Raw genomic sequence first — 57,671 nt, 5'->3', positions numbered from 1 at the left:
GAAAGCCCCGGGACCGCGGTATCGTGCCTCTCACCCTTTTCGGTCCATCGGGCAATACTTCGGGTCAGTTCCGACAAGGCAGCAGCGAGCCTTTGTTCCTCAGCAGACGGTGTCAGTGTCACCTCATCCATAGGTCACCTCCAGGCTCGCATAGTACCTGAAGCCGACACCAGGTGACAACCGCAATTGGCGGCATTTGTACGGTCAGGCAAGAAACCCGCAGGATCGTTCTATCCCCGCCGCTACAACCAAGCGCCCCCAGACCCACCCTTCCGCTGCCACAGTAGGCCATCGCAACCAGCTCCCACAAACGACCGTCAGCCGTCGCAGTCCTTCATTGAGTCCGACGCCCCGTCCGCCGGAGCCTTGGCGAAAGCGGCAGCCTTGGCGAAGGGCACCGCGCCGCGAAACATGACCGTTGCCGCAACGTCCCTCCTCGGCGCAATCCAGCTGTCGTATCCAAGCCGCCCCTCCTTGCTAATCCCCAGGCGCACCGCCGGCACCTCTTCCGCAGCCAACAGCAGCTGCAGATCCCACAGAAGGGGCGCTCGCAGGAAACTCCCCACCAGGTCATCGAGGCGGCGCCGGCCGCTCCCTTCCGGGAGAAATTCCGCAAACGTCTCACCATCGAGAGGCCCCAGCTGGATCAGGAACGTGCCGTTGCGGTCCGCCATGCTGCTGCCGGCGAAGACGGTCCCCAGCGTCCCCTTGCCGAGTACGGCCTGCTGCTCTTCCGGAACCACCATCTGGCGCTCCACGCACTGCAGGATACTCACCGGCACCCCCAGCACACCCTTGAGAAGGGCTGCCAACCCCTCAGCGCCGTGGCTGCGCATCGCCATGATGCCCGCGAAGGGAAGGAGCAGCACTGGCTCCCCCAGGTTGCGGCGTTGCGCCTTGCCGCCATACCCCATCAGGCAGAAGAGCCTTTCCCGGAAGGCGTCACACCCCTCCGGCGAGGCCAGGCGGTACTTGACAAGGCACTGGTAACAAAGCTCAGCGATCCGCTGATTGAAGATGTCGAGAAAATCGCGCCCGACCGAGAGCTCCGCGAGCCGCTCGTCGATGAGTTCTTCGGTGTAGAAGGTGGGAAGCGGCGCCCCCGGGCCATAAAGCCCCAGGAAGCTGATCGATACCAGAAAACCGTCCGGCTCTTGGTCGATCCGGATCACATCACTCCCCGCAAAGGCGAGGCTCAGTACCGGCCGGATCCGCACCCTCCCCGGCAGCCTCCCCTGGATGAGCCGCAGTGCCTGCAGGAAGCTGAACTCGTGCCCCTTGCCGATCAACTCATCCGCTAAAGAAGCGCCTGATCTCCGAGCCGCGGTTTCCATGCCAGGGCCTCCCCGGTAGTCGTGTCGTGGATGGTGAGACGGGTGTAGCTGTTCAGGGCAGCCAGTCCGGCCAGCAAACTATCCAGGACCGCTCCGAACACGAAGAGATCGCCCACACCTGCGAAGTGGCTCCCGTTAATCCGGATGTCGATCTCGGTGCCCCGTATCGGCGCCCCCCGCAGCACCAGGTCTCGGGCCGAAGCAGTGACCTCCTCGATACCGGCGATCCGCTTCCGGTGCGCCGCCCGGAGCGAACGTCCTCCACCTGGTTCCTCGAACAGGTAGATGCCCAGCAACTCACGTAACGCCTCGGCCTCGAGCAGGGAGCCGAGGTTCAGGCTCTGATGCGCGACCAGGCGCCACAACAGGTTCTTGCCGAGGCAGGGGAGTGCTCCGGGGCGTACCGGGATGATGTTGCGAAAGCTCGCCCACTCGGGGGAGGTAGAGGTGGCCCGGCAGACGTCACCCAGGCTCAAGAGCTCGGGCAGTCTTCCGTTGGTGCAGGCGAGGGCCACCGAGATGGTCTCCCCTTCCAGCCAGAGACCGTCCGGTGCATGGTTGAACGAGAGCGAGACCTGCAGCTCCCCTCCCAGCGGTGCCAGGGCCGCAGTAGTGCCGAAGCTCGGCTCAGCATCGCTGTCCACCGCAAGCTCTTCCACCGGGCGATAGTTTCTCCGGCGCCCGGTTCCGTGCCCGAACCCTTTCACCCGCTCCACCGCGAAGATCTGGGCGTGCCCGCGCGCCACTCCGTCCGGACGCACCGGGTAGCACTCCCTGCGGTGGTCGAGGACAAAAGGCGCGGCGTCGCAGGCGAAAAGGTTCACGGCGGGAGTGGCGAAGAGGGCAAAGCTCTCGGTGCGAACACGCAGCGACGCGGGGAACGAGAGAAGCTCGAAGCTGATCGTGAACCGCGAGCCTGAGCCCCGGTTCCTCCAGGATTCCCACCCGGTGATGTCGAGGAACAGGAACCGGTTGGGGAGTGCGAAAAACTCCTGCAGCAGCCGGTAACCGGGAAAGGCGCCGGCAGGGTACGGCAGCATGCCCTCCGATTCGTTCAGGCAGGCCGGCACCAAGGAGTCGGGACGGAGCTCCAGCGCTGCGCCGCCCCCCTCCGGAGCGATCAGTACCCTGCGCACCCGGCGGCTCAGCACGAAGAAGAGATCCGCAGCCAGAGGATAATCCTCCGCCAGAAACAGTCGTACCGCATGAGGCTTCCAGCTATCGAGGGAAATCCCTGCCAGTGCAAAGGAAAGGGAAATTGCAGGTGCGGCGCCGGGCAGTTGCGTCAAGGAGGCATCCAGCAGTTCCAGGGGATGCAGCTCCACGTCGGCGCAGATGCGGAACCGGCAGGAGGTTCCTTCAACCGGCACCGAATCGAGCTCCGTACCCGCCTCGATGATCCGGCTACCGGCAAGCGAGGCCTTGGGAGCGAACGCGACGATCGTAGTCGCGGGGACCGGCCTGAGGAGCTGGGGACAGAGCTGGCGCGCCAACGCATGCGTGAACTCGGGAACGTCGTCCTCCAGCTTTTGCCGCAGCTGCGCGAACTGGAGCGCCACCCCCTGGAAAAGCCGCTCCACGTCCGGATCGGCCGCCGCGCCGCCGAGCATGGGCGCCAGTGCCGGATGCGCCTCGGCGAACTCCGCAGCGAGGTCCTTCTGGCGGGCCAGTTCCTCCTGGTACAAGATCTCCAGCATGATCCCTCCTTCCCCGGCGCCTCACGTCGAGGAGAATTGCGCTACCTTTTGACCGAGAACCTCCCGCCCGACCCCACCACCGTCTCCACGCGCACCCGTGCCGGCTCGCGTCCCTCCGCTCCTTTGAGGCAAGCGCTGACCTGGAAGTGCAGCTTCAAGGCATCCTCAGCCTGGGGCAGGAACACCACCTGGATGGCCTGCAAACGAGGCTCGTACAGCTCGATGGTGCGGCGAATTCCCGCCTCAAGTTCCCGAACCGATTGCGGATAGCTCTGCAGAAACTCCTGAAAGTCCGGCATCCCGAATCCCGATGCCGCCGGGACACTCCCCTGCCGGGTGTTGAGGATGAGGGCAAGGTGGCGGACGATAGAGTCGATGAGGCGGGCCCGGTCGAGACCTTCCCGGCGCAGCGGTTCCCGCTCCAGCGAGCTCAGGCGTTCCAGGAGTCGTTCCTCGCGCATGGCAGGCTCCGTGGTTGGCATGTGGAAATGGTGACTAGGTCATCGGATCAATCATCAGCGGCAGATTTTTGCCACGGAGGCACTGAGAACACGGAGGAGGCACGTGGCACGTCCCATCCCGTCGTAGTGCCGGCGGTCTGCGGATCCGTGCGTTACACGAGAGGTTGAACAGCGGGTAACCGCTGCGGCACCTGCGCCCAGAGTCACCGGAAAATTGTGAGAGGTTTGGGCAATCAGTTGACGTCGATCTTCATGCTGGATAGTTGGAGGTGTTGAGAGCCTGCGACTTCGACAGTCGTGCCTTTGAGCGTTATGGTGCCGAGGCTGTCCAGGGTGATCGAGGCGGCGCCGCAGACCAGTTCGATGCTCTCCCCGGCCTCGATCCGGAGCCGTCTGCCGGCGCGCAGCGTCTTGTCCGCGCCGACCTCCTCTTTCGAGTCATTCCCCACCGCTTCGGACTTGTCGTTTTTGACGAGGACGTTCCAATCCCGCTCGCTTTTGAGGAAGATTTCTTCCTGTCCCTTGCGGTCGTCAAAGCGCAGCTCGTGAAAGTTGTCCCGGTCACCCTCCGGATAGCTCCGCGTGCGGATACCGCTGCGGAAGCGTTCTTCCGGCAGGGGGTAGAGCGCGGGAGAGGCCGCGTTGTTCACGCTGCCGACGATGATCGGCCAATCCGGGTCGCCGTTTATGAAGTCAACCAGCACCTCGTCGCCGACCCTCGGGAGTGCGGCGAAGCCCCAGCCCGCTCCGCTCCAGGGCTGGCTCACCCGAAGCCAGCACGAGCTGTTCTCGTTCTTCTTCCCTGCGCGGTCCCAGTGAAACTGCACCTTGACCCGCCCGTACTCGTCCGCATAGATCTCCTCCCCCTGCGGCCCGACCACGATTGCCGTCTGCAACCTGCCGCGGGGGCATTCCAATAGTCGTTCCGGCCGAGGCGTGACATCTGCAGGAATCGCAACGAATTCATTGGAGTAGGAGCAGTCACCGCCGATCCCAGACTGTTCACCAAGCACATGCCCCTGCCACCCCGTATGCACAACGCGAAGTAAAAGGTAACCGTTGTCAAGTTCAGCAAAGTCATGATCCTGCAGTTCAAAAGTGAAGCCTGCAGTGAACCGATGGCAGTTACTGGTACCGGTGGCGGATTCCCGCATGGTCAACTTTTCTTCCAGTCGGATCCGCGCTAGATGCTTCCCCCTCTCTGGGTAACCAAAAGGCGAGGGGTATTCATAGACTTCGAATTGGGGATCTTCCGCGTTTGCCTGTTGCAGCAGGTCCAGCGAGGGCCTTTTGAAGTTGTGACTACTAACAGAGACGCTGTCAGAGCTTACGGCTCGGGAAAAGGTGAACAAGGAAATCGTTTCCTCGTCTGGAGCCATTCCTTCGTCCCCGAGGTAACTCACGGTAGGGGAGCCCACGATTGGAGCGAAAGCTACACGGTCATCGACAAGTGTGAGGATATGTTTGTCTGGAAAGTGTTGAAAGAAGTAGCAGATTCCCTCTTCCTCGAAGAGCCGGGAAAGAAAGTGCCAATCGCTTTCGCCGTACTGAGTGCAGTACCTTCGTTTCTCGTAACTGCGATTCAACCTGAACTCACATTGTTGCTGGGGAAGCATCTCCTTGAGCAACTGCTGCGCGATCTCCACTACGTTCTCATTCTGAAATACCCTATAATTCACGTTAAGTGAAAGGTACCAGACATGAGGGACTAGGTTGGCTTCGTATTGATAAAATCTGCCTGTTTGAGCAGCAAGAACAAGCTTGTTAACGACCCCATGAAAAAATCGGTCCTCATCGTGACCTGTAATTATTATGGTCCCTTCTTTGCCGACCACGTCTTTGGCACCGATAGGGGTTTCACTCACCATGTTGACCTGCAAGTTGAAACATTCTGACAGTGACTCTTCAACGCTAAAGCGGCTAACAGCCACCCCATACACGGCTGCGGCCAAATTCAGAAGTAACTTCCGCTGGTCGCTTTCATCTGAAAATTTCACAATCGCCTCTGTTATCGCAGCCACCTGACAACTCGATTTTCTGTTGAGGCTATCGTCCAACGACCTCTTGCAGTGTGTACCACGTTGTTTTTTCGCTTTTTCTTTACAACTGCCTCACCATTCCACCTTACTGTTCTTGAACGAGGTAACTCTTTTGCCACCCCCTTGTATTCCAAAAACGTACCTGCTCGAAACTTACATCACTTCCCCACGCGTCCCATACCGTTTTGTCACCATTGCTTTTGGAACCTGGGAAAGTCCCCATAGAAGTGGACATTGACAGAGGATACATCCCCTTGGAAGCAAGTTTTGTCGGTTTACCAGTTCTTTTGGGAGTGTATATGTAACCACCACGTGGCCTTTCTTGTCCGGGGTAAACCACAACTACATGTCCATGCTCTTTTCCTTTAAGACCTCCGACTACTAGTCTCCCCATCCTTGCAGCCTCAGTTACTTCAGAGAGCGGCACTTCATGCCATTCTGGACTGCTGGAAAGATAGTCAATAAGCTGATTGGCCATCATATAAGGCTGCGAGGGTTTATACTTAGATATGACGTACCAAACTGAATGGCTGCAACTATTTAGGTAAGCTGCGTACGCTTCTTGGCAAGCTATTGCGAGGTTTCTGCTCATGTCCTTAGTCACAACAAACTACCTCAATTGCCGTAACTTTTATTTTTAACGTTCCACATCATAGGTGGATAAGAATAATCTCCTCCAGCTCCAGGACTGTGAACCCTGACGAATAGATCTGGTGGCGTAGTTTGTTTGGAAGAATAGTATATCTCCAGCTCTCTTGGAGGATCATCTGGATAATACTCCGGCAAACTTCCAAGCACGTTAAATCCCTGGTCGACAAGGACCGGCCTTGGAAAATCTTCCATTACGGGTGTCATGTCCTTCGGGTACTTAAAGTCGAAATAGTCTTGAATCCATATTGAAATTAGATTGATCTCCTGTGCGCCTGATTTAAATATGCTGCAGGCTTTTATGAAGCCATTATATTTTTTCCAAGCGGCCGGCAATTTTTCGGTCTGGCTTTGAATAATTGCTCTACACTTTTCCGGTTTCAGCAAAACCTTTTTGTCGTCTTTTCCAACCGCCCGATTAGCAGGTAGAGATGCTGCAATGGAAATCAGGAGTATAACTAGGCAACGGTGCATCGAAATCTCCCTAATAGCCACCATTTAGACCTCTAGTCAAAAAGATAATTCGGATCACTCCGCTCCCTCCCCCAGCCTTGCAAAACCACGCGCAAGAGATTAGCACGAGCTAACCGATATGCAACCGGCAGCGACATCGTCACATGCCCTCGCTGCACGAGCTGAAAGCAGATGGACATGCTAAGGTGCCGCTCGACGCTCCAGCACCGAAAGGGGGGATACTCAGCTCCTTCTTTATGCGAGCAAAGGATGGCTATGGCCTCGTGGTTCGCTCGCATCCGCAGTTTCTCTCCGTGCCCTTGGTGGCTCCGTGGCTAAAGTCAGCCTCGTTATTTGTCTTCCCCGGTGTTCCTCAGTTTTCCCCACTATGTACCTCTGTGGTCAAACGCCTTTTTTTGACATTCGTCAAAGTCTTCCGGAAACAATTGTCACATGGTGTCGGGTGGTCCTCTCTGTGCCGGCCCATCCTGCCAGTTCCGTACTGTGTAAGAAGCATCCGGCACACTTTCAGGACCTATAGTATTGCCATATGCAGCATCTGCTGTAATCTCGTACGGATCATAACAGTGTAAGAGGAGCAGCTATGCCAATTTCGGGTGTCGTTCTCACATGTGCTCCGGGCCTCAGTGACTCAGTCGTCGGTGAACTCGCCTCGTTCGACGGCGTCGAGGTGCACGGCGTACTTCCCGACGGCCAGATCGTCGCCGTCGTCGAAGCGGACAGCGTCGACGCCGAGGTGAGCCTCGTCACCCGCATGCACGAGATCGCCGGCGTCGCCACGGTGCGCCTGGCCTACCACAATTTCGAAGACCTGGAGCAGTAAGCAGGTAATGTAAAGGACCGGCCCCCGACACGCCGGTCCTTTTTTAGTGTCGCCACTTACGAGGAGGGTGCGGTATGGATGTAAGCAGACGAGATTTTATCAAGGCAAGTGCCGCGGCAGCCGCCTTTGCCGCAGTGGGAGGAAAGAGCCTCAACCCGCTGAAACCAGGCGCGGCCGAGGCGGCCGAAGGGGGCGTCACCTGGGGCAAGGCACCCTGCCGCTTCTGCGGCACCGGATGCGGCGTCCTCGTGGGTGTGCGCGACGGCAAGGTGGTCGCCATCAAGGGTGACCCGCAGGCTCCGGTCAACAAGGGGCTCAACTGCGTCAAGGGGTACTTCCTCTCCAAGGTGTTAAACGGCAAGGACCGCCTCACCACCCCGCTCATCCGCAAGGACGGCAAGCTCACCCCGGCCTCCTGGGACGAAGCCATGACCCTCATCGCCTCCAAGTTCAAGGAGTCGATCGCCAAGTATGGCCCGGATTCGGTCGCCATCTACGGCTCCGGCCAGTGGACCATCTTCGAGGGGTACGCCGCCAGCAAGCTCTTCAAGGGGGGGATCGGCACCAACAACATCGAGGTGAACGCCCGCCTCTGCATGGCCTCCGCGGTCACCGGCTTCATGACCACCTTCGCCAGCGACGAGCCGATGGGGTGCTACGACGACCTCGACCTGGGGGACACCTACTTCCTGTGGGGCGCCAACATGGCCGAGTGCCACCCCATCCTCTTCTCGCGCCTGCTCACCAACCGTCTCAACAACCCGGAGGTGAAGATCATCGACTTCGCCACCCGCCGCACCCGCACCTCCCTCATGGCGGACCGCTATATCAAATTCAAGCCGCAGACCGACCTGGCGCTCTTAAACGCCATAGCCTACGTCATCATCCGCGACGGGCTGCACGACGAGGCGTTCATCAAGGAGCACGTGGTCTTCAAGAAGGGGAAGGAGAACATCGGCTACGGCCTCGAGGACAAGTTCAAGTTCGCCGACGAACCCAAGGGGATCACATTCGAGGAGTACCGCGATTCGCTCAAGGCCTACACCCCGGAGAAGGTGGCAGCACTCTCCGGCGTCCCCGCCGAGACCATCGTCGAGATGGCGCACCTCTACGCCGACAAGAAGCGCAAGGTGACCACCCTTTGGACCATGGGCTTCAACCAGCACACCCGCGGCACCTGGGTGAACAACCTGGCCTACAACGTCCACCTCTTGACCGGCAAGATCTGCCGCCCCGGCGAGAACCCCATGTCGCTCACCGGCCAGCCCTCCGCCTGCGGCACCACCCGCGAGGTCGGGACCTTCACGCACCGGCTCCCCGCCGACATGGTGGTGGCGAACCCCGAGCACCGCGAGAAGACCGCCAAGATCTGGGGGATCGATCCCAAGAAGATCCCTGCCAAGCCGACCTACAACGCCACCGAGATGTTCCGGGCGCTCGACCGCGGCGACATCAAGGTGATCTGGAGCCAGGTAACGAACCCCTTCCAGTCGCTCCCCAACCTGAACCGCTACCGCAAGGGGGCGCGCAAGGGTGAGGGGCGCTTCGTCATCGTCTCCGACATGTACCCGACCCGCTCCACCGAGCAGGCCGACGTGGTGCTCCCCTCGGCGAGCTGGGTCGAAAAGGAAGGGATGTTCGGCAACGCCGAGCGCCGCACCCACCAGTGGTTCAAAATGGTGGACGCCCCCGGCGAGGCGAAGGACGACCTGTGGCAGACCATGGAGCTCGCCCGGCGCCTGGGCCACGGCTCGCTCTTCCCCTACCAGCACCCGCAACGGGAGATCTGGGAGGAGTACCGCAAGTTCGGCGAGGGGCAGGGAAAGGATCTCGCCCCCTACGACGCCTACGTCGAGTCGCGCGGCCTGCGCTGGCCGGTCGTGAACGGGCAGGAGACCCGCTACCGCTACGTCGAGGGGTACGACCCCTACGTGAAGGCGGGCGAGGGGGTCAAGTTCTACAAGAACAAGCCCGACCACTACCGGGCGGTGATCTGGGCGCGCCCCTACGAGCCCGCCCCGGAGCAGCCGGACCAGCACTACCCGTTCTGGCTCTGCACCGGCCGCGTCCTCGAGCACTGGCACACCGGCACCATGACCGGCCGGGTTCCCGAACTGAAGCGCGCCTACCCGGAAGCCGTCTGCGAGATGCACCCGGACGACGCCAAGAAGCTGGGGATCAAGCAGGGAGACCAGGTGCGGGTCAGCTCGCGCCGCGGCAGCATCCAGCTCGCGGCCGACCTGAACGGACGCGGCAAGGCCGAGCACGGCAACGTCTTCGTCGCCTTCTTCGACGAGAACAAGCTCATCAACGAACTCTGCCTGGACGCCTACTGCCCCATCTCCGGCGAGCCGGACTACAAGAAGTGCGCGGTGAAGGTCGAAAAGGCCCGCTAGCCCAGCTCGTGCAACCTTAAGGAGGTAACTAGATGAAGAACCTGCTCGTCGCCCTGGCGGCGCTCATCCTTATCACCGCGGGTGCCCCGGCCGCGCCGGCCGCCCAGCCCGCCGACTTCGAGGCCCAGGCCCAATTCGCCGAAGGTAACCCGCCGGTCATCCCCCACAAGATAGTGGACAACGCAAACGGAGAGAGCTGCCTTGCCTGCCACCTCGACCTTAGCGGCGCCTCCAAGGCGCCCCTCTGTCCGCACCCGGTGCGCATCTACTGCACCTCGTGCCACGTGCGCAGCGACCTGGGCACCCCGGCCGCCGCGAAAAAAGCCAAGAAGAAGTGACCCAGAACCATGAGCATCACCCGTAAAGATTTCCTGCGTCAGGGGGCGGCCTCGCTCGGTCGGGCCGCCCTCGACCTCGCCGGTGTGCTGCAGGCAACCGCCGGGGAGGCACCTCCCGCGGAGCCCGAGGAGCCGGCCCTGGAGCGCGGTGCGCACCTGGTGGCGCAACCGCAGGGGACCGAGTGCTTTGCGGCAAGCTGCGGCTGCCTAAGCTGCCTCGAGCGCTGCGAGCCGCAGGCGATCTCGCTCGTCATCGGCCAGGGGGTCAAGGTCGACGCCGCGCTCTGCAACGGCTGCGCGGTCTGCGTCGAGATCTGCCCCACCACCCCCCGCTCCCTCGTCATGGTCCCCCGCCCGTCCGACCAGGGCGAGGACGCCGCCCCAGGGAAACGTTAAGAATCCTCCTGTTGCCCCGCTCCTCGCGGAAAACCACGCGGCATTCCTCGGGTATTCCCCTCTTGCAAAGCCCCACCCCGGGGAGTATCTTTTCTTGCCCGACACGCTCAAAGGAGAGCTCGCAATGGTCAGCATCGAAGAGGCGCAGCGCGCCATACTCAAAGAGATATCCCAGCTGCAGACCGAAAAGGTCTCGGTGTTCCAGGGGCTCAACCGGGTGACCCCCGAAGACCACATCGCCCCGTGGGACATCCCTCCCGCCGACAACTCGGCGATGGACGGCTTCACCTTCGGCTACGCAGGTCTCACCGACAGCCGGCTGAACGTGGTCGGCTTCCTGCCGGCCGGCGAGGTGCGCACCGCGCCGCTCATGCCGGGCGAGGCGGTGAAGATCATGACCGGCGCGCCGCTTCCTCCCTGCTGCGACACCGTGGTCCCCATCGAGGACGTCGAGGACCACCAGGACTGGATCCGCCTGAAAGCGGTCAAGGCGGGAAACCACGTGAGGCTGCGCGGCGAGGACATCCGCGAGGGCGAGGTGGTCATCCCGGCCGGTGCGCTGTTGCGCCCCCAGGAGATCGGGATGCTCTCCGCCATGGGGTGCACCTCGCTCGCCGTGTACCGGCGGGCCCGGGTCGCCATCCTCTCCACGGGCGACGAGCTCCTGGAGCCCGGCTCCACCCCGACTCCCGGGAAGCTCGTCAACTCGAACAGCTACAGCCTGGCGGCCCAGGTCATCGACGCGGGGGGCGAGCCGGTCCTTCTGGGGATAGCCGCGGACACCCTGGAATCCACCAAGGAGAAGATCCTGGCGGGACTCAACGCAGACTTCGTCGTAATAACGGGCGGGGTGTCGGTGGGCGATCGGGACTTCGTGAAGGCGGCCATCGAGAGCCTGGGGGGGGAGATCACCTTCTGGAAGGTGAACATGAAGCCGGGCAAGCCGCTCGCCTTTGCGCTTTTGGATGGCAAACCCGTTTTTGCGCTGCCGGGGAATCCGGTGGCGGCGATGGTATCCTTCGAGCTCTTCGTGCGCCCTTCCCTCTTGCAGGCGATGGGGCACAAAAACATCCTGCGTCCGGTGGTCAAGGCCGAGCTCAGGGAGGCGGCGGTCAACAAGGGGGGGCGTCCGCACCTGGTGCGCGGCCTGGTTTCCCGGGAGGGGGACCGCTACCTGGTCTCCAGCACCGGCGACCAGAGTTCCGGTCGCCTCTCCTCCCTCATCCTCGGAAACGGGCTCATCAAGCTGCCGCCCGAGTCGAGGTTCGCGGCAGGCGAGACCGTCGAGGTGCTCCTCTTGGACCGGGGCTTCGAGATGGGCCAACTGGAAGCGACCGAAACCTAGAGAGGCACCCGAAAACCGTAATCAGCCACGAAAGCCACCAAGGGCACGGAGAAAACCCCACGTGCCGCGCTGGGACAGGCTCACTCCCCAGCGGCGGCCTCCGAAAACACCCGACACCCTTTTTACTTGGTTCGGCCTGCCGCGTTAACGACAGAGGCCGAACCGGTTGACCGGGCTCTCTTTTCGAGGGCGCTGGTGCTCGCGCCGCCCCCTAGGTCTTCCTCCGTGTGCCTGGTGGCTCCGTGGTCAACGCCACAGTCCCTCGCCCTGACGGTCCCTCCGTTTAATCCTAAGGGAATCGCACCCGCCGTCCGATACGTCACCTGGGCACGCGCACCTTTTGTGATCGAGTGCGGCACTGCCGGCGATACGCGAATCGCATAACCTTGTGGTGAAATGTCTCTGCCGACTGGAGAGAGCATGCCTTGGATCATCATTGCTGGTGCGGCGACAGCCAGTTCCGTCTTCGTTCTGACCATGGTCAACACCTACCTCCACTACACCTACCGCGAAAGGTTCATGAAGATCTGGGCCTATGCCTGGGGGGTGCACACCTGCAGGTACCTCTTCCTCATCGCCTCGGTGTTCTGGCCCGGCAACCTCCTCCTCAAGGAGATCAACTACCTCTGCATCATCGCCAGCGCGGTGCTGCTTTTGACCGGCACCCGGCTCTTCATCGGCAAGCCCGTCGGCCGGATCGAGTTCCTCATCGGGTTCCTCATCGGGAGCTGGACGGTGCTCGCCCTCTCGCTGCACCTGCCGCCCCTCTTAGTCGTCGTCCCCATCTTCGCCTTTCTCTCCTACACCTACATCCACATCGGGATCCAGTTCCTTAAGGGGGCCCGCGAAGAGCTGGCCAGCCGGATCACCGGGTGGTCCTTCATCGTCTGGGGGATCCACCAGGCCGACTACCCGATCCTGCGCCCCATCGAATGGTTCGCCCCCTGGGGCTTCATCATCGGCAGCGTCCTGGCCACCAGCATCGCCATGGGGCTGGTGCTCGTCTACTTCGAGCGGACCCACCAGGCCCTCAAGGAGAAGGAAGAGCGGCACGAACAGCTGATCGCCTCCTCCCACAACTGGATCTGGGAGGTCGACGCCAACGCCGTCTACACCCACGCGAGCCCCCAGGTCGAAGAGCTTTTGGGCTACCGCTCCGACGAGGTGCTGGGGAAGACCCCGTTCGACCTGATGCCCGAAGCCGAGGCGGAGCGTATCAGGGAGATCTTCGGCGGGATCGCGGCCCGGCAGGAACCGTTTTTCCGCCTGGAGAACACCAACCGGCACAAGGATGGCCGTCTGGTGGTGCTGGAGACCAGCGGCGTCCCCTTCTACGACAGCCGGGGCACCTTCTGCGGCTACCGCGGCATGGACCACAACATCACCGAGCGCAAGCAGGCAGAAATACAGCGCGAGTTGGGCAAGCAGGTCCTGCAGGTGCTCAACGAATCCCGGGAGTTCAAGGGGGCCGTCGAGGAGGTCGCGGCCCTGGTGCGGGAGCGGCTCGACCTGGACGCCGTGGGGATACGGCTGCAGGAGGGGGACGATTTCCCCTACCTGGTCCAGGCGGGATTCCCCCCCGACTTCCTGATGGCCGAGAACACCCTGATCGAGCGCCTCCCCGACGGGACCAGCTGCCGCGACGAGCACGGCAAGGTGCGTCTCGAGTGCACCTGCGGCATGGTCCTTTCCGGCGCCATCCCCGAGGGGCATCCCCTTGCCACCCCCGCCGGCAGCCTCTGGACCAACGACACCTTTAAGCTCTTGCCGCTGCACGACGTCCGGGCGTCCCGCACCCGGTCCCGCAGCGAGTGCATCCGCCTGGGATACGCCTCTTTGGCCCTGGTTCCCATCCGCTACAAGGACCGGATCGTCGGGTTGATCCAGTGCAACGATCGCCGCAAGGACCGCTTCAGCGAGGAGCTGATCCAGCACCTGGAGGGGATCGCCGCCTATCTCGGGAGCGCCTTGATCCGCAGGTGGTCCGAGGTGGAGCGCCTCGACCTCGAGAAACAGCTGCAGCAGGCCCAGCGCATGGAATCCGTGGGGCGCCTGGCGGGGGGCGTCGCCCACGACTTCAACAACATGCTCGGGGTCATCATCGGGCACGCCGCCCTGGGGCTCATGGATACCCCTCCCGAGCACCCGAGCCACGATCACCTGCAGGCGATCAACGCGGCCGCCGAGCGTTCCTCCGCCCTCACCCGGCAGCTGCTGGCCTTTGCCCGCAAGCAGGCCATCGAGCCGAAGCTCATCGACATCAACGACGCCATCTCGCAGATGCTCAAGATGCTGCAGCGGCTCATCGGGGAGGACATCGAGCTCGTCTTCGAGCCGGGGAGCGGGATCTGGCCGGTCCTCATGGACCCCTCGCAGGTGGACCAGATCATGGCGAACCTCTGCGTCAACGCCCGGGATGCCATCACCGCTAGCGGGCGCATCGTCATCCGGACCGGCACCGCCCTGGCGGACGCGACCTACCGGGCGAACCATCCCGAGGCAGGCTCGGGGGAGTACGTCTGGGTCTCGGTGAGCGACAACGGCTGCGGCATGGACCGGGAGACCCTCCCCCACATCTTCGACCCCTTCTACACCACGAAAGGGGTCGGGGAAGGGACCGGCCTGGGGCTTGCCACCATCTACGGGATCGTCAAGCAGAACCACGGGTTCGTCAGCGTCCGCAGCGAGGCCGGGGAGGGATCCACCTTCACCATAGGGGTCCCCCGGCACAGCGGGGCCGCGGCCCCCCCCCCAGGCAGGTGGTGAGCGGTGCCTTGCCCAGAGGGAGCGAGACGGTCTTATTGGTGGAGGACGAGCCCGGCATGCTCGGGATGACCTGCGCGCTCCTGCAGAGCCAGGGGTACCGGGTCCTGGCGTCCGGCGGGCCGGAAGAGGCGATCCGGATGGCGGGGAGCTATAAGAAGCAGATCGACCTCTTGCTGACCGACGTCATCATGCCCGGGATGAACGGCAAGGAACTCGCCGGGCGGCTTCGGGGTGAGCGCCCCGGCCTCAAGTGCCTCTTCATGTCCGGCTACACCGCCGACGTCATCGCCCACCACGGCGTCCTCGAGGAAGGGATCCATTTCCTGCAGAAGCCCTTCCTCCTCCCGGCCCTGGCCGGCAAGGTGCGCGAAGTGCTGGACCAGCCCTCCTGAGACGGAAGAGACCTTTTGGGGAGGCGGGCAGGAAGCCCGGGGAAAAGCGGCGGGGAGCACGGAGAAACGACGTTGGCAAGCGGTTCGGCGGCGGCCTGCCCCTCCCCTTCAGAGCCCGGGATCTATTTCCTCATGACAGAAGGAGAAACTCCGATAAGAGCGTAGGAGCGGCAGGTTGGGGCAGCGGCGCGGAGAGAGACCGCGACGCGCGGCTTTGACGCCGAGGGGAAACCGATGCAGAGATCCGGGACAAAAGAAGGGGACGGTGGCAAGGTTCTCGTGGTGGACGACGAGCCGCTGACGGCGTCCATGCTGCAGTTCATCCTCGAGTCCCAGGGCTACCAGACGAAGCTATTGCACGACGGTTCCGCGGTATTGAGCACGGCCTGCGACTGGTCGCCCGACCTCATCCTCCTCGATGTCGTCCTCCCCGGAGAGAACGGTTTCGACCTCTGCAGGAGACTGAAGGCACGCGACGACCTGAGGGAGATCCCGGTCCTCTTCATCAGCGGGCTGGACGGCACCTCAGCCGTGGTCCAGGGGTTCGATGCAGGGGGTGTGGACTACATCGCCAAGCCGTTTTGCAACGAGGAGGTACTGGCCCGCGTCGGGACCCACCTGAAGATGAGCGCGCTGCACGAACGGTTGGAGAACCAGAAAAACGCGGAACGGGTGGTGAGGAAGCTGTTCGAGGCGCAGGCGGCGACCATCTTTGCCATGGCCAAACTGGCCGAGTACCGCGACGAATCGACCGGACAGCACCTCGAGCGGGTGCGCGAGCTCTGCCGGCTGTTGGCGTTCGAGCTCGGCAGGGATTCCCTCTACCAAAACCAGATCACCGACGACTTCGTCACCTGCATCCAGCATGCGGCGCCGCTGCACGACATCGGCAAGATCGCCATTCCCGATGCCGTGCTTCTCAAGCGTGGCGGTTTGAGCGCGGAAGAGTACGAGACCATTCAGACCCATACCACCATAGGTGCCGAGACCCTGCAGTCCGTATTCAACGAGTACCCGGGGAACCTCTTCATCGGGATGGGGATAGAGATAGCCCTGTACCACCACGAGCGCTGGGACGGCAACGGCTATCCGGATGGGCTGGTGGGAAGGAACATTCCGCTCTCTGCCAGGATCATGGCGGTAGCGGACGTCTACGATGCGCTGCGCTCCGATCGCTGCTACCGGAACGGGCTGAGCCACGAGCGGACCATGGCGATGCTCGTCGAGAGCGCCGGAGCCCACTTCGACCCCGAGATCGTCAAGGTAGCCTTGCGGGTGCAGTCCCGATTCGAAGCCTCGTTCCCGGTGAGCCCCAGGTCGTAGGCCGCAGGATCAGGGTCGCTCCCCTTTGTGCAGCCGCGTTATCAGGCGGTCGAACGAAGAGGCGAAGCGTTGCCGGTCGGTCAGGCTGAACTGAGCGGGGCCGCCCAGGGGCATTCCCCCCGAGCGGAGTTCCGTCATCAGGTCGCGCATGGCGAGCCGTTCGCCGATGTTCTCCTCCGAGTAGAGTTCGCCGCGCGGGTCGAGCGCGAGGCCCCCCTTGGCGACGACCCTCGCGGCCAGCGGGATGTCGGCCGTAATCACCAGGTCTTCAGGTGCCGCGTGTTCGGCGATGTAGTCGTCGGCGACGTCGAAGCCGTCCGCGACCACGATCGAGCGGATCAGCTTGGTCTCGTGTTTGGCGAGCCCCTTGTTGGCGACCAGGTCGACCGGGATCTGGAGGCGTTCCGAAGCACGGAAGACGATCTCCTTGATGACCCGCGGGCAGGCATCGGCATCGATCCAAATTTTCATCTCGTAGGTATCCTTCCCCATTGCCACGGAGACACGGAGGTCACGGAGAGAGGCTTCAGGATTTTCATCCTGGTCTTTGCCGTTCTCAAATTCCCCTCGGATCTTCTCTGTGGCTCATTTTGTATTGCCGTGTTGTTCTCCGTGTACTCCGTGCCTCCGTGGCTATCCGGTTTTCGTCCCTGTTCGCTCCGTCACGAAGAACGACAGCACGAACCCGACGCCGAGCAGCCCGATGGCGGCGGCGAAGCTGTACCCCGAAGCCACCCCGGGGCTCCCCGCGTAGCGGTCCTTAAGCAGCGCCACGAGCTGCGGCCCCGCGATCCCGGCGGCCGACCAGGCGGTGAGGGTCGCCCCGTACACCGCCGGCATGACCCGCGCCCCGAAACGGTCCAGCACGAAGGAAGGCATGGTCCCGAACCCGCCGCCGTAGCAGAGCAGGATGTAGCAGACCAGGACCGCAAACAGCCAGGGCTGCGAGGTCTGCATCAAGAGGGCGAACGCCGCGACCTGCGAACCGAGGATCACGCTGAAGGTCCGGCTGCGCCCCAGGCGGTCCGAGAGCGCGCCCCAGAAAAAGCGCCCGATGCCGTTGAAGACCGAGCTCGCCGCGATCATGGTCCCGCCGTAGGCCGCCAGCAGTTCCTTGCCGAGCGCGGGGTCGTTTTTCGCGCAGACCTCCTGGAACAGCGGCGACTGGAACCCTATCAGGGCGATCCCCGCGGTTATGTTGCAAAAGAAGATGAGCCACATGAGGAGGAACGCCCCGGAGGCGATGCAGCTTCCGGCCCCCAGCTGCGCCCCCTCACCGTCCGAAGCACCCTTGGCCAAAGCCACAGGAGGCACCCAGGAAGCCGGCGGATTGCGCACGAAGGCCGCCGCCGCGAGCGACAGGACCAGGAACAGCACCCCCATCGCCGTGAAGGCCGACACCAGGTCCCCCCCCGTCCTCGCCAGGAGAAACGGGGCGACCAGCTTCGACATGAGCAGCGCGCCGAAGCCGAACCCCATCACGACCGTCCCGGTCGCCACCCCCTTGTGGTCCGGAAACCACTTCGATACCGTGGCGACGGGGGTCACGTAGCCAAGCCCCAGCCCGATCCCCCCGATCACCCCGTAGCCGAGCCAAAGAAGCGGCAGCGAGTGCAGGCGCAGGGCGAGAGCGGCCAGGAAGTACCCCGAGCCGAAGAGGACGGCACCCGCAAGCGCCAGCGGTCGCGGCCCGGTCTTGGGGATTAGGAGGCCGCCGGCCGCAGCCGATAGCCCCAAAAAGCTGATGGCGAGGCTGAAGGTCCAGACCACCTGGCTGTTGGACCAGCCGTACGTCTCGCAGAGCGGTTTCTGGAAGAAGCTCCAGGCGTACACCGTCCCCAGGTTCAGCATAAGAAGCGTGCAGGCGGCGGCGATGATGCCTCTGCTTATTCCGTTATGAGATGGCAAAGTGGCTCCTCGGTTGCGTGTTCGCCCGCGCAGGGCAGCGTATCTGGATACACCGACTGAAGAGGCATGTCAACAGCGGCGAGACCGTGCGGGCCTTTCACCCTGGCAAGGTGTCGTTAGCGCCTGAGCCTCGCCCTCTCCGCACCTCTTGGCAAAAATGCCACGGCGAGCGATTATATACTTGCCGATATCCTCCCCTTTCTGCTAAACATACCGGTCCCTCGCCCGACATGCCTCCTGAGCCTCCCGGCTCGAGGGCCGCGCCTGGGTGGATGCAGCACAGGGAACCATAATCCGGTACTAGTCGCGAGGGCGGGCCTTGGCACCCGCCCTCGCTGTTTTTTTCAGGAGTTGTCTACATGAGCATCGTTTTCGGCATCGACTTCGGCACCACCAATTCCGCGCTTTCCATCTACCGCGACAACCGGGTCGAAGTCATCCCCATCGACGAGCTGAACCCGGGGAGTTCCCTCATGCGTTCGGTCCTCTACTTCACCGAAGACCACGAGGTGTTCGCGGGGCAGGAGGCGATCGCCCAGTACGTGAGCGAAGGGGCCGCCGGCCGCTTCATGCAGTCGATCAAGACCTTCCTCCCCAACCGCAGCTTCGAGGGGACCGAGGTGTTCGGCAAGAAGTACGGCATCGAGGACCTGGTCGCCGTCATCCTCAGAAAGATCAAGGCGAAGGGGGAGGCCTACCTCGGCTGCACGGTAGACAGCGTCGTCCTCGGGCGGCCGGTCGTCTTCTCCGAGGATCCCGAGAAGGATGCCCTGGCCCAGGCGAGGCTTGAGAAGGCGGCCCGCGCGGCGGGGTTCCGCCGGATCTTCTTCCAGCTCGAGCCCGTGGCGGCCGCGCTCTCCTTCGAGCAGTCGCTTGCGGCAGGGACCGAACGGGTGGTCTTCATCGGCGACTTCGGAGGCGGGACCTCGGACTTCAGCGTGATCCGGGTACGCGGCGGCGCCTTCGAGCGCTCGGACCGGCACAGCGACGTCCTCGCGGTGGGTGGTGTCTACACGGCGGGAGACAAGTTCGACTCGCAGATCATGTGGGAGAAGATCGCCAGGCACTTCGGCCGGGGGGTCCGGTACCGCGGGATGGGGAAAGAGGAGTATTTCGACATACCGCTCAGCATCATCTCCACCCTGTGCCAGTGGCACCGGATCCCGCTGCTGCGCACCCGCAAGATCCGGGAGCAGATCAGGCTCATCAAGAACGCGGCGACCGACCGGCAGGCCATCGAGAACCTGGAGCACCTGATCGGCGACAACTACGGTTTCTTCCTCTTCCAGTCCATCGAGAAGGCGAAGTGCGAGCTGTCCGAGCGCGACGAGGCCCGGGTCTGCTTTAAGGAGCGCGATCTCGTGCTGAACGAGGAGATAACCAAAAAGGAGTTCGAGGAGATGAACGGCGGGAACCTCTCCCAGATAGCCCACTGCATCGACGAGGTGGTGCGGAAGTCGGGGCTGACGCACCGGGATATCGACACCGTCTTTTTGACCGGCGGCACCTCGAAGATCCCGGTGATCCGCCGTCTGTTCGAGGAGCGCTTCGGAGCCGGAAAGCTGGAGCAAAAAGACGCCTTCACCAGCGTGGTGCACGGCCTGGGCGCGAGCGTCCCGCTCTTTGCCTGACGGGTTAGCCGCCCCCAGAAGTGAAGGGTTCCTCCTGGAATTCCGGGAATGCCGTCCAGCCAGGTCCCCTCTCCCCTTTCGGAACAGGGTGAGGGGGAAGGCGCCACCTCAGCGCAGATGGCAGCTTCGCCCACCCCCCCGGCCCCCTCCCGTCGAGGGAGGGGGGATGCTGCTCTCGGGAAATCCTCCGACAGGCCAAAAGCAAAAGCCCCCACCGGTCCAATGAACCGTGGGGGCTTTCTTCTGCTGATCTCTATTCTCTTTTCTTCCGGCGGACTCTACCCGGACGCCACTCCCCTCTCGGTTCGTTCACGCCCCTTCTCCCGCCAGCTATCTTAACTACTGCACCGTAAAAGCTCCCGATTGCGCCGGCGGCTGAGCTTCAGCCGCCGGCTTGATCGGCGTTCCCCTGCTAGCGCTCGATAGACCAGCGCGGGGTCTTGGTCATGTGGCAGCTTACGTTGAAACAGCTGCCGGTTACGTTGCGCGCCGGCGGATTGACCAGCTTCGCACCGGTGTAGGTCGCAAACCCGTCCCCGAAGCGGAACTTCGGATCTATCTCCACGTGCACGTTGGAGATGTGGGTGGAGACCGGGGTGACCATCTGGTGGTACGTCGTGGAGCCGGTCCTGCCGCCGTTGTGGCACATGTTGCAGTTCGCGAAGCCCTCGGACGGCTTGGCGTTGGGCGCGATGTGCGCCGCCACGAGGTGCGCGCCGCCGCCGCCGGAGTAGTCCTCGAAGCGCGCGCTGGACCAGACGCCCTGCACCCCGAAGGCGAGCTTCGGCATCTTCGGTGCGGGAGGATACCCGTGGCAGGAGTCGCAGGAACCGCCGACCGGCTTGAAGGCCCCCGCGCTGGCGTTGTGGCTGTGGCAGTTGAGACAGTTGCTGGTGTAGTGCCCGGTCTCGGGGACGCCGGCGCGGTAGTGGCTGGTCAGGGTGTGGCAGACCTGGCACAGGCCGCGGTTGGTGACGTTGTCCACCAGCCCGTTGATCGGATCGCTAACGGTGATGGTGCTCCCGTTGATGCTCGAGCGCAGCATCGAGATGTTGCTGCTGCCGTGCGGCTCGTGGCACGAGGCGCAGGCCATGTTCGCGCTCCCGCCTTTCACGGTGACGTGGGTGCTCATGTTCAGGGACGCGGCAGTTACCTTGGTGGAATCCTGGTGGCAGGCGTTGCACTCCACGTTGAGCGCGCCGACGTAGGCGCTCAGCAGGCGGTTCGTGGTCCCCAGGGCAGAGGAGATGTGGTTGCTCGTCGAGTCGTGGCAGCCGGTGCAGGCCTGCCCGATCCCCGGACGGCCATGCCCCTGGCTCGCCGCCAGCGTCTTGTCCGGAGCGGTGATCCCGTTGATGACGGAGAGCGCGCCGCCGGTGGTAGCGTGGCAGCTCTCGCAGGTAACCCTGCCGCCGGCCCAGTTGGTGGTCTGGTTGTGGCAGCCCAGGCAGGCGCCGTTGGTCGAGAAGCCCGCGTTCAGGTTGAGTACGCCGTTTGCGTGGTTCGCGCCGAGCTCGCCGGTATAGACGTGGCAGGCGGAGCAGGAGTTCCCCGAGGTCGGGTCGAGCTTCGGACCGTAGGCCGCGCTGTAGTGGGCGCCGTGCCCGTTACTGGCGACCAGGCCGCCGGTGGTGGTGGAGAGCGCCTTGTGGCAGGTGCCGCACGCCCCGGTCGACGGGGTCTTCCAGTTGGGGGTCACGCTGCCGTGGCAGGCGGTGGTGCAGGTGGCGGCCGCCGCGTTGTAGAAGGCGGCGACGTCGCGCACGCCGTTGCCGTGCAGGCTCGCGTTGACGATGTTCGTGGAACCGGAGACGGTGGCGCCGTGGCAGGTATCGCAGGTGTACCCCCTGCCGGTCGCCGGGTTCACGTGTTTGGCGTGGGCGTAGGTCGCGAGGCTCGAGGCGTCGCCGTGGCAGCCGTTGCAGCCAAGCGAGGTCCCCCACTTGGCGGCGGCCACGTTCGCGATGATGCCGTTACCCGAGTGGCAGCTCACGTTGGAGCAGGTCCCCCCCGTGGAGGAGTACTGATAGGTGAAGGTTGCGCCGGTGCCCGCCTGCAGGTCGTAGGTGCCGTTCATGTGGTTCGCGGGGGTGGTGATGGTGGTCCCGTTCGAGGTCGTACTGGCGTGGCACTTGTCGCAGGTGTAGCTGTGGGTGCCGTGGCTGTTCACCTTGGGGTTACCGTTCGCATAGGCCGGCGGGAAACCGTGGCAGCCGTTGCAGGTCTTGTACACGTCGAGCACGCCGTTTTGGTGCGCCGAAGGATCGGTGTTGTGGCACATGCTGCAGTTGGTGTAGGCGGTCGGGTGCGCCGTACCCGGGTCGAACCACTTGGTGACCGTCGGCGGATTGCCGTGGCAGGTATCGCACGACGCGGTAAAGGACCCCGCGGTGCTGTTGTGGCTGTGGCACTTGCTGCAGACCCTGGGGTCGGTGCTCGCGTGCTCCGCAATGGAGGCGGGCGGGGTGTGGCACCCTTCGCAGACACCGGTTCCGGCTACGTTTTTGTACTCCATGCGGCTGCCGGTATAGCGGAAGAACACCTGCTTGCTTTTCCCCGGCAGGTTTCTCCGGATCAGCTTGATGTTCGGCCCCAGCGCACCGGTCGGGTCGTTGGGATCGTAGTCCACGTGGGCGCCGTGGCAGTCGAGGCACTGGATGTCCTGCCCCCTGGCGTTGTGGTTCGTCTTGCCGGCGTGGCAGTTGGTGCAGAGGTTCATCTTGTCCGGGGTTCCCAAGGCAACGGCCGCCCCGCGCGGGTTGGTGCGCAGCAGGTTGCCGTCCCCGGTACTGAGGTTCTTGAAGCCGTTCACGTAGTTCGAGCTGCGGGAATCCGCGCCATGCACTCCGTGACAGGTCGAGCAGATCACCTTGCCGTCAGCGCTCAGCTTGCTGCCGAGATCCGAGGTCGGGTTGCTGGGATTGGCGTTGACCGGGGTGGTGCCGACGAATTTCGCGGGCGCTGCCTTGGCTGCCGCACTGTAACCGACGAGCACCGGGTGGCTCCCGGTTGCCGCGGTGGGCGCGACGCGCGACCGGTGGCAGTCGAAGCACATCTGGTCGGTGTCGTTGGCCTCCCGCAGGTACCTGGTGTTCTTGTTCACATGGGGGTTGTGACAGTTGGTACAGGCAAGCTGGGACCCGGTATAGTCCTGCCCCTGGACCAGCACCCCGTCGGCCGGCGCCTGGGCACCCGCAGCGGGGTTGGTGACGCTCCCCCCCCAGCGATGCGAGGTGTTGCCCTGGTCGGCATTCGAGAACTTGTACGCAGAGGAGCCAGTTGTGCTGTGACAGGTCAGGCAGTTACCGTTTATGACGTTACTGTCCGTCGGTGCCGTCGAGTTATGACACGTTATGCAGGAACTGACGTGAGGAGCGTCCACTGCGCCGGCATTGATACTTGTCACCATGCCAAGCACACCAATGCAGAGTGTTATAAACAACTGTTTTTTCATTATCTGGCTCCCAAACCGCTTATGCGTATAGTGGTGCAAAGACACCTATCAATGGCATCCGAAACATTTCGACGTGAACTTGGCCGCTACGTCGACAGTACCGTTTTGGTGCTGGCTCGGCGCTGTGATGTAATTCGAGATGATGGTCGTTCCGTCCGGTGACATGTTCGACTTGGCGTCGGGGTGGCACAGGTCGCAGTTGTCGCCGCCGCCGTGAGAACCGCTGTGCCAGTTGTTCCCGTTCTGGGGGGGGTTGCCGTGGCAGCTGTTGCAGTTGGTGGTGGCATTGTCCTGCCAGAGGGCGGTCGCGTTGCTCATCCCGCCGTAGTTGACGGTGACGGGCACCGAGGTGTTTGCGCCGTAGTCCCAGATGTAGTAGGTGTAGGTGCCGGCGGGGACACCGTGACAGGCTATGTTCGTGCAACTGGCCGGGGTGTTGGCCTGCGGCGTGCTCCAGTTGCCGGAGGGGACGTACACCGGAGTCGGACCGCCGGGCCAGAAAGCCCCCTTCGAGCTGTCTTTGAAGAAGGTGCCAGCCGCCATGAACGACCCGGTCATGTTGTGGCACGCCTTGCAGTCGTTCATGAAGGACTGATGCTTGGTGTGCATCACGTCGGGGCAGAGGTCGTTGTTCTTCGCGTCAAGGCAGTAGTTGGTGGCATTCCCCACCGAACTCAGCACCGCCACGATGAGCGCCGCAGAACAAAGCGATATGGCAAGTATTTTTTTCATGTATCGACCCCTTACGGATATCCAACCGTCGAGCTGCCTGCAGCCATGCCGTTTCCGCTGGTTTGTTTCGGCTTTTTGTATTTCTTCAGGACGTAGCTGTTGATGGACGCGTCGTGCGGCACCCATTCCTGCCCGTTGTAGATGTATTCGCGCTTGTCCTTGGTGTTGTAGTAGAGCTGGAGGACCTTCGCGTTGGCGGGCTCGCGCTCCAGGCGCGGTACCTCTTTGGCGAAACTAGGCGCAGGCGCAACGAGGATCGCAGAACAGAGGAACAAGAGTGTTGCCGCAGTAGTCAGCGCAGCAGCTGCCACCTTTTTGCAAAAGAAACGGCCTCGCGCATCCAGCTGGTTAGATAAATTCATGCCGTGGAATCCTCCCTCAATTACGGTGTTGATGGTGCAACAAGAAGGTCCGCCCGCAGCTCCCCGGAGAGAGGGCTTCAGCTTTGGACTGGAGACTCATGCTGCCCGTTGACGCGTCGTTCGCCAGCGACAACCGTCGTGGGGAACCGGTGGGTTGCTCTGGCGTTAAGCTTATATCCTGGCCCTGTCCTCGCGGGGTGCGCTTCGGATCGGGTAAGGCTCATGCTGAGTACTTATTCGGGGAGGTGGCAGGTACCGGACCGTTGTTGCCGGTCGGTGATCGGAAGGAACCTCTCCGTGGGGTGCGGTCCCGGGTTTTTCGCCCCTTGCGGGCACAAAAAAAGCCGGTGCTTTATATCAGTGATGATATTCGGCATCCCGGCTGTCTTGACTTGAAGACCCTAGGCTTTCCGCCCCACCCTCACGGATGGTTTAGTCTTATCGTTATCGGCGTATCGAATTACTGCGCGACATAGAAAAAATACACAAAAACGTTTTACGGCTGCAACGATTTTAAAATTATAATTTTTTAATCAAACTCCGTCTCTCACCTGGTCCCCGCTCTGGAGAAGCTCCCTCCTTGGAACCGTCGGACGAGGCAGGCTTTTGCCGTACACCCCGCATCGGAATTCTTCGCGCCTTGTGATGTATACCACACGCAAAAAGATATAACAACCGAATTTATAACAAATCACCCTCGGCGGGTCAGGCGGTCCGCGCCGGGGATGAGCCTCGAATGAGGCAGCCTCTTCCGGAAGCGACCACACGCTCCCCGTACCCCCCCTCGCCGGCTCCGGCCCTGGACTCCTCCCCTCCCCTCTTACCTGAAATACTCGGCGTGGATCGAGGTGTTCATGTGGGAGGTCACGAACAGCGACACGAGCGACACCACGAAACAGAGGATGAAAAACCCAGCTGCGGCCTTTCCCGAGATGCGGAAGAAGCGGCGGCAATGGAGGTAGATCCCAAAGAGCATCCAGGTCACCAGCGACCAGGTTTCCACGGGATCCCACCCCCAAAAACGCCCCCAGGACTGGTACGCCCAGATGGAGCCGGCCAGCATCCCGATGGTCCAGAAGACGAAGCCGAAACCGGCGAAGCGGTAGGCGTAGACGTCGAGCTGGCCGATCTCGGGGAGCCGCATGAGCCAGGGAGCGGGGCTCGGTCGCTGCCTCAACAGGTAGAACAGCGAGAAGGCCAAGGCGATCAGGAGCGTGGCCAGGGCGATCTTGTAGAGGCCGATGTGGATGATGAGCCAGATGCTGCTGAAGGTAGCCGGCAGGGTGCGGATCCCGGGGTTGTAGAACATGGCGAGCGCCAGCAGCAGGAAGGTCATCGGGAACACCACGACGCTTGCCGGCCTCACCTTGGGATACGGCTTCAGGCAGACCAGGTAGAGGCAGACCGCCATCCAGGCGTCGGAGGTCAGTACCTCGCTCGGCGCCATGTAGGGGCCGTGTCCGACCACGCTCCACCAGTAGGCCATGACGGAGCTGTGGACCAGGAGCCCGATCCAAAGCGGGATGAAGCTGCGCCGCTCGACCGTACCGTTTCTGAAGAGCACGCCGTAGACGTTGCAGAGTGTGGCGACGATGTAGAACAAAACGGCGCACCAGGTGCCGCCGGTGTAGAGAGCTATCGGGTTGATTATCACTGCTGCCTCACTTCTTCGATGATGTCTCGGTACTCGTCTGCATAAAACTCCGGGAACCTGGCCGCCCGCCAACCGATACGGTACCCCCCGGGGCTCTTCTCTGCGGTGATTTCCCGGGGAACGACGAAGTAGTTCAGCGCGGCGCCGAGGCAGATGACGAAGAAACCGAGGAAGATGACCTCGATCCCCGCGATACGCACCATGATGAGCTTGGTCCATTTCACGGACTGGACCAGCCGGACCCGGACCTCCCCCAGGGTGCCGCTCTCGCCGGTCTTCAGCGAAACCCGCGCGAGTTCCCGCTTCCCCTCCATAAGCCGCAGAAAGAGCAGCGGATTGCTGCTGGTCAGGGTCCGGTAGCCGGCATCCGCGTAGTACTTGGCCGACAGCTCTGCTGCGAGCCAGGGGAGCCTGAAGTTGGCGTACCCCGCCTGGTCGGCGGCGCTGGGGAAGGGAAGCTGCAACTCTTCCCGGTGCACGCTGCCGTCCGGTGCCGTGAACTCGACCCGAAAGGCATCGCCGTAGCTGGTGGTCTGATAGATCGTGACCCCGCGGTGCTTCAACAGGGCGTTTATCGAGACCGCGCGCCTCCCCCCTCCCTCCGAGGCGTCCGCAAAGCGCAGCTCCGCGGTCGGCTGCTGGGTGCCGCGCCCCGCGCCGAGATCGATGCGCAAGCGCTCCAATCCCACCGAGAAGTCCCTTCTAAAGGGCGGCGCCAGCACCCCCCTTTCCTCTGAACTCCACAGGGCCTGCGGCGGGACCTCCGTCCCCTCGGCCAGGGTCAAGGCACCGCGCTGCTGCGTCACCGCGATGTACAGCGAGGCGGCAGTCGCCAGCACGATGCCGCCGTGCAGCAGGAAATTACCCCAGTACCCCCAGGGATGCCTCACGAAGCGCGCAAGCTCCCCCGACGACATGAGGACGTAGCCCCTCTTGCGCAGCGCAGCTGCAAGGGCCTCGGCAGGGAGCTCGAGAACCTCGCCCCCTCCGGCGCCAGGGCCGGTAAAGGTTCTACGCCAGGCGGACCGGCATTGCTCGGCCGTGGAAAGCGCAAGCGACAGGGAGGCGACCAGCAGTAGGGCGGCGAACCAGGGGGTGGAGAACAGCTGAAACAGTCCCAGCCGCTCCGCCCACGGCAAGAGGCGCGGATGGGAGGCGCGCCAGACAGCGAGTTCCGCGGCGGATGTCGCCACCCGCTGCGGCACGATGCCGCCGACGAGCACCGAGGCGAAGATCAGAATGAGGAGCGCGATGACCGTCTTTCGCGAGGTAAGCGTCGCTCGAAGTCTCTGCAGCATGCGCTGAACCTATCTCCCGTTCGTTTTCTGTTGCGCCAGGGCAGTGGAGACGCTGGTAGCGGCGACCAGCCAGCGGTCGCCCTCTTTTTTCAGCTCGTAGCTCACCTGGTAGGGGAAGTCCTTCTTCTCAAGCGATCTCTGGCCGTGGTCGATGTTGACGTGGACGAAGTCCCAGGTCTCGGTGGTCCTGACGGCAGCGCTCTCCGGTTTCGGGAAGCTTATGGAGTCGAAGGCGACCGTCTTAAGCTTCGACTCCAGCCGGACGCGCCCCTCGCCCAGGGCCGCCATGTGCGAGTAGAGCTTGGCGGCGTGGTCGGCGGTTGCGACCAGCTGCATGGGGTTCATGTCCATGTTTTTGTAGCAGCTCGCCAACTGGTCGGTGTAGCGCATGACGGCGGCCTTCACCTGGCGCTGCTCGCCGGTTTCCGAATTGCAGGCGACGCACGATAATAGCAGCACGATAACGAACAGTCGAAGGAATAAGATTGCGGGTTTGCTGCAAGTTGCCATGGTTCTCCTGGTGTGTCCGTTTTATAAGTAGAAAAGGCCGAGGGATTCCCTGGGCCTTTTCCTCTTCAAGCTACTGCGACCTGGCAGGAAAGGAGCCTACCAGGTTTCGCTCCCCGTGGAGCCCGAGTGGTGGCCGCAGTCGGTTTTGCAGCTGCCGTTTTCGCTGTAGCTGCTGACGCCGTTTGCCTTGGTGAACCCGGTGATACCGGTGAAGCTGCCTCCGTTGCCGTCCGGGGCAAACCGTGCGGGGAGGCCTGCCGTATGGGTGGTCATCAGACGGGAGACCTTGCCGCCGTGGGGCACCCTGATGTGGCAGTTGACGCACGCCGCACCGGTGTGGTCGGACCGGCCGATGACATTGCCGTGGCCGGTGCTGCTGCAGTCGTGGCAGTTCTTGCAGAAAAGACCCTTGCTGCCGCTGCCGGTCCCCTGGTTGGAGATGGTGAAGAAGGAACCGGACGAGGTGCCGTTGTTGGCGGCATCGGTATAGGGCCAGGCCTTGTTGGTGCCCGAAAGCATCCACTTGACGCCGGAGCCGTGGGGCCCGAGCGAGCCGCCGGTAGAGTCGGTGGCGTGGCAGTCGGAGCAGGTCATGGTCTGGGTCCCCACGTTCTTCCAGGGCGCCACCATCTGGCTTGCCGCGAGAGCTTTGGTGCCGGTGGAGCCGACCTGGTTGTTCAGGCTTACCACGACCGGGTGCGCCGACTTGTTGTTCGGGTTGAAGGCGAGCCCGAGGTCGGTCCACGCCGCGGCGCCGGTGCCTCCCCACGCCGTCACGTTGGCGTTGGCGCCCGAGTGGCACTTGAAGCAGACCTGCCATTCGAAGCCGGCTGCGCTCTTTTGCGTCAGGGCGCCGTAGGCGCTCTGGGCGGGAGCGGTCCAGTTGGCCGGCCAGGACGCCGGGACCTGTACCCCCATGGCGCCGATCAGGGCCGGGGAGCCCAGGTTGCCGTTCGCGACCCCTTGACCGTTGCTGCCGGGCCGGGCCTGGTGCGCATTGTGGCAGTCGGCACATTCGACATGCTTTGCCGCAGAGACGTCTGCGAGCGTCTCGGTTGCCGTGTGCAGACCGTTCGCGTAGGCGCCGGGGATGTGCCCGTAGGCTTTCTGTACCGGTACCGTCGTGGTGGCGGTGTAGAAGGAGGCGAAGGTGTCTACGGCGTTGGCTGCCATCGAAGCCGCACCGTACCAGTCCTGGGTGTCCTGCGACTTGTAGGTGCCGCCGTTGATGACCTGGTCCGCGGCCCGGCTGTGGCAGCGCATGCAGAAGGCGGAAGCATCCGGAGTTGCGCCGCCCAAGGGGGAGAGGATGTCGGCCACATCGGAGCCGTGGGTGCCGAACTGGTTCCCCGCAGCCTGGTACTTCTTCGCAGTCGTGTCGTTGTGGCACTTGGAGCAGTTGGACTGGAAGCTGGAGTTGTCCTTCTTGTAGGCCGAAGCCACCGCGTAGTTGTGTGCCGAGGCGGCGAAGCTATCTTTGCCGATCGGCAGCGTGTTCGGAGTGCTGGTATCGATGGACTTGGTCTGCGCGCTCTGGTGGCAGCTTACGCAGATGCCGCCGCCGGTCGCGCCGGAGACGAAGTCGGTATTGCTGTAGGTGGTTCCCGGAGCGCCGGCTGCCGGAGCGATCGTGGTGTCGAGTTTCAGGTTGGCGGCGCGGCCGATGCTGTTGGCGCTGTTCAGGTCGGCGCGGAAGATGTTGTGGTCGGCATGGCAGTTGAGGCATCCCGACGCGCTATCGAGGGCGTGGTGGTACGCCCCCTGGCTCAGGGTGTCATGACAGAGCAGGCAGTCCTTGCCGCCGACGGAGTCGGGCGCGAACCCCAGGTTGTGTTCGTGGCAGCCGGTGCAGTCCACGCTCCCCTTGTGGGGGGTGTAGTTGACCGAGTTGTCTTTACGGTGGTAGGCGGTCTGGCTGTGGCAGACCTCGCAGACGTTAGTGGAGGAGGTGTGGGCGCTGTCGTCGCCCAACGCCTGCTGGTAGACCACCTGGTTGCCGAGGATACTGCCGCTCACCAGGCCCGCGTTCCCGGTTCCCTTGGCGTGGCAGGTGGAGCAGGTGTAGGCGCCGTCCTTGCCGTCGGCTATCCCCCACCCCCCCTGGGCGGCCCACTTGTCAGAGCCGAGGTTCTGGCTGTTGTGCATGAGCTGGCTCGCCTTGCTGGACTGCGAGCCGGTGGCCACGTTGGTACCGATGAACCCGTCCGGGGAGCCGAAGGTGGCTTTGAAGTAGTAGGTGACGCCTGCGCCGTCCACCCCCCTGGGCAGGTTGGTGAGGGTGGCGCTCCAGACGCCGTCCCCCTTGGTGGCGGCCACGCTGTTCGGGTAGCTGCCGTTCACGGTGCCGTAGCTGATGGTGCAGGTGTTGCTGTTGTTGGCATCGCCGCTGAAGTTCTGGTTCACGGTCATCCCGGACTGGGTGACGTTGCTGAACGTCATGGGGCCCACGATGGTCTCGGGGTGCTTGAGAACGGTAAAGACGCCGGGGGTACCGGTATCGCCGTTGGGGTTCTTGACGGTGACGCTGCCGGCCCCCAGGGGGGCGTTGTCGGCGACGGAGACGGTCGCCGTGAGAGACGAAGAGCTGTTGTAGACCAGGTTCTTCACGGTGATGCCGCTGCCGCCGAAGGCTACCGTGGCGCCGTTCACGAAGAAGCTGCCGTTGATGGCCACATCCTGGCTGGCGGTGCCGACGTAGGCGCCGGCGGGCGAGAGGGAGGAAATCGCCGGGAGCCCCGCGGTGAGGGTCAGGAGCCCGGTGGTGGTCCGGGTGCCGAAGTCCGGGTTCACGATGGTGATGTCCCGGGTGCCGGTGCTGGCAACCGGGCTCACGGTGACGTTGACGGTGAGGGAGGTGGCGCTGTTGTAGGTCACGCTGTTAACCGTGACGCCGCTGCCGCTGAAGGAGACGCCCGGTTTGTTGGTAAGGCCGGAACTGGTCACGGCGATGTCCCCGGTGTACCCCTGCGGGACGCTGGTCGGGGCGATGCTGGTGGTCCCCGGGGAGGCGCTCAGGGTAAGTGTGCTGGTCGCGCTCTGGCCGTCCCCTTTGTTGGTTACCGTGATGGTGGAGCTGGAGGCGCTGGTGCTGGCCGAGCCGGTCGAGACGTACCCGCTGATGGTGGTCGCGTTGACCACGCTGTAGCTCCCCATGGTGGCGTTGCCGCTGGAGGTGACGGTCACCCCGTTGTTGGTGTCGAAGTTCGTGCCGGTAATGGTGAACGGTACGTTGCTGGCGCCGCGGCCGATGGTGGACGGCGTCAGTGCGCTGATGGTCGGCGCGGGCCCCGGAGGGTTCGGCGACTCGTTCACCGAGAAGTAGGAGTAGACCGAGCTGCTGTAGCGGGCCCACAGGGAGGCGGTGGCCGTGCCGGAACCGGTGTACGCCTTCACCACGATCTTCACGCGGTGGCCGGCCGGGATCTGGTAGGCGGCCGGGGCGGTGAAGGTCAGGGCGTTGCTCACCGGGGTGGAGGAGCCGCTGGTCTGGGCCGTGGCGTTGCTGGTCCAGATCGGGGTGTCGACGCCCCCTGCGGCAGGGTCGTAGTCGTAGACATAGGCCTTCCAGTTCACGTTGGCGGAGCGGGTCCCCGCGATGACCAGGGTCGGGGTGTAGAGGTACTGCGCCGCGGCGTACTGCGGGCCGTACACCGTGCCGATGACGGTTTCGGCGGTGGTGGCGGTATTGGTGCCGAGGGCTGCGCTGCTGCGGGTCGCAGGGGTCGTGGTTATCATGGAGAACTTGCCGGCGCCGCTCGCTATCGCGCTGGCGCCGGTACTGGTGCTGCCGTCCCGGCCGACGTTCACCGCCGTGGAATCCATGGTGAAGTTGTAGATGGTCGCCGCGGCCTGTACGAAGGCCGGCTTGTACCACCCCTCGTACATGAATATGCTGGATAAGGCGGTAACCAGGAACACCAGGGCGACCCTGGTCTTAAAACTCAACCCCCTGATCTGTCTCGAGAGCATCTTTCCCATTTCGTGTAACCTCGCTTTATAGACTGGTAAGTAAGTATCGTCAGTTAGGAGCAGCGGCCGACCGGCCCGACCCGACCGTTACAGCTTCGAGTGGCAGTCGACGCAGGAGATCTTGACCGCGCTGTTCCAGGCCGGGGTCACCAGGTTGTTATGGCATGCGATGTTGGAGCAGGTGGCATTGGCATAACTTCCGGCGCTCAAGGGCTGTACCGAGGTGTCGATCGAGCCGTTTCTGGTCCAGATGGCGGGGTCGACGCTCGTGAGCTGCGCCTTGGAGACCTCGCTCGCGGCGATGAAGCTCACCTTGACCGTCCCATTCACGTGGTTCGGGTAGTAGATGTTCCGGTTGGCGTCGACCGTCGCGCTGTGGCACTTCACGCAGCTGTAAGTGGCGGGGTAGCTGATCCCGCTGCTGCCGTCGTGGATGCCGTTGATCGAGGTGTGGGCGAAATGGGCGCCGCTGGTCGGGGCAGCCGCGTGGCACATCGAGCAGCGGTCCTGGCCGACAAAACCGGTGTACCAGTTGGGACTCGCGACAAAGCCCCCTTTGCCGTCGCTGTGGCAGACGCTGGCGCTGCAGGTGACGTTGGTCTTGCTGGTGCCGGCAAAGCCGTTCCCCGCTAAGACGATGGTCCCGTTCCAGTGGTTCGCGTTGCTGGTCGGGTGGCAGTAGGCGCAGCCGAACCGGTACCCCGTGGCGTCGGTGTTGTTGTTGAGGAAATACGGGTCGCTGCCGCCGTACGCGGTCACCAAGGTCGGCAGGTTCCCGACGTGGGCCGCGTGCGAGCTGCTCAGGGTGGGGTGGCAGGTGGTGCAGGTAAGGTTCGCGACGTTCAGGTCGAGGCTCCCGTTGTTGTGCAGCGAGCCGTTGAAGTCGGTGTACAGGTGACAGAAGGTGCAGTTGAACGGCGCGGTGGTCGCCGTTGTGTGCGCCGGGCTCGCGGGGGGGTACGCGTGGCAGGCGCTGCAGGAGTTGGCGCCCGTGACGAGGTTCACCGTGCCGTCGTTGTGGCTGGGCGCCGTGGCCGAGGTGTGGCAGCTGTCGCAGGCGGTATCCCCCGCCTTGTGGGAGTACTTCTGGACGCCGCTGTAGAAGACGGAGTCGGTCGGGGGGAGCGCGTGGCAGCCGCCGCAGGCGACGTTCGCGCTGAAGGACCCTTTAGCGTTGGCGTGGCTGTGGCAGGCCGTGCAGTCGGAAGGTCCCTTGCTGTCGTGCAGCGCCCCGTACGGTTTGGCGCCGGTCGGAACCGCGTGGCAGGATTGGCAGACGCCGGAGCCGTCGCCGTTTTTGTAGTAGTCGCCGGCGCGGAAGAAGGTCTGGGCGTTTTTCCCCGGCAGGTACCTGCGCACCAGGCTCACGTTGGTCCCCTGGGCCCCGGCGGGGTCTGCGGGGTCGTAGTCGACGTGGGCGGCATGGCAGTCGAGGCACTGGATGTCCTGCCCCTTGGCGTTGTGGTTGTACTTCCCGGTATGGCAGCTGGTGCAGAAGTTGGCGTTGTCGGGGTTGCCGGCAGTGACTGCGGCCCCGCGGGCCTCGGCGCGCAAGAGCGAGCCGTCCTGCGTCACGCTGTCGTGCACGTCGTGGCAGGTGCTGCACAGAAGCGTGCCGCCGGTCGCGGCGAGCCCGGCGCTCAGCGCCGCATTCCCGGGGGTGCTGCTGAAACCGCCGGCGGCCACGGCATCCTGGTACTTGACGTTGACCGGGTGGCTGGCCGGGGACCTGGTCGGGTCGACCCGGTGGCTTGTGACGTTGCGGGAGCGGTGGCAGTCGAGGCAGAGCTGGTCCGCGCTGCCGGTCCTCAGGAAGCCTGCGGCAGTATTGTTGGTGGCATGCGGGTTATGGCAGTTCACGCAGGCAAGGGTGCTCCCGGTGACGCGGGATACCTCTGCCAGCGCGCCGCTGGTCGGTTTCTGGGCGCCGGCCGCAGGGTTCACCGCGTTGCCGCTCCAGCTGTGGGAGGTACCACCCTGCCGGCTGGGGTCGAGCTTGTGGGTGACCGCAGCGTTATTGGCTGCCACGTCGTGACACTGGAGGCAGGAGTTATTGAAGGTCGGGCCGTCGGGAATCGGGGTGTTGTGGCAACTGATACATGAGGGCACGTTGGCCAGGTTGTGGCTAACAGCTCCGGCACCGCGAGGTTGGACCAAAGCAAAGGCAGCGAGGCCAATGGCAACCAGCAACATCTTTTTCATTCTTCGGCTCCTTGTTGGGAAATTCCACATTATATAAAGCATAAAAGCGGTTTTTAGCGTGCAAAAACTCACAGAAGAGCTGGAGCGAATCTCAAAGACTAATTAATATATTCTTAATTTATCCAAGATATTTCATCGCATACTGCAAATATCGCACCTTTGGTAGTTTCCTTTGTTTTGATGGAGTTAGTTCGTTGTAGGCAACTGAATTCGTGCCATATAGCGTAAACAAACATCGTCAAATCGCTTACAGGTAGATTACGCTTTTTTCCTAAGACGCCAGGCTTTATACCCTAAAGTTAAAACAACAATATCATTGCCGTTTTTTATTGAAGCGGGATTACTCCGGCCTTTTAAAGATGTGAAAACACACATGCCCCCGCCTCCCCCCCCCGGCAGGTCCCCCTTTCTGGCCTGTCGTCGCCTATAATAATTCTCCAAGAGTATCCACTGCTTACACAATGCCGGCCGGGATTCCGCCATATGGCGTAGCTGTCGGTACGACAATACCGGCCAGCGGGGACGAAGGCGCCGTTATTGCGCAAGGTGCGGCATTGGCAGGAATTTTGCTGTAAAAGCGCCGTCGAGCGTCGGCTTTCGTCCTCTTGGTAACTCTATGCCGAGGCCTTTTTTCCCGGTGCGGACCTGAGCCCTACCCTTCTCAAGCGACGAAGCGCCATCGGCTGGCGCCGTGACGAACCTTCTGGAACCTTACAGATAACCATAAGAGGAGCTCATCAGCATGAAAAGAACCGACTCATCTCTCAAGCCGACCCGTGTGCCCTGCCGTTTGGTCAGACAGGCAACTCTCCCCGCCACGATGCTCTGCGCGCTGCTGCTGGCTGTGTCTCCGGCCTCCGCCAAAGAGGTCCAGCGCCTGCCTCACGAACCGAGCAACCCGAAAATCCACACGGTGTACTTCAACACCACCGACAACAAGGAATACATCTACAACGGGCAGGAATGGGTTCCCCACGACGCCTCGATCGACAGCTACGTCCTGAAGAAGTACAAGAAGCCGAACCCGAAGCCCTCGAAGCTGAAAGCTGACACCGACAAGAAATAGCCGGCAACCAACTACATTTCCCGGGGTACCTACATGAAAAGAAGACGTGTGTCAGCCGCAGCACTCGGATTGGCCCTCCTGCTCCAGGCGGCCACCGGCTCGGTTGCCGACAGTGCCAACTACTGCATCGATGCCACGAGCAACGACCTTTGTCCCGACATCATGCACACCATCCATCAGAACTACATGAACGACTGCGATGCCTGCCACAAGGTGACGAGCAGCTTCATCGTGTCGGGGACCTTCTTCAAGGACAGCGCGAAACCCGCCTTCCAGCCCGGCGGTCCGGCCCCGCTCTTCACCAAGTCGGGGGCCTGGAACAACCCGAAAACCGCCGAGCCCGCCACCTGCTCGAACATCGCCTGCCACAACGTGCCGGCCGGGAATTTCACCTACTACATCTGGGACTGGGGTCTCGACGAGGCGGTACCGGTCACCATCCAGTACGGGGGGATGAGCAGCGCCACGGCCAAGTGGCTCTACGACAACGCGAGTAACTGCGACAGCTGCCACGGCAGCCCGCCGAAAAACTACTCGTACGTCTGGCACAGCGGGCAGCACGGCAACAGCATGATCGGCGCCAACAACTGTGAAACCTGCCATCCGGACGCCAAATCCAGCACGACCGTCGACGGCAAGACCATCCTCTCCAACTACGTGACCGCCCCGAGCCAGCATGCCAACGGCACCGTGGATGTCGTCGCCAAGTACACCTCCAAATGCTTCGGCTGCCATTGATGCGGGCAGTTCCGCCGGCCGGCAGCTCGTTCGCGAGCCGGCTGGCGGCACCCTCCCCGGGCCCGCGCAGGTTAAACCTTGCGCGGGTTTTTTTGCGTCCGGGGGAGGGGCTCCCGCTTCGGCGAGAAATTTGGCGTGCGTTACCCGGTAGAGCTCTGTTATTATCAGGCGTTGCGCCTTTGCGGCTGCCTGGCGGAAGGTAGCGCACTGTTTTGAGGCGGTGCGGGGCCGTTGTCGGAACCCGGCCGGCTGCTGTTTTTATTCAACGATTCCGTGCGAAAACCGATTACCTGCCATACGGGGAGAGACGGCCCGATCTCCCTTTCGAACCTCACGAGAACCACAGAGGATTCCCAATGAACCTGCAGAATAGGGGTAGTAACAGGCTGTGGTACAGCCCGGTCATCATGCTCGCCACCTTCCTGGTGTTTTTTGCGGCCATCATGTGGCTGGTGAACCAGAACTCCTACAACTCCAGGCGCGCCGAGCTTAGGAGCGGCGCCGAGTCTCTCGCACGAAGCATGCAGCTGCGCTTCAAGGGGAACGAGGACTACCTGCAGATGCTGGCAAAGGACCGCGCCTCCGGCGCCCTCGATGCCAGGCGGTTCCAGGAGCGCGCCCAGCGCTACGTCCTGGGGCATCCGGAAATCTTCAACGTAACCTGGGTCGACGCGGATCTTTTCATCCGCGATGTCTCCCCCCTTGAGGGTAACGAGCAGATACTCGGGCTCCACCTGGACCTACCGGAGCCCAAACGGGCGGCCCAACTGGCCCGGGAGACCCGCCAGCCGGCCTACACCCTCCCCTTCGAGGCGATCCAGGGCAATCCCTCCATCGAGGTCTGGGTTCCGGTGTTCCGCGGGGACCGCTTCCTCGGCCTGTTCGCCGGCGTGTACTCCTGCCAGAGGTTGCTGCAGGCCCTGGCTGCCCCCCAGGTCGGCGCCACCCACCCGGTAAGCCTCAGGGACGCCTCGGGCGGGCTCCTGGCCGAACTGAGCGGGGCCGGCCACCCAGACCCCGACCCCGACCTCGTCTACCGGACCGCGCTGCTCCCCGTGGGGGGCGGAGTGCAGCTGCAGCTGGGGTCCTACGGGCGGGGGCTCGACTGGGTGCTCTTGACGCTGGAATTCTTCTGCCTGTCGCTGGTCCTCGGCATGTGTTACGCGATGTGGGGGGTAAAGCGCGAGATCGGCGCGCGCAGCGAGGTCGAGGCAGAGCTGCGCGCCCAAACGGCCAGGCTGCAAAAGAGCGAAACCTACTTCCGGATCATGAACGAGCAGGCCACCGAAGCCCTCCTGGTGTACGACGTCGACCTGGACCGCTTCGTCGATGCCAACAGGATGGCCGAAGTCATGTTCGGCTGCAGCCGGGACGAGCTCCTGAAAAGCGGCCCCTTGAGGTTCTTCGCCCCCGAGCAGCCCGACCAGCGGCAGGCAACCGAAACCATGGCCGAGCACAACGCCGCCGCGCTCGCCGGAGAAACCCCGTGCTTCGAGCGGGCGGTCCGCAGCCTCGACGGCCGGGAGCTATTGTGCGAGGTACGGCTGACCCGGCTCCCCGACGACGAGCGCCGGCTGATCCGCTCGACCTTCTTCGACATCACCGGGCGCAAGCGCCTGGAAGACACCCTGCAGCAGCAGACCGCGCGGCTCGAAGAGGAGCTGGTCGAGCGCCAGGTGGCCCAGGAAACGCTGCAGGACCAGACCGTGCTGCTCGAGGAGGAGATCGAGGAGCGCCGGCGGGTGGAAAAGGCGCTCAAGCAGAGCGAGACCACGGTCCGCAACCGCCTCAAGGCGATCATGGAGCCCGACGGCGACCTGGGATCCCTGGAACTCTCCGACATCGTCGACTGCGAGATGCTGCAGTCCATGCTGGAGGACTTTTACCGGCTGACCGGGATGCTGGGCGCGGTCCTCGACGTCTCGGGGAAGGTCCTGGTCGCGGTCGGCTGGCAGGACATCTGCACCAAGTTTCACCGCTGCCACCCCGCCACCCTGAGAAACTGCCTGGAAAGCGACACCCAGCTGACCAACGGCGTCCCGGTGGGGTCCTTCAAGCACTACCGCTGCAAGAACAACATGTGGGACATGGTCACCCCGCTCGAGGTGGGGGGAAGGCACGTGGGGAACATCTTCATCGGGCAGTTCTTTTACGAGGACGAGGCCCCCGACGTGGAGTTCTTCCGTGCCCAGGCGCGGCGCTACGGCTTCGACGAGGCGGAATACCTGGCCGCCCTGGACCGGGTGCCGCGCTTCAGCCGCGCGACGGCCGAGGCGGGGATGCAGTTCTACGCCAAACTGACCAAGATCATCTCGACCCTAAGCTTCAGCACCATCCGGCTGTCGCGGGCGCTCAACGAGCGCATCCACCTGGAAGAGCAGCTCAGGCAGGCGCAGAAAATGGAGACCGTGGGGCAACTGGCCGGCGGGGTGGCCCACGACTTCAACAACATCCTGCAGGTGATCATCGGCTACGGCGACCTTTTGCAGCGCGACGCCGCGCTGAGCGACCGGCACAAGGAAGAGGTCGCCCACATCCTCGGCTCGGCGGAAAAGGCCTCCCAGCTTACCCGGGGGCTTTTGGCCTTCAGCCGCAAGCAGGTCTTCGCGCTCAAGCCGCTCTACCTGAACGAGGTGATCGAACACTTCAAGAAGTTCATCGTGAGGGTCATCGGCGAGGACATCCAGCTGCGGACCGTCACCCAGGGGAAAGGGCCCATGATCTACGCCGACCAGGGGCAGATGGAACAGGTCCTGGTCAACCTGGCGACCAACGCCCGCGACGCCATGAAGAAGGGGGGGCTCTTGACCATCGAGACCGGCACCCGGATGGTGGCGGCCTCGGCCGAGCAGGAGCTGGGCGGCATAGAGCCGGGCCCCTACGCGGCGGTGACGGTTACCGACACCGGCTGCGGCATGGACCACGAGACCAGCCAGAGGATCTTCGAGCCGTTCTACACCACCAAGGAAGTGGGGGAAGGGACCGGCCTTGGCATGTCGATCGTCTACGGGATCGTCAAGCAGCATAACGGCTTCATCGATGTCGAGAGCGCGCCGGGGCGCGGCACCAGGTTCAGCATCTGCCTGCCGGTCTACCACGCGGAAGAGCCCGAGGAAAAAGCGCCCCCCGCACCGCTCGACCTGCCGCCGGGGGGGAGCGAGACCATCCTCCTCGCCGAAGACGATACCGACGTGCGCGGCCTCATGGTGTCGGTCCTTACCAAGTTCGGTTACCGGGTGATCGAGGCGGTGGACGGCGAGGATGCCGTGGAGAAATTCGCGGAGCACCGGGGGAGCATAGCGCTCGTGGTGATGGACATGATCATGCCCAAGAAAAACGGCAAGGCGGCCTACGACGAGATATCCCTGCAGAGCCCCGAGGTAAGGGTCCTCTATTCCAGCGGATATACCGCCGATTTCATGCAGAACCGGGGGGTCTCCGGCAAGGAGGTCGAACTGATCATGAAGCCGGTCCAGCCGATGGAACTGCTGCGCAAGGTACGAGCCATGCTGGACGCCTAGGCCGGGTCCCGGCCGGGGGAAGTTGTCGGCCGAGAGTGCCGCAAGAGGGACGCCGCACTTTACATGAGGTCGCACTTGAGTATATATGGATTGAAAGGCATTCCCCCCTTGATATCATTCTCAAGGACGAACCGCGCGTACCGTGGGAGCCGCGGGTTGTAGCCGCGGCCTCCGGGTCGCGAGGTTCCCCGGCATCAAGCGGAAAGCATACAATAAAAGGAGGAAGCGATGGATTTCAAATGGCTTGCGAAAGTTGTGGCGTGTGCTGTAGCAGTTGCCTCACTGACCACTGGCTGCGCGACGAACCCGGATGGCAGCTACGAATACAAGAGGACCGCCATCGGCGGAGTTGGCGGGGCCGCGCTGGGTGCCGGCGTCGGCGCGCTGTTCGGCGGAGGAAAAGGAGCGGCCATCGGCGGGTTGACCGGTGCGGTAGTTGGCGGCGGCGTCGGCAACTACATGGACCGCCAGGCGGCAGCCTTGAAAAAGAACATGCCCGAAGCGGCAGTCGTGCGGGACGGCGATAAAGTCTATGTCGCGCTCCCCTCCGGCATCCTGTTCGACACCGGCAAGGACGTCCTCAAGCCGGATGCGAAAGACTCCCTGGCCAAAGCAGCGGCGACCCTGAAGAACTCCGAGACCAACATCGTCATTCAGGGGCACACCGACTCCACCGGGTCCGATGCCGTCAATCAGCCCCTGAGCCAAAGAAGGGCGAACCACGTCCGTGACTTCCTCGCGGCCAACGGCGTACCGTCTTCCCGGATGACCGCGGTCGGCTACGGCTCGAGCCGTCCGGCAGTCCCCAACGACACAGCCGAAAATCGCGCGTTAAACCGTCGCGTGCAGATGGAAATCAGCCCCAACGCGAAGATCAAGGCACAAACCAGCGGAGAAAACTAGCGATACCAGGCTTCAACACAAAAGGGCTTCCGGGACAATCTCGGAAGCCCTTGGTTTATCCGGACATCTCCGTTTCAATTCCCCCCTGCCGTCACCCTGCCCCGTCACCCTGTTTCGATTGCTTGACAACGCAACCCTTTGGTTGCATATTTACATCATGGCTACCAACGAAGACAACGTGTTCAAGGCCTTAGCCGATGGCAGCCGCCGGGCCTTGCTGGACCGGCTTCGAGTCTGCAACGGGCTTACGCTTAACGAGCTGTGTGAAGGTCATGAGATGACCCGCCAGGCGGTGACCAAGCATCTTGCCGTACTCGAAGCGGCCGACCTGGTGGTAACCAAGTGGCGGGGGCGCGAGAAGCTGCATTACCTGAACCCGGTACCGATCAACGAGATCTACACCCGTTGGATCGGGAAGTTCGAGCGAGGGCGGCTCCAGGCACTGGACAACCTGAAAGAGGCCCTTGAGGAGGATCGTCATGAGTAAAAGCGAGTTTATCTACACCATCTACATCAAGACCACCCCGGAAAAGCTGTGGGATGCCCTTACCAACGTCGAGTTCATGAAGCAGTATTGGTTCGGCACCCATTGCGAGAGCGATTGGCGGGCAGGCTCTTCGTGGAGGTTGGTCTTTGCCGACGGCCAGACCGCCGATGCCGGGGAGATCGTCGAGAGCGTTGCGCCCAAGCGTCTGGCGATCCGGTGGCGCAACGAATGGAATCCCGAGTTGAAAGAGGAGGGGTACTCACTGTGCGTCTTTGACATCGAACCGACCGATTCCGCGGTCAAGCTCACCGTTACCCACAGCCTGGACAAGGAAGGCTCCAAACTGATCGAAGCCGTCTCCGGCGGATGGCCGCAGGTTCTGTCCAACATCAAGTCGCTGTTGGAAACCGGCCAGGTGGTCCTGGCGCAGCATGTCGATTGCAGAGAGAAGGCCTAAGGCGCCTGATTGAGAAGGCTGCTGCCCAGGCAGCAGAGCGCAAAGGGCTCGCGACACATCGCCGCGAGCCCTCTTTTTGTCTGGATATGCGCAGAAATGGCCGTCGGCGAAGACGGCAGACTTCCCAGCTACCGGTGAGCGGGATCAGTTGGAGTCGTCTATGCGCTGTTAACATCCAAACAGGCGTTAGGTCAGCAAGCAATTTAGGCAAGGACAAGCGCTGTCCCCCTCCAGGGAAATCGCAGCTAAGTTGACCGAGAAGGGAGTATACTGGTCAGGTATCACACTCAACAATTACAGGTAAAAGGAAAGAGTCATGGCAGTTGGTTGGTCACGTGACGAGGCAGTGCAGGAGCAGATAGATGCCACGGTAGACTCCGCGGTCGAGTTGGCCAAGAGCCGGTTACCGCATGGGGAGAGTCTGACGCATTGCGAGGAGTGCGAGGCTCCCATACCCGAAGCGCGCCGCAAGGCGCTGCCGGGTGTCCGCTATTGCGTGAAATGCCAATCGGAACACGAGAAAAGGCTGAAGGCGGAAGCCCTCTACAACCGGAGAGGTAGCAAAGACAGCCAGCTGAGGTGAGCTCTGCCCCTCAGAAGTTCCCAAGGACCGGCCGGAAATCATCCTGCCCCTAAAACCCGATCGCCCTGGCATGCCCAGGCAGGACCCGGGTCCACTGCTTTCCGACCTCCATGGCTGAGCCCCGCCTGTTTGCCCGTCGTCTTTTGCTCCCCCCAAAAAAGTGATCCTTGCCGTTGCATTTTCGGTGGGGGCGCCTATCCTTGTGTGGTCAATTAACAGACGCCAACCGAAACAGCCAACGCATCTGCGCGGGCGGCAGGCGAGACCAAGGAGGTACCAATGACCGTGACCAACGTGCTGATCAGGATCCTGCGGAACTACCGGCATATGGGGCCGGGTAAGTTCCACGCATTCGTTCTGAAGATCGTAAGGGCCCTTACCGACAACCCGAAGATCCCTGCGTCGACCTGGGGGGCCAACCCGAACCTGCTGGCGACCTTCCTTGAGGTAGGGGCGAAATACGATGGCGTGTATCATAAGGCAAACTATGGGAGTGTCCTGGACATCAGCGAGCGCGAGATTCTGCAGCAGCAGTTGATAGCCTATCTGGATGAAATGGTCGCTGACCTCGAGGCCGAGAGCGTGCGGAACCCCGAGATACTTATTTACTGCGGCTTTGATCTGGCCAAGGAGCGCAGGGGTAATACCAGGAAAAAAATCGCGCACGCCGCAGCCGAGGCAACCGTTGCCGAACATTACACGGACAACACCTGAACGCTCCTGCCAAAGCGGCCGGCTCCCAGCCGGTAGCAAACAGTTTCCACCTCAAGGGGTTACCGTCCTGGCAACCCCTGCCATCTCTTCCCGCGGTATCTCTCCCCGAATCCCTCTCAAAGAACCGGTTACGAGCGAGTTTCCCACACCTATGCAGCGGATTTCCATGATCCCGCACCGGATTACTTTTCCGCTGCAGCGGATGAGTAATGCTCCGTACCCGACTGGTTATCCCGCGTACCTCACTGCCTATCTTGTGCACCGGGCTGGTTATCCTGCACGCCTGACTACTTATCCTGCGCGTCCGACTGCTTTTCCTGCACGCCCGACTGCTTATCCTGCCTACCTGACTGCTTATCCTGCCTGCCGGATTGCTTCTCCTGTACACCAGTCTGCTTTTCCTCCCATCAAGGCTGCTTTTCCGGCGTACCGGACTACTTATCCTGCCTAACAGGCTGGTTATCCTGCGCAGCCGATTGCTTATCCGGAGCATCGAATTAGCAGTGCGCCACATCGTGCTGCTTATGCTGCAGACCGGATCACCTTTGCGATGCGCAGCATTGCTTATCCTGCGCACCGGGCTGGTTTGCTGGCTTAGGTGACTACTCTTCCGCCCCGTACCGGACTGCGTTTCCCTTGGGCGATAAACGGTACCGGTTAGAATGGTAATAGTTGGAGGTAAAATATGGAGCTTTGCCCCCAGGGTACTCTGTACAGAGAAGCCCCGGCAAAGAGGTCTTTGGGACAGCTTGGTTTGATGTGTTGAAAAAGGGAAGCTCTTCGTGACGTAAGCGGCGTGGTTGCCCTATACTGACATAGTGAAACACCAACTACCGAGTAAGGCCAGGGGGCAGCGAAGATGTCCTTGATCATCTATCTCATAGGTTTCGCCTTCGTCATCGGCGGTACGGCGTGGGCTCTGGTAAGCGCCGGGGTGAGCACGGAGCATGTGCTGATCGTCACGGTCATTCTCATCGGGGTTGCGATCTTGACCGGGGTAACACGCACTCGCACACGAGACTGAGTCGGACGGGCCACCCGTTACACCGCAGGCCCAACACCAGAAGCGAGGACTGAGACTATAGCGGCGACCGGCAAGAGACCCAGCCCAAAACGCATCTTAGCGCCACCCTATGAGTTCCTAAAGCTGCTAGAGTGCAAGCTGGCACCAGTGTTTGCTCCAGCCCCTAAAACCCGATCACACTGGCATGCCCACATCTCTCGCGGTCGAACCTGCCGAGATCGGCATCAAGCACCGTGATGTGCGATATCAACCAGACCTTCAGGAACGTGAGCAGGGTAAGGGTAAGGCCTCCCACGCCGTTTTTGAAACTGTCGACTGCCTTGGAAACCTCCCTGGAAAACCGCTCGTGATCGAGCCTGTGTTCGGAGAGTCCCGGATAGTTGTGTTCGGCCATCCATTTTTCCTCGAAGGCGAAATGCCCTGCCACATAGTCAGACAAAGATTCGAGCACGCCCAGATAATCGCTTTTGCCATAGCGTCCCTGTACGAACATGTCGTGAATCCGGTCGATCAGGGCCAATAACTCTCTATGATCGTGGTCAATCCGCTCTATTCCGGTAGAGTATCTCGAATCCCACTTTTGCTTTGCCATCAAATTCCCTCCTAAAGTGTACCCATAAGGGACAACAGTTCCTGCATCACCGTTATAGGGAGCAGATGCCATGCCAATGCGCTCCCTACACAAAATAAGCAGGTTAGCAGGGGGGGATGTGGCATGGTGTGTACCAGGAGGGGACAGTTGTGCTCCAGAGATACAGACGCACCAGGAAACGGAGAGAAGTTGGCATCTGAAAACGCAAAGGGTCAAAGCTCCGTATTCCACATGTCAAATGTGGAGCTTTGACCCCTGAGTTCCTCCAAGACAAAACCGTGCAGAAATGGTTAACCGGCCCGAGCGATATCCCTGGCCTAGTTACATCACCAAGGAACGAGAAAGCCCGGAGCCGTAATGGCTTCGGGCTTTATTCGTCCTGACGGGTGGCGGAATCAGAGAGCAAGTCCTCGGGTTCTGGTTGGCCTGCCCCTACCAGGGGCTTGGCTGAGGCTCCCCTGTGGTGATTAACCGGAGCAGGTTGCCGCCCACCAGCAACCCCCATGCGTTGGAACAGGCTTCGTGGCACTCGAAATCCGGAACCAAACCACGATGGGTGAAACGAAGTTCCGTCTGGTCCCCTTTTGGGGCGATGTCAAAGATGATGTCCGTTCCCTGCCACTCGCTTTTATGTTTGACGAAGGTAAGGTTGGCATCTGACACGTGCCACACCACCTTCTTGCCGGGAATCAGTTCGGTGATGGTCTGCTCGGAATAATGGATGCCCGGGACGCTGTAGGTGAAGATGTCGCCGGGTTGGTCGGTACCGCCTGCGATGTCTCCCGACCACCAGTCCCGAACCCTGTTGACGGCGGCGAAGACTTCCTGGGGACTTTTATTGACCAAAAAGGATAGGGAATAGCTTTGATCTTTCATGGCTTCCTCCTGGATCCTCAAGCTGCAAAACGTTCGATATCGCTCTAATTCCAGTTGTCGATCTTAAGATCGCGTGGTGAAGGCTTCCCCTTGCCCGTTTCCAGGTACTCGCGGAGGCTCAAAAGGAAGGTGGCCCACTTCATACTGCAATGATAGGTAGCCTCAACCGCCTCGCGCCAGTTTCTGTGCCCGAAAAGTACGATGGTCTGGTTATCCTGCTCAGACAGCTGGAAGGTGATCTCGGTCCCCACCCATTCCTCCGGCCCCGCTTCGCAGCGCCAGCGCACACCCTTGCTGTCGTTGAGCTCTTGCACTTCCATAACCATGCTCCCTATGAGCTCGCCCGTTTGGGCGCAGAAACGAAATTCGATCTTCCCTCCGATCTGCGTTTCTCCAAGGACTTCCTCGGTCCACCAGCTTCTTAGTCCTTCCAGGGATGTCAGTGCCTTATATACCTGAGCTGCGGGGGACTTGATCCCGATTCGATGTACGATGTCTACCATGATCATTACCTCCTGTTGTGTGCCCTGATTCAAACGGTGCGCTTTTCACTTGCATTTTGCAAGTGAAAATATCTACCATGGGGCTATGAAAAAAACCAAGGACAACCTTCGATCGCACTGCCCCGTCAATTATGGGCTGGAGGCATTTGGAGACCGATGGGCGCTGCTGATCCTTCGGGATATTGTGTTTCGAGGGAAGCACAGCTACGGGGAGTTTCTCAGATCGGAAGAAGGATTCTCCACCAACATCTTGGCCTCGCGCCTGGATCACCTGGTTGAGACAGGCATTCTCCGGCGCGAGGAGCACGAAACCGATGGCAGGAAGGAAAGCTATTGGCTGACCGAGAAGGGTCTGGATCTTATCCCCGTGCTTTTCGAGATGATTTTATGGAGTGCCAAGTACGATAGCCAATCCGAGGCCAAACGCATCATGCGGCTGGTCGAACTCATCAGGGATGATAATCGCAGCATAAGTCAGAAAGTTATGGAGCAGGTAAAACGGGGCGAGGCGATTGTTGCCGAATACCTGTCGTGACACGAGGGTCTAATCCTTTTTTTGCACGCTCTCCGTCTCCCACCGGGAGAGGGTCGGGGTGAGGGCGCCGCACCAGACAGACGGTCGATCAGGCGCCAAGCTCGCAAGAGATTGGTAGACACTTCGGGCTCAGTGACTCAGGGGTTTCCAAGGTCAGCGCAAGGCTCAAGAAAGACATAGAAAGCAACCCCGATTTACGTTAGTGAATGAAGTCGCTACAGCCTTAGATAAGGGCAATGTCAAGCTCTGACCCCTTAGAAGTTCTAAGGCACAAACGAGCGGGGACAACTAGAGCGATAACGGGCTTAGACAAGAAAAGGGCTTCCGAGGCATTCTCGGAAGCCCTTTTCTTTCGCCTGGAGCTGCCGGCTCCCCTCCCACAGGGGTCTTACCAAAGGTAACGGCCTGAAAAAGGCCTGCAAAAGGGAAGCTCTGCCCCTTCGGAAGCTGCGGGCCGTTTACTTTTTCTCTTTTTTCACCTTTTTCACCTTGATGGGCGTCTTTGCCGCGACCTCCTGGCCGGCACCGGAATCCGGGAGGTACAACGACGACAGAGCCGGCAGAAGACATTCCCAGTGGGAGTTGACTATCTTCCGGATCATTCCGTCGTTGAAATGAACGGTCGCTTTGAGGGGAGTCACCTCAACCACCTTGCCTATGCCCCATGCATTTGCCTCGGAATGGCTTACTACGTCACCTCGTTTGATGGACATTTTCCTCTCCTAACCTGGTTTGGCACCGGACATGGGCGGCAGGCGAAAATAAACGAGGCCCCTGACGAACTTCAGGGGCCTCGGCCCGTTGCAACGGTGATGGGACGGCTGCAGATCGCGCCGTTTTTGGCGCTGGGTGGTTTCTAGAGCTTTTTCACGTTGGTAGCCTGCAGACCTTTCGGCCCTTTGGTCACATCGAAGGTGACGTCATCCCCCTCGACCAGTGATTTAAAGCCGTCGCCACTGATCGCGGAAAAGTGGCAAAAAACGTCCTCGCCATTTTCCTGCTCGAGAAAGCCAAACCCCTTACTGTCGTTAAACCATTTAACTCTTCCGTTTGCCATGTGCTTTCTGTCTCCCATATTTTCTGTTTTAATCCGAAACATTTTAGAATTTAATCAACATTATCAGCTTTGAAGCGGCAGCGCAAGGTTATTGACATCACGAATAAACTGTAAATATCTGGAGACATGAGCTTTTCGATCCTTTAAAAAAGGATTCGCTCCTGGATCAAATTGAATATTACCGGCGACTTGAATCAATTTGTTCGTTCAAAATACAGAGTCTCCCGCCCGTACAAATAATATTATTGCTATTACATTTATACACCTGCATTATGGATCGACGGTTTATCGGGTGAACTACCGGGGATGCTTACAGCTCAGCGTGCCGAAAGGCCTGAGAGAGAGGCGGATATGAAGCGAATCTTCTGGGCGGCTCAAGCCGTCGCATTTTATGGCCTCACCCTGGGCGCCGCGCTGATGCCTGCCGTCTTCCTGGAGCGCTGCGGCGCCACCGTCGGTTTTGCCATCTGCCGCCTCCTCGCCGCGCGCCGCATGATCGCGCTCGACAACATAAACCGCGCCCTCCCCTTTCTGGAGCGCCATCCGCTTTGGGCTCCCTGCTGCGGGGATGTCCAGGAACTGGTCCAGGGGACCTTCGACAATATGGGGCGGTCCCTTATAGAGGTCTGCCGGCTCTACCACGACGTGGGGGAAGAGGTGGTCGCCAACGTGGTAATGCGCGGAAGCGAGCACTTCGAGGCCGCCAGGGACAAAGGGAAGGGGGTAATTTGCCTGAGCGGTCACTGCGGCAACTGGGAGCTGATGGCGCTGGCCCTCAGCCGCTTCCATGGCGACGGGGCCGTTATTGCCAGGCGGCAGAAGAACCCGTATCTGAACCGCATGATCGAACGGATGCGCATGCACTACAAGAGCCGGGTCATCTACAAGAGGGGTGCTCTCAGGGCGATGCTGACCGTACTGAAGCAGGGGCATTTCGTGGGGCTGCTCGCCGACCAGGCGGCCTCTCCCGAAGACGGCGTCCTCATCGATGTCATGGGGCGCAAGGCCTGGGCCTCGAAGGCCCCGGTGCAGATCGCCCGCAAAAGCGGAGCCGCGCTGGTTCCCGTCTTTATCCACCGGGAAGGTGAGCGGCACGTGATCACCTTTCTTCCCGAACACCAGTTCGGCTTGGACCTGAGCGAGGAAGGGATCAGGGAAGAGATCCAGGCCCTGTCGCGCTACCTCGAAGATTTCGTGGCGGCCCACCCCACCCAGTGGTACTGGGTGCACCGTCGATGGAAGCGGGCCGGCGAGGCCGCTTAGGGAGGCGGCCGTTCCCCCCCGCGAACCGCCTACCCCAAAAGGAAAGAGTCATGGCGGTAGGTTGGTCGCGTGACGAGGCTGTTCAGGAGCAAATAGACGCCACGGTAGACTCCGCGCTCGAGTTGGCCAAGAGCCGGTTACCGCACGGGGAGAGTCTGACGCATTGTGCGGAATGCGAGGATCCCGTACCCGAAGCGCGCCGCAAGGCGCTGCCGGGTGTCCGGTATTGCGTGAGATGCCAATCGGAACACGAGAAAAAGCTGAAAGCGGAAGCCCTCTACAATCGGAGAGGTAGTAAAGACAGTCAACTGAAGTGAGTGCCGCCCTCACGGCGCCATGCGGCACCCTCTCGTGGAATTGTACCGAGCGATGTCCCTGGTCAAGCTACATCACGAAGTAAAGAGAAAGCCCGAAGCCACAATGGCTTCGGGCTTTTTTCGGCTGACAGCTCGCAAAGGATCAAAGAGGAAGTCCTCAGGTGGATAAAGTTGCCACAGTGCAGCCTGGCACCGGCGTTTGCCTTGGCAGCGGAGAGCCCGTACGGCTCAGCAACCGGAGAGGTCGAACTCGCTGCTGTCGATGCGGGGAAGCCGCCTGCCGAGCCGCTTTTCGATGACCCTGAAGTGTTGCAGCTCTTCGGGGGCAAGCAGCGTCACCGCGACACCGGGGTTCTCGGCGCGCCCGGTTCTGCCGATACGGTGCAGGTAGTCGGTCGGCGAGCGCGGGAGTTCGTAGTTGACCACATGGGGGAGATACGGCACGTCAATCCCGCGCGCGGCCAGGTCCGTGGCGACCAGCACCCGCAGCTCCCCGGTTTTGAAGGCAGCAAGTGCTGCGGTTCTCCCCCCCTGGCTCATGCCGCCGTGGAAGGTGGCCGCGGCGATACCGTTGTCACACAGCTTCTTCGTCACGTTGTCGGCCCTGCGCTGCGACGAGGTGAAGACCAGCACCTGTTTCCAGCCGCCGTCTTTTATCAGGAACCGCAACAAGGGTCCCTTGCGGGCGGCAGCGACCTCGTAGACATCTTGGGCGATAAGCCCCGGTTGCGAGGGCTCTTCCCCAAGTTCCACCCGCAGGGGGTCCCTCAACCGGCTCGCCGCGAGCCCCTCCAGCTCCGCAGCGAAGGTCGCCGAGAACATGAGGTTCTGCCGTCTCTGCGGCAAAAGGGCGAGAACCTGACCGAGTTCCTCGCGGAAATCGTCCCCGTAGAGCCGGTCCGCCTCGTCCAGCACCAAGGCGGCTACGCCCGAGAGCTGGACGCTCCTTTTGGCGACCAGCTCGAGAAGCCGGCCGGGGGTGGCGACCAGGAGCTCGATCCCTTTCAGGAGGATCATCTGCGGGTTGATGGCTACCCCGCCGAAGACCGCACCGGTTTTCACCCGGGGGGTCAGATGGCGGGCGAACCGGTTCGCCACCCCCTCGACCTGAGCGGCGAGTTCGCGGGTCGGCACCAGGACCAAAACCCTGAGCGTCCCCCGCGCCTCGGGGGCCTGGGACCGGATGAGCTGCAGCAAGGGGAGCACGAAGGCGGCAGTTTTGCCGGAACCGGTCTTTGCGATGGCAAGGAGATCCCTCCCCTTAAGGATTGCGGGGATGACCTTTTTCTGAATCGGGTACGGGTGCTGGAAGCCGGACTGGTCGGCGAGGGCGTTCAAAAGCTCGGGGTGCAGGCCAAGAGAGGCAAACGACATCGGTGTAACTCCTGTAGGTGGGCACGAAAAGATCACAGGAAGTCCCGTGGCTCACCCCAGTGCTTATAGCACGCGGAGAGCTCCGGCGACAATCGCTTTCCTATTCCCGGGTACCGAGAAAAACGGTAAGCCAGATCATCAAGACAGTCTCGACAAAAAGTGTTTTTTCAAGACCTGGCACCATAGCCGGGTACCGTGAAGCCGGCGGGAAACAGCCGCACACGGGAAGGCGTTATGTCGAGCCGCCCCCACTAGCACTGGACAGTAACACCCCCGGCAGGTTATAACCTCTCCTACGGTTCCACACAGGGAGGGTTAACGATGACGGCTACTACCGGCGGAAAGGACAGCACCCGCCTCCCCTCCGATCTCTTGGCGATTTTGGATCGCTGCGCGCAGATAGAACTGAAGTGCGCCCAGGTCTACCAGAGGTTTGCCCAGATGCACGCGGAGTTCCCGGAGATACAGACGCTCTGGTTCAAGACTGCGCGTGAAGAGGAGGCCCACGCGGCGCAGTTCAAGATGCTCGCCAAGCTGAAGCGAAGCGATGTCGCCGGCCTGTCGGTAAACGACACCGACACCCAGGCGGCGCTCGAAGCGATGGACCGTCTTCTGGAAAGGATGCGTACCGGATACCTGGATCCGGAGCAGGCCCTGATGCTCGCCATCAAGCTGGAAAACCAGGCGGGAAAGTTCCACTCGAATTCGGTGGTGATTTGCAGGGATCCTGAGTTGAAGAAGCTCCTCGATGCCATGATGGGCCACGACCAGGATCACGAGTCCGCGCTAGCTAAGGCGCTGGTCGAGATCAAGCGCAGACGGGGCAGCGGGCTTACCGAGGTGCTGCAGTTGGTGGAACGCCTTGCCGAGCAGATCGACGCGGCAGGCCTCACCCCCATGGATACGCTTAAAGCCGTCCTCAGGTTCGAGCACCTGGTGAGCAAGCAGCTCCTCACGGGCCAGGCAGGCAAACGGGGAACCGAGCTGCAGCTCATTCTGAAAGACATCATGGAGAAAAACAGCGCACAGTTGCAGCTTATCCACCAGAGACTGGAGCGCTTCGAGGCAGGGGCGGACGGGAAGGTGGCCGAGGAACTGCGCCTGCACAGGACCGAGCGCCGACAGTAGCGCTCCCCTCGAGAAAAGCACCCGCCCTCCGGGTCCGGCTAAAGAGTGCCCGGGGGCAAGCCTGAAAGCCAAGGCGATTTCGGCCAAGCAGACAACAAAAAAGGGCTCGCGAAAACGTATCGCGAGCCCTTAGTTCGTCTGGGGACCTTCGACTCCGCTCCACTCCCCTCAGCCCGACCGGGAGTCGTTCTGGATTTGCGCCGACCCGGCTGCGACAATCGTTTTATTTCTTAAGCAGCGTCTGAGTCTGATGTTGTCTGCCGTAAGGATCAGGAGCAGGAATGAGGTGAGGATATCCACCCCGCGGCCACCGGCGAAGTGCCAGAAGGCCCAGGCGAGGACGGAAATACCAGCTGCTGCCAACAGGATAGCCAGCGAATCACGCATACTAGCGCCCCCTTATGAGAGCCTGCAGGAGCCAAGGACGGTTGAGATTGAAATGGTCAGCAGTGAATAGAACATCTGCCATAGTTACCCCGCCTGCAACAGATCTTCCCGTGGCAACGGAGTAACCCAGGGGTTTCCAATGTCAACGTAAGGCTTAAGAAAGACATAGAAAACAACCCCGGTTTACGTTGCGTAGTGAATGAAATCGTTACAGCCTTAGGTAAAGGCAATGTCAAGCTCTGCCCCTTCGGAAGTTCCTGAAGTCCGACGCTTCCTGCTCCGGTTCCGCCCAATGCAATCAGGAGGGCGAATCTGACTGCCCCCCCCCTCAACCTTTTCGCTGTATCTTAAGGACCCGTAACACCCTCACAGGGCTCCCCTTCACCTCAAGCTCAGTTTCATCACCGACTGTGCAGTCAAGAAGGGCCAGAGCTAATGGTGTGCTTTCGTTTATGAGATTCAGGCGCGCATTGCTTTCGCTATCGACAATCATGACTGTGTGCTTCTGATCAGGTTTATCTAGGGCACAATAGGTAACCGTGTCTCCAACCTCCACATACAGATCTTCGACGGTAGGGGACACGTCCACCTCAGCCCCAAGAGCCTCTACTGTGGTTTCTGTGGCGCGTGCCCCCTCTATCCCCGGCAAATCCTCCACAAACTCCTCGTACTCGAATTCCGAGGCAGGTTCGGCAGCAGACTCTGCGCGGCGACACGCAAGGAACTCTAGAAGCCTTGCGGATTCCTTTCTTGGATTATAAAACCATTCGGTAGACCAAATTCGCCAAATGCGCCCCTTCCATCCAAGGGATTCCAAGACCGACTCCCGTATCCGATCCCGATCACGTGCAGATCTGCTCGAATGATAGGTGACACCGTCACATTCTATAGCTGCCAGATATTCACCGGGACGATCCGGATTCCGCACGGCAAGATCGATAAAGAACCCAGCGACACCAAGTTGGGGGACGACTTCATAGCCGCGGCAACGCAGGAAATCACCAACTGCAAGCTCAAAGTCGGAGTCCGCCTCACGCTCGGAGAGGTTAGTATCAGTAAGTATTCCACGCCTTGCAAAATCAAGATAGTCCTTAAGAGCCTTCGTTCCATCAGGAGTCTTCGTATCTATGACAATGTCTTCTGGAAGCATGGAGGTGAAGAGTTCGAGCTTCCGACGTGACCGAGTGAAGAGAACATTTAGACGCCGCCACCCATCAGGACGGCTAATCGGCCCGAAGTTTTGCCTAGGTTTTTCGGCGCCTGGAGCTTTTCCGAATGTGGTAGAGACGAAAATAACGTCACGCTCGTCCCCTTGGACATTTTCCAAGTTTTTAACAAAGAAAGGCCACCCATTTTTTTCCCAATCCTCAATGAAATGTTGGGCTTCAGGAAGATTGCGCAGCCTTTTGTCCAGCATGTCTTCCACGAGTTCACGCTGAGTCTGGTTAAGCGTCACGACACCGAGAGACTCCTCGGGGAATTTCACCATGTGGTCGATAACTGAGTCAACGACACACTGCGCTTCCGGCACGTTTTGCCGGTCTTTATAGACTCCATTCTTGACGTAGCGGTACCTCACACCCAGCCTGCTGTTCCTCTCGAAGGGCGCAGGGAAGACCACGAGCTTGCTATTGTAAAAGTGGAAGTTGGAGAAGGCGATCAAGGATTGATGTTGGGAGCGGTAGTGCCACTTGAGGGTACGCACTGGATGAAAAAGCTGCGAACAGATATCTAATATGCTCTCAGAACCAGCCAGTACAGCAGGAGCCTCGTCGTCGTCTTCATCGCCGGAATCGAGCATCCGGTCGAAGAAATTGGTCGGCGGAAGCTGCTTTGGATCCCCCACGACCACGAGTTGCTTACCGCGGGCTACCGCCCCCAGAGCATCTTCGGGACGCAACTGGGAGGCTTCATCCATTACCACCATATCAAACTCGAGGCAACCTTGCTCCAGGTACTGTGCTACCGAAAGGGGCCCCATCATGAAGCACGGTTTCAGGGCCTGTATAGCTCGGCCGGCACGCCTGATCAACTGGCGAATTGCAATATGCCGACGCTGCTTACCCAACTCGTTGCGGAGCAGGTTCATCTCAGTCCGATCGGACGCTCGGTAACCACTATAACCCTCAGGAACCGTTTTCGCCCTGTCGATAGCATGAGCAAAACTTTTTCCAGTCAGGCTGATGATCTCTTTATCGAGAGCCGCGAACTCTGAACGGATGTTCTCGTGAACGGTTCCAATAAAGTTCTCCAACTCCGGGTATTTTTTATAAATTTTTCGTCCAATGGAGCGGTAGGTTACATACTCGAAGGTTGCCCCGACCACGCCCGGAACCAGTGCCTTTTGCTCCAAGAAATGTACAAAATTCCCCAGCCCCAGTTTCTTGCTCTGTTCCCGCTCAAAAATATACTTCGACCAAGGTAGAACTGCCGGTACATGGCTAGCAGCAGCGTTCACTTTCTCAAAGACAGTGCTTGCCAAAATCGAGGTTTCTTTTCCTGTTACAGAGGAATACCATTCGTTGTGTTTGATCGTACCGAAACGCTCCAGTTCATTTACCTTTCCCCGCACATTGTCGCGCAGGGAGACGATCTCGCAAAGCTGAATTGCCGCCCAAGCAAAATTCCCAACAGCCTCCGGCTGTAGCAGAAATCTTTGCAGCAATGAACTCCGGATGGCTAGGTTCCCCGCCACCTTCGCCCCCCAAGCTACCGTTGCTGTCAGGGAATCGAGATCGGTTTCAATGCCTTCGAAAACGTCGCCAAGCATAGCCGTCACTGCAGGATCACCCGCAATGCCGCAGATAATATTCTCCGCATCTTGCCGCGCGATTAGGCCCGTAGTCACCTCTTCGGTTGTCTTCCCGTCCCGTCCGGCTCGGATCAAGAGAGAAGTGACTGAGGCGGCAGCGGCCACGCGCGCCGAAACCGCCGAAAGATAGGCTTCCCACCCCCCTACGTGATTCCCTTCCGGCAAGGCAGCAAACTTCTGGAGAGCCGCATCTATTCGTACCTTCAAGTCGACGAAGTTAACGAGATCACCGACCGTGGCCGCTCCGACGCCGAAGACAGAAAGGTTTTCGGCCAAGGTACAAGCTGAGGTCCCGATGCCGGAAACCACGCCAAGGAACTCCTTCCAATAGTTACAGGGAATAGTTTCGATCCCCGGAAGGAGTCGGCCTACGTCATGGGCTATGCTCTGAACGCCCGTTTCCAGGGCATCGAAGTCCCCCCTGACGGCTAAGAGCTCTTTCTTCGCGTTCAGAATCTCCAAGGCTCGTTTTGGCGCAACGTGCGGCCTCACGTACTGCGAAAGGGTGTCCACGGCTCTTTCTAAACGATCCGACAGCTCATGTAGTTCGGAAACGAAAGCATTCCATCCTTCCCTCTGCAGCAATGAATCAAGACGATCTTTCAGTGGTGGAACGAGGTCACCAGCCTTCTGGCTGCAGACAACCGTCTCGCCGGCAATTTCTTGCAAACGGTGCGAGAGAGCGGCGAGTTGCAGGATTTTCCTTGAGTCGAGGGCCGAAAGATCGCATGACTCCAGCAACCCGGGGTATCGCAACATCTCCCCTTGGCTCTCCGAATACCATCGGTGCAGTCGCCGCACCTTTCCGAAATCGCTGTTCATACCGGTAAAGAGGGGACCGAAGGTTTCCTTAAAGTCGGAGTTCTCGACAAATGCAGCACAATCTTCCTGCCATCTAACGATGGATGAGAGTTGAGCCTCATACTCTGATGCTTTTAGCTTCTGCTTCGATTTGGAAATCCCTTGAAAAAGTTTCCTCGCGTTGCGCCATTCGCTGCTCAAAAAGTTGAAGAGCCCGTCCCCTCGTCTGAAGGCTCGGATGGCGCTTTTCAGCTCCTCTTGGGAGGGGAGCGCGTCGAGGTGAAAAAGCACGTGAAGAGCTTCTCGTTGGGATTTCTCTGATTTCTGTGCCTCCTCAGCCGTTGACATCAGCTCCGCAACTCGGTGATACGCCAGCGAAGGCCGCCGGAAGTCTAAAAGATCGGCGGGAGCCTCAGCCGAGACACGTGCCAAGACGCTTAGGTGCATCAGTGACCGCCATGCCCCGTCGAACGGCAGGCCCAGCTGCCGGGCGTACTCTCCCGCCTCATCGACGGCGCGACTGACCCGAGCAGCGAGACTCCTTAGCTCTTTGTAGATTGCATCCAATTGGAAAAGGGGCAGATCGAGCGGCAGGGAATCTGTGTCCTCAGATGCCTTCGCGAGTACACCGTCGTCGATGGAAACACCGGCAACTATCCCCTCTATACCGTCGCTGCACCTGAGGCTAGCGAGAGCCGAGGGGGAGCCGTTGAAATCGATATTTCGTTTCTTGGCAATCTCCTCCACCTGTAGCAGCGAGGCCTCTAAACGGGATATTTCCCGCGATAGAATAGCTGCTCCTTCTCTGATACTTTCTACAGTTCGATCATGCACAACCAGCGGATGCATCTCGACTAACTTCCGCTGCAGGTTCTGGAGTAGTGAAGGGGTAACTTGTGTAAAGCTGTAAGTTGGAGCACATGCTGCGCCGAATTCCTCGATTGAGGTTTCTGCAGCGGTTTGCCATTCGCGCAGCAACTCCAGAGGAGCTGCCAGCGCCGACGGAGAGAGTTCCTTACGGGCAGCCGCCAGTATCGGCTCCGCCGTCTTCCAGTCCAAATCGCATACAGGAGAGAGTAGACCATCAGCTTTCTCATTGAGCTCCCTAGCCATTTGGACCTTGTGGACCACCTGGTTCAGAAGATCCGTGCTCTTTTTCCCCAATGGGTCCTGCAAGTTAAAAGCCTTCGGGAGAAGGTCAGCCTTAAGATTCTCTGGAGGCGCCGGCAACTCAGTCATTGTCTCATGCCAAGTACGTAAAGCGGCAAGTGACGGCTCCTTCTGATCCCCTACCTTTTCCTGATATTCCAGCACATGAAGGAGTAGCTTATCCGCCAAGGCCAAGGCCTCGGAAATGATCCGGCCAATGGTCTCATCATCTCCAGGAGCAAAGGGGTTTGCCGTAAACCCCCACCAGGGATGTGAGAGATCGAAGGCGCCAATGCTCTCGTACAACTGTCCGAGAGTATCAAGCTTGGCCCGCCTTAATTCGATGTCATCATAGGTCCAGTGCGAGGCATCCGCAAGGAAGACTGACTGAACAGCGGTGGCGAAGTCGCCGATGGTTTGACGCTGCTTCTCATTGCGCCAGAAGATGTCGTGGACACTGAGGTTCAACCTGTTGCCAATGACCAACGACATCAGTTCGGCATAGCGGTTCAGCTCCTTTTTGTGCCGACGTAAGGTGAGAATCTTATCCTGCAACTGCTGCGGAGGACGGAATATCGTATCGATGCGATCCTGAATCTCCCCCAAGAGCTTTTTCTTCTGCGTCTTATGACTATGGAGCTCCAGACAGAAGCAGCCGAGGTTCGCCTTGTTCAATCGGTGGCGGACAACCTCAAGCGCGGCCAGCTTATCGGACACAAACAGGATACTTTTCCCTTCCTTAAGCCCGGCGGCTATCACGTTTGTGATGGTTTGTGACTTTCCTGTGCCGGGGGGGCCATTGATAACAAGGTTCTTTCCCGAAAGGACATCGATGAGGGCACTGTGTTGAGAAGAGTCCGCATCGAAGACCACTGGCAGTTCAGCCTGTGAATGAGCATCTACGTCATAATCCTCAGGGAAGAGACTCCCTCCCTTCCCTGACCCACCGGAAAATATCTCTTGGAGGAGTGGATGGCAGAGGAGACTCGGCCATTTTTTCGGGTCGAGATCATCCCATATGGCCAACTTTCCGAAGGAAAGGAAACCAAGAGTAAGCTGGTACCTGACCGCCCACCTCTTCTTATTTTCTATCCTGATTAGCGCGAATCTTCCGCTGCTGCGGCTAGTGCGACATTCTCTGCCATTGGTAGCATGCATAATCACGGCAATTTTCCTCATAGGAGTGTGCCGTGAAAATGAACCGTCTTCAGTTCCAGCAAGGCCTTAGCCTG

Annotated in this window: 46 protein-coding genes and 1 riboswitch (1 of these 47 running past the window's edge); of the genes, 22 read left to right on the top strand and 24 right to left on the bottom strand. The window is 61.0% G+C overall.

What is annotated here, in order from left to right; all coding sequences use genetic code 11:
• The 6 genes from GMST_RS14290 to GMST_RS14265 all read right to left on the bottom strand — a co-directional run.
• A protein-coding gene (locus GMST_RS14290; RefSeq protein WP_183355364.1) for an AraC family transcriptional regulator crosses the window boundary here: on the bottom strand, positions 1 to 131 show its 5' portion. The gene continues 817 nt to the left of window position 1, outside the view; only the first 131 of its 948 coding nucleotides appear in the window; its start codon is at positions 129 to 131; its stop codon lies off the left edge, out of view.
• Between the two features lie 186 nt (positions 132 to 317).
• The gene (tssG, locus tag GMST_RS14285) at positions 318 to 1,334 is read right to left on the bottom strand and encodes a type VI secretion system baseplate subunit TssG (protein WP_183355363.1); all 1,017 of its coding nucleotides are present in this window, start codon (positions 1,332 to 1,334) and stop codon (positions 318 to 320) included.
• Positions 1,298 to 3,031 (bottom strand): type VI secretion system baseplate subunit TssF, encoded by a 1,734-nt coding sequence (gene tssF / locus GMST_RS14280; protein WP_183355362.1) that lies wholly within the window; start codon positions 3,029 to 3,031, stop codon positions 1,298 to 1,300. The genes tssG and tssF overlap by 37 nt, the downstream gene beginning before the upstream one ends.
• A 41-nt stretch (positions 3,032 to 3,072) precedes the next feature.
• Positions 3,073 to 3,492 (bottom strand): type VI secretion system baseplate subunit TssE, encoded by a 420-nt coding sequence (gene tssE, locus GMST_RS14275; RefSeq protein WP_183355361.1) that lies wholly within the window; start codon positions 3,490 to 3,492, stop codon positions 3,073 to 3,075.
• 233 nt (positions 3,493 to 3,725) lie between these two features.
• Positions 3,726 to 5,549: a type VI secretion system Vgr family protein gene (locus tag GMST_RS14270; protein ID WP_183355360.1), complete on the bottom strand. Its 1,824-nt coding sequence runs from the start codon at positions 5,547 to 5,549 to the stop codon at positions 3,726 to 3,728.
• Between the two features lie 597 nt (positions 5,550 to 6,146).
• A complete protein-coding gene (locus GMST_RS14265; RefSeq protein ID WP_183355359.1) occupies positions 6,147 to 6,677 on the bottom strand; it encodes a hypothetical protein in 531 nt (176 codons plus the stop codon).
• A 559-nt stretch (positions 6,678 to 7,236) separates the two neighbouring features.
• On the opposite strand from GMST_RS14265, the gene GMST_RS14260 reads away from it, so the two are divergent.
• The 8 genes from GMST_RS14260 (at position 7,237) to GMST_RS14225 (ending at position 16,432) form a co-directional block, all read left to right on the top strand.
• On the top strand, positions 7,237 to 7,476 hold the full coding sequence (locus GMST_RS14260; protein ID WP_183355358.1) for a chaperone NapD: 240 nt from the start codon (positions 7,237 to 7,239) through the stop codon (positions 7,474 to 7,476).
• A gap of 74 nt (positions 7,477 to 7,550) precedes the next feature.
• Positions 7,551 to 9,872, top strand: a complete 2,322-nt coding sequence (locus tag GMST_RS14255) for a molybdopterin-dependent oxidoreductase (RefSeq protein WP_183355357.1) — start codon at positions 7,551 to 7,553, stop codon at positions 9,870 to 9,872.
• Positions 9,873 to 9,904: 32 nt separating this feature from the next.
• Positions 9,905 to 10,210 carry a hypothetical protein gene (locus GMST_RS14250; RefSeq protein WP_183355356.1) on the top strand — a complete coding sequence of 102 codons (306 nt, stop codon included), beginning with the start codon at positions 9,905 to 9,907 and terminating at the stop codon, positions 10,208 to 10,210.
• Between the two features lie 9 nt (positions 10,211 to 10,219).
• Positions 10,220 to 10,606: a 4Fe-4S binding protein gene (locus GMST_RS14245; protein WP_183355355.1), complete on the top strand. Its 387-nt coding sequence runs from the start codon at positions 10,220 to 10,222 to the stop codon at positions 10,604 to 10,606.
• Positions 10,607 to 10,730: 124 nt separating this feature from the next.
• Positions 10,731 to 11,951: a molybdopterin molybdotransferase MoeA gene (locus GMST_RS14240; protein WP_183355354.1), complete on the top strand. Its 1,221-nt coding sequence runs from the start codon at positions 10,731 to 10,733 to the stop codon at positions 11,949 to 11,951.
• A 420-nt stretch (positions 11,952 to 12,371) separates the two neighbouring features.
• Complete coding sequence (locus GMST_RS14235; RefSeq protein WP_183355353.1) at positions 12,372 to 14,717, top strand: PAS domain S-box protein; 2,346 nt, start codon at positions 12,372 to 12,374, stop codon at positions 14,715 to 14,717.
• Positions 14,718 to 14,725: 8 nt separating this feature from the next.
• Positions 14,726 to 15,109 (top strand): response regulator, encoded by a 384-nt coding sequence (locus tag GMST_RS14230; protein ID WP_183355352.1) that lies wholly within the window; start codon positions 14,726 to 14,728, stop codon positions 15,107 to 15,109.
• A 234-nt stretch (positions 15,110 to 15,343) separates the two neighbouring features.
• Positions 15,344 to 16,432 carry an HD domain-containing phosphohydrolase gene (locus tag GMST_RS14225; RefSeq protein ID WP_183355351.1) on the top strand — a complete coding sequence of 363 codons (1,089 nt, stop codon included), beginning with the start codon at positions 15,344 to 15,346 and terminating at the stop codon, positions 16,430 to 16,432.
• 9 nt (positions 16,433 to 16,441) lie between these two features.
• Here GMST_RS14225 and GMST_RS14220 read toward each other — a convergent pair whose 3' ends face one another.
• Entirely contained in the window at positions 16,442 to 16,903 is a 462-nt protein-coding gene (locus GMST_RS14220; RefSeq protein WP_183355350.1) for a YaiI/YqxD family protein, read from the bottom strand.
• 162 nt (positions 16,904 to 17,065) lie between these two features.
• Positions 17,066 to 18,340 carry an L-lactate MFS transporter gene (locus GMST_RS14215; RefSeq protein ID WP_246399646.1) on the bottom strand — a complete coding sequence of 425 codons (1,275 nt, stop codon included), beginning with the start codon at positions 18,338 to 18,340 and terminating at the stop codon, positions 17,066 to 17,068.
• Between the two features lie 359 nt (positions 18,341 to 18,699).
• Here GMST_RS14215 and GMST_RS14210 point away from each other — a divergent pair, with 359 nt between their 5' ends.
• Positions 18,700 to 19,971: an Hsp70 family protein gene (locus tag GMST_RS14210; protein WP_183355349.1), complete on the top strand. Its 1,272-nt coding sequence runs from the start codon at positions 18,700 to 18,702 to the stop codon at positions 19,969 to 19,971.
• 412 nt (positions 19,972 to 20,383) lie between these two features.
• On the opposite strand, the gene GMST_RS14205 is transcribed toward GMST_RS14210, so the two are convergent.
• From GMST_RS14205 to GMST_RS14175, 8 genes are all read right to left on the bottom strand, one after another.
• On the bottom strand, positions 20,384 to 23,380 hold the full coding sequence (locus GMST_RS14205; protein ID WP_183355348.1) for a CxxxxCH/CxxCH domain c-type cytochrome: 2,997 nt from the start codon (positions 23,378 to 23,380) through the stop codon (positions 20,384 to 20,386).
• Positions 23,381 to 23,473: 93 nt separating this feature from the next.
• Positions 23,474 to 24,157 (bottom strand): hypothetical protein, encoded by a 684-nt coding sequence (locus GMST_RS14200; protein WP_183355347.1) that lies wholly within the window; start codon positions 24,155 to 24,157, stop codon positions 23,474 to 23,476.
• Positions 24,158 to 24,168: 11 nt separating this feature from the next.
• A complete protein-coding gene (locus GMST_RS14195) occupies positions 24,169 to 24,519 on the bottom strand; it encodes a hypothetical protein (protein ID WP_183355346.1) in 351 nt (116 codons plus the stop codon).
• A 369-nt stretch (positions 24,520 to 24,888) separates the two neighbouring features.
• Positions 24,889 to 24,966, bottom strand: a riboswitch (cyclic di-GMP riboswitch).
• 373 nt (positions 24,967 to 25,339) lie between these two features.
• A complete protein-coding gene (locus GMST_RS14190) occupies positions 25,340 to 26,173 on the bottom strand; it encodes a cytochrome c biogenesis protein (RefSeq protein WP_308936498.1) in 834 nt (277 codons plus the stop codon).
• A complete protein-coding gene (locus GMST_RS22265) occupies positions 26,170 to 27,471 on the bottom strand; it encodes a cytochrome c biogenesis ResB family protein (protein WP_246399644.1) in 1,302 nt (433 codons plus the stop codon). Before GMST_RS22265 ends, GMST_RS14190 begins: the two co-directional genes overlap by 4 nt.
• A 9-nt stretch (positions 27,472 to 27,480) precedes the next feature.
• On the bottom strand, positions 27,481 to 27,981 hold the full coding sequence (locus tag GMST_RS14185) for a hypothetical protein (RefSeq protein ID WP_183355344.1): 501 nt from the start codon (positions 27,979 to 27,981) through the stop codon (positions 27,481 to 27,483).
• Positions 27,982 to 28,077: 96 nt separating this feature from the next.
• On the bottom strand, positions 28,078 to 31,959 hold the full coding sequence (locus GMST_RS14180) for a cytochrome c3 family protein (protein ID WP_183355343.1): 3,882 nt from the start codon (positions 31,957 to 31,959) through the stop codon (positions 28,078 to 28,080).
• 78 nt (positions 31,960 to 32,037) lie between these two features.
• Positions 32,038 to 34,152: a CxxxxCH/CxxCH domain c-type cytochrome gene (locus GMST_RS14175; protein WP_183355342.1), complete on the bottom strand. Its 2,115-nt coding sequence runs from the start codon at positions 34,150 to 34,152 to the stop codon at positions 32,038 to 32,040.
• A 742-nt stretch (positions 34,153 to 34,894) separates the two neighbouring features.
• Between GMST_RS14175 and GMST_RS14170 the strand changes: the two genes are divergently transcribed.
• The 9 genes from GMST_RS14170 (at position 34,895) to GMST_RS14130 (ending at position 43,645) form a co-directional block, all read left to right on the top strand.
• Complete coding sequence (locus tag GMST_RS14170; protein ID WP_183355341.1) at positions 34,895 to 35,218, top strand: hypothetical protein; 324 nt, start codon at positions 34,895 to 34,897, stop codon at positions 35,216 to 35,218.
• A gap of 33 nt (positions 35,219 to 35,251) precedes the next feature.
• Entirely contained in the window at positions 35,252 to 35,956 is a 705-nt protein-coding gene (locus tag GMST_RS14165; RefSeq protein ID WP_183355340.1) for a hypothetical protein, read from the top strand.
• A 356-nt stretch (positions 35,957 to 36,312) separates the two neighbouring features.
• Positions 36,313 to 39,477 (top strand): PocR ligand-binding domain-containing protein, encoded by a 3,165-nt coding sequence (locus tag GMST_RS14160; protein ID WP_183355339.1) that lies wholly within the window; start codon positions 36,313 to 36,315, stop codon positions 39,475 to 39,477.
• A 228-nt stretch (positions 39,478 to 39,705) separates the two neighbouring features.
• Positions 39,706 to 40,380, top strand: a complete 675-nt coding sequence (locus GMST_RS14155) for a YiaD family glycine zipper/OmpA-like lipoprotein (RefSeq protein ID WP_183355338.1) — start codon at positions 39,706 to 39,708, stop codon at positions 40,378 to 40,380.
• Between the two features lie 157 nt (positions 40,381 to 40,537).
• Positions 40,538 to 40,867 carry an ArsR/SmtB family transcription factor gene (locus tag GMST_RS14150; RefSeq protein ID WP_183355337.1) on the top strand — a complete coding sequence of 110 codons (330 nt, stop codon included), beginning with the start codon at positions 40,538 to 40,540 and terminating at the stop codon, positions 40,865 to 40,867.
• Positions 40,860 to 41,324 carry an SRPBCC family protein gene (locus tag GMST_RS14145; protein WP_183355336.1) on the top strand — a complete coding sequence of 155 codons (465 nt, stop codon included), beginning with the start codon at positions 40,860 to 40,862 and terminating at the stop codon, positions 41,322 to 41,324. Before GMST_RS14150 ends, GMST_RS14145 begins: the two co-directional genes overlap by 8 nt.
• A 316-nt stretch (positions 41,325 to 41,640) precedes the next feature.
• Positions 41,641 to 41,907, top strand: a complete 267-nt coding sequence (locus tag GMST_RS14140) for a DksA/TraR family C4-type zinc finger protein (protein WP_183355335.1) — start codon at positions 41,641 to 41,643, stop codon at positions 41,905 to 41,907.
• 279 nt (positions 41,908 to 42,186) lie between these two features.
• Positions 42,187 to 42,621, top strand: a complete 435-nt coding sequence (locus GMST_RS14135; RefSeq protein ID WP_246399642.1) for a hypothetical protein — start codon at positions 42,187 to 42,189, stop codon at positions 42,619 to 42,621.
• Between the two features lie 859 nt (positions 42,622 to 43,480).
• The gene (locus GMST_RS14130) at positions 43,481 to 43,645 is read left to right on the top strand and encodes a hypothetical protein (RefSeq protein ID WP_183355334.1); all 165 of its coding nucleotides are present in this window, start codon (positions 43,481 to 43,483) and stop codon (positions 43,643 to 43,645) included.
• A 163-nt stretch (positions 43,646 to 43,808) separates the two neighbouring features.
• Here GMST_RS14130 and GMST_RS14125 read toward each other — a convergent pair whose 3' ends face one another.
• The 3 genes from GMST_RS14125 to GMST_RS14115 all read right to left on the bottom strand — a co-directional run bounded on the left by GMST_RS14125 (position 43,809) and on the right by GMST_RS14115 (position 45,616).
• Positions 43,809 to 44,237 carry a bacteriohemerythrin gene (locus tag GMST_RS14125; protein WP_183355333.1) on the bottom strand — a complete coding sequence of 143 codons (429 nt, stop codon included), beginning with the start codon at positions 44,235 to 44,237 and terminating at the stop codon, positions 43,809 to 43,811.
• A gap of 432 nt (positions 44,238 to 44,669) precedes the next feature.
• Positions 44,670 to 45,113, bottom strand: coding sequence for an SRPBCC family protein (locus GMST_RS14120; RefSeq protein WP_183355332.1), 444 nt, complete (start codon positions 45,111 to 45,113; stop codon positions 44,670 to 44,672).
• Positions 45,114 to 45,157: 44 nt separating this feature from the next.
• Positions 45,158 to 45,616, bottom strand: coding sequence for an SRPBCC family protein (locus GMST_RS14115; protein WP_183355331.1), 459 nt, complete (start codon positions 45,614 to 45,616; stop codon positions 45,158 to 45,160).
• A gap of 85 nt (positions 45,617 to 45,701) precedes the next feature.
• Here GMST_RS14115 and GMST_RS14110 point away from each other — a divergent pair, with 85 nt between their 5' ends.
• Positions 45,702 to 46,151 carry a winged helix-turn-helix transcriptional regulator gene (locus GMST_RS14110; protein WP_183355330.1) on the top strand — a complete coding sequence of 150 codons (450 nt, stop codon included), beginning with the start codon at positions 45,702 to 45,704 and terminating at the stop codon, positions 46,149 to 46,151.
• A gap of 458 nt (positions 46,152 to 46,609) precedes the next feature.
• Here the strand turns inward: GMST_RS14110 and GMST_RS14105 are convergent, their stop codons facing one another.
• Both GMST_RS14105 and GMST_RS14100 read right to left on the bottom strand, forming a co-directional pair.
• Positions 46,610 to 46,864: a DUF3553 domain-containing protein gene (locus GMST_RS14105; protein WP_183355329.1), complete on the bottom strand. Its 255-nt coding sequence runs from the start codon at positions 46,862 to 46,864 to the stop codon at positions 46,610 to 46,612.
• A 143-nt stretch (positions 46,865 to 47,007) separates the two neighbouring features.
• Positions 47,008 to 47,208 (bottom strand): cold-shock protein, encoded by a 201-nt coding sequence (locus GMST_RS14100; RefSeq protein ID WP_183355328.1) that lies wholly within the window; start codon positions 47,206 to 47,208, stop codon positions 47,008 to 47,010.
• Positions 47,209 to 47,559: 351 nt separating this feature from the next.
• On the opposite strand from GMST_RS14100, the gene GMST_RS14095 reads away from it, so the two are divergent.
• Positions 47,560 to 48,471: a lysophospholipid acyltransferase family protein gene (locus GMST_RS14095; RefSeq protein WP_183355327.1), complete on the top strand. Its 912-nt coding sequence runs from the start codon at positions 47,560 to 47,562 to the stop codon at positions 48,469 to 48,471.
• A complete protein-coding gene (locus tag GMST_RS14090) occupies positions 48,444 to 48,788 on the top strand; it encodes a DksA/TraR family C4-type zinc finger protein (protein WP_308936497.1) in 345 nt (114 codons plus the stop codon). The genes GMST_RS14095 and GMST_RS14090 overlap by 28 nt, the downstream gene beginning before the upstream one ends.
• 228 nt (positions 48,789 to 49,016) lie before the next feature.
• On the opposite strand, the gene GMST_RS14085 is transcribed toward GMST_RS14090, so the two are convergent.
• The gene (locus GMST_RS14085; protein ID WP_183355325.1) at positions 49,017 to 50,162 is read right to left on the bottom strand and encodes a DEAD/DEAH box helicase; all 1,146 of its coding nucleotides are present in this window, start codon (positions 50,160 to 50,162) and stop codon (positions 49,017 to 49,019) included.
• 321 nt (positions 50,163 to 50,483) lie between these two features.
• Between GMST_RS14085 and GMST_RS14080 the strand changes: the two genes are divergently transcribed.
• Positions 50,484 to 51,290: a ferritin family protein gene (locus GMST_RS14080; protein ID WP_183355324.1), complete on the top strand. Its 807-nt coding sequence runs from the start codon at positions 50,484 to 50,486 to the stop codon at positions 51,288 to 51,290.
• 168 nt (positions 51,291 to 51,458) lie between these two features.
• Here the strand turns inward: GMST_RS14080 and GMST_RS14075 are convergent, their stop codons facing one another.
• Positions 51,459 to 51,677, bottom strand: coding sequence for a hypothetical protein (locus GMST_RS14075; RefSeq protein WP_183355323.1), 219 nt, complete (start codon positions 51,675 to 51,677; stop codon positions 51,459 to 51,461).
• Positions 51,678 to 52,005: 328 nt separating this feature from the next.
• Positions 52,006 to 57,597, bottom strand: coding sequence for a PDDEXK-like endonuclease domain-containing protein (locus tag GMST_RS14070; protein ID WP_183355322.1), 5,592 nt, complete (start codon positions 57,595 to 57,597; stop codon positions 52,006 to 52,008).
• Positions 57,598 to 57,671: the final 74 nt, after the last annotated feature.

It is taken from the genome of Geomonas silvestris (assembly GCF_014193515.1).
Taxonomy (GTDB): Bacteria; Desulfobacterota; Desulfuromonadia; order Geobacterales; family Geobacteraceae; genus Geomonas; species Geomonas silvestris.
Note: the sequence above shows the minus strand (reverse complement) of the source record. Positions and strands in the feature narration are given on the sequence as shown.

Coding starts and splice junctions, on each gene's coding strand:
- GMST_RS14265 (WP_183355359.1), bottom strand. CDS start 6,677: ATGGTGGCTATTAGGGAGATTTCGATGCACCGTTGCCTAGTTATACTC.
- GMST_RS14170 (WP_183355341.1), top strand. CDS start 34,895: ATGAAAAGAACCGACTCATCTCTCAAGCCGACCCGTGTGCCCTGCCGT.
- GMST_RS14185 (WP_183355344.1), bottom strand. CDS start 27,981: ATGGCAACTTGCAGCAAACCCGCAATCTTATTCCTTCGACTGTTCGTT.
- GMST_RS14105 (WP_183355329.1), bottom strand. CDS start 46,864: ATGTCCATCAAACGAGGTGACGTAGTAAGCCATTCCGAGGCAAATGCA.
- GMST_RS14090 (WP_308936497.1), top strand. CDS start 48,444: ATGGAAGCGGGCCGGCGAGGCCGCTTAGGGAGGCGGCCGTTCCCCCCC.
- GMST_RS14075 (WP_183355323.1), bottom strand. CDS start 51,677: ATGCGTGATTCGCTGGCTATCCTGTTGGCAGCAGCTGGTATTTCCGTC.
- tssF (WP_183355362.1), bottom strand. CDS start 3,031: ATGCTGGAGATCTTGTACCAGGAGGAACTGGCCCGCCAGAAGGACCTC.
- GMST_RS14160 (WP_183355339.1), top strand. CDS start 36,313: ATGAACCTGCAGAATAGGGGTAGTAACAGGCTGTGGTACAGCCCGGTC.
- GMST_RS22265 (WP_246399644.1), bottom strand. CDS start 27,471: ATGCTGCAGAGACTTCGAGCGACGCTTACCTCGCGAAAGACGGTCATC.
- GMST_RS14225 (WP_183355351.1), top strand. CDS start 15,344: ATGCAGAGATCCGGGACAAAAGAAGGGGACGGTGGCAAGGTTCTCGTG.
- GMST_RS14245 (WP_183355355.1), top strand. CDS start 10,220: ATGAGCATCACCCGTAAAGATTTCCTGCGTCAGGGGGCGGCCTCGCTC.
- GMST_RS14175 (WP_183355342.1), bottom strand. CDS start 34,152: ATGAAAAAGATGTTGCTGGTTGCCATTGGCCTCGCTGCCTTTGCTTTG.
- GMST_RS14100 (WP_183355328.1), bottom strand. CDS start 47,208: ATGGCAAACGGAAGAGTTAAATGGTTTAACGACAGTAAGGGGTTTGGC.
- GMST_RS14130 (WP_183355334.1), top strand. CDS start 43,481: ATGTCCTTGATCATCTATCTCATAGGTTTCGCCTTCGTCATCGGCGGT.
- GMST_RS14255 (WP_183355357.1), top strand. CDS start 7,551: ATGGATGTAAGCAGACGAGATTTTATCAAGGCAAGTGCCGCGGCAGCC.
- GMST_RS14145 (WP_183355336.1), top strand. CDS start 40,860: ATGAGTAAAAGCGAGTTTATCTACACCATCTACATCAAGACCACCCCG.
- GMST_RS14135 (WP_246399642.1), top strand. CDS start 42,187: ATGACCGTGACCAACGTGCTGATCAGGATCCTGCGGAACTACCGGCAT.
- GMST_RS14250 (WP_183355356.1), top strand. CDS start 9,905: ATGAAGAACCTGCTCGTCGCCCTGGCGGCGCTCATCCTTATCACCGCG.
- GMST_RS14210 (WP_183355349.1), top strand. CDS start 18,700: ATGAGCATCGTTTTCGGCATCGACTTCGGCACCACCAATTCCGCGCTT.
- GMST_RS14110 (WP_183355330.1), top strand. CDS start 45,702: ATGAAAAAAACCAAGGACAACCTTCGATCGCACTGCCCCGTCAATTAT.
- GMST_RS14140 (WP_183355335.1), top strand. CDS start 41,641: ATGGCAGTTGGTTGGTCACGTGACGAGGCAGTGCAGGAGCAGATAGAT.
- tssE (WP_183355361.1), bottom strand. CDS start 3,492: ATGCGCGAGGAACGACTCCTGGAACGCCTGAGCTCGCTGGAGCGGGAA.
- GMST_RS14150 (WP_183355337.1), top strand. CDS start 40,538: ATGGCTACCAACGAAGACAACGTGTTCAAGGCCTTAGCCGATGGCAGC.
- tssG (WP_183355363.1), bottom strand. CDS start 1,334: ATGGAAACCGCGGCTCGGAGATCAGGCGCTTCTTTAGCGGATGAGTTG.
- GMST_RS14125 (WP_183355333.1), bottom strand. CDS start 44,237: ATGGCAAAGCAAAAGTGGGATTCGAGATACTCTACCGGAATAGAGCGG.
- GMST_RS14120 (WP_183355332.1), bottom strand. CDS start 45,113: ATGAAAGATCAAAGCTATTCCCTATCCTTTTTGGTCAATAAAAGTCCC.
- GMST_RS14180 (WP_183355343.1), bottom strand. CDS start 31,959: ATGGGAAAGATGCTCTCGAGACAGATCAGGGGGTTGAGTTTTAAGACC.
- GMST_RS14260 (WP_183355358.1), top strand. CDS start 7,237: ATGCCAATTTCGGGTGTCGTTCTCACATGTGCTCCGGGCCTCAGTGAC.
- GMST_RS14195 (WP_183355346.1), bottom strand. CDS start 24,519: ATGAATTTATCTAACCAGCTGGATGCGCGAGGCCGTTTCTTTTGCAAA.
- GMST_RS14200 (WP_183355347.1), bottom strand. CDS start 24,157: ATGAAAAAAATACTTGCCATATCGCTTTGTTCTGCGGCGCTCATCGTG.
- GMST_RS14235 (WP_183355353.1), top strand. CDS start 12,372: ATGCCTTGGATCATCATTGCTGGTGCGGCGACAGCCAGTTCCGTCTTC.
- GMST_RS14070 (WP_183355322.1), bottom strand. CDS start 57,597: ATGCATGCTACCAATGGCAGAGAATGTCGCACTAGCCGCAGCAGCGGA.
- GMST_RS14095 (WP_183355327.1), top strand. CDS start 47,560: ATGAAGCGAATCTTCTGGGCGGCTCAAGCCGTCGCATTTTATGGCCTC.
- GMST_RS14115 (WP_183355331.1), bottom strand. CDS start 45,616: ATGGTAGACATCGTACATCGAATCGGGATCAAGTCCCCCGCAGCTCAG.
- GMST_RS14240 (WP_183355354.1), top strand. CDS start 10,731: ATGGTCAGCATCGAAGAGGCGCAGCGCGCCATACTCAAAGAGATATCC.
- GMST_RS14165 (WP_183355340.1), top strand. CDS start 35,252: ATGAAAAGAAGACGTGTGTCAGCCGCAGCACTCGGATTGGCCCTCCTG.
- GMST_RS14205 (WP_183355348.1), bottom strand. CDS start 23,380: ATGGTGACAAGTATCAATGCCGGCGCAGTGGACGCTCCTCACGTCAGT.
- GMST_RS14085 (WP_183355325.1), bottom strand. CDS start 50,162: ATGTCGTTTGCCTCTCTTGGCCTGCACCCCGAGCTTTTGAACGCCCTC.
- GMST_RS14220 (WP_183355350.1), bottom strand. CDS start 16,903: ATGAAAATTTGGATCGATGCCGATGCCTGCCCGCGGGTCATCAAGGAG.
- GMST_RS14080 (WP_183355324.1), top strand. CDS start 50,484: ATGACGGCTACTACCGGCGGAAAGGACAGCACCCGCCTCCCCTCCGAT.
- GMST_RS14155 (WP_183355338.1), top strand. CDS start 39,706: ATGGATTTCAAATGGCTTGCGAAAGTTGTGGCGTGTGCTGTAGCAGTT.